Origin of the sequence: uncultured Sulfitobacter sp. (genome assembly GCF_964021855.1) — a bacterium.
Taxonomy (GTDB): Bacteria; Pseudomonadota; Alphaproteobacteria; order Rhodobacterales; family Rhodobacteraceae; genus Sulfitobacter.
Genome location: NZ_CAXHZD010000008.1, coordinates 57,052 through 107,579, shown reverse-complemented (window position 1 = coordinate 107,579; position 50,528 = coordinate 57,052). Strand labels below are relative to the sequence as shown.

The 50,528-nt window shown below is 54.1% G+C and carries 57 protein-coding genes (1 of these 57 running past the window's edge); 17 read left to right on the top strand and 40 right to left on the bottom strand.

The genetic code is table 11. The annotated features are described in order from the left end of the window. The 10 genes from AADJ11_RS18620 to AADJ11_RS18575 all read right to left on the bottom strand — a co-directional run. Positions 1–1,193, bottom strand: a 1,193-nt coding sequence (locus tag AADJ11_RS18620; protein WP_341235911.1) for a copper oxidase, incomplete at its 3' end; no start/stop codon positions are given. An 11-nt stretch (positions 1,194–1,204) separates the two neighbouring features. Further along, entirely contained in the window at positions 1,205–2,668 is a 1,464-nt protein-coding gene (locus AADJ11_RS18615; RefSeq protein ID WP_203243490.1) for a TolC family protein, read from the bottom strand. Positions 2,669–2,965: 297 nt separating this feature from the next. After that, entirely contained in the window at positions 2,966–3,361 is a 396-nt protein-coding gene (locus AADJ11_RS18610; RefSeq protein ID WP_203243491.1) for a hypothetical protein, read from the bottom strand. A gap of 109 nt (positions 3,362–3,470) precedes the next feature. Further along, a complete protein-coding gene (locus AADJ11_RS18605) occupies positions 3,471–4,235 on the bottom strand; it encodes a glutaredoxin family protein (protein ID WP_203243492.1) in 765 nt (254 codons plus the stop codon). Positions 4,236–4,246: 11 nt separating this feature from the next. Then, positions 4,247–4,723, bottom strand: coding sequence for a DUF305 domain-containing protein (locus AADJ11_RS18600; protein WP_203243493.1), 477 nt, complete (start codon positions 4,721–4,723; stop codon positions 4,247–4,249). 63 nt (positions 4,724–4,786) lie between these two features. Then, entirely contained in the window at positions 4,787–5,182 is a 396-nt protein-coding gene (cueR, locus tag AADJ11_RS18595; RefSeq protein WP_203243494.1) for a Cu(I)-responsive transcriptional regulator, read from the bottom strand. 10 nt (positions 5,183–5,192) lie between these two features. Continuing rightward, positions 5,193–7,706: a heavy metal translocating P-type ATPase gene (locus tag AADJ11_RS18590; protein ID WP_341235910.1), complete on the bottom strand. Its 2,514-nt coding sequence runs from the start codon at positions 7,704–7,706 to the stop codon at positions 5,193–5,195. Between the two features lie 96 nt (positions 7,707–7,802). After that, a complete protein-coding gene (locus AADJ11_RS18585; protein WP_238937148.1) occupies positions 7,803–8,537 on the bottom strand; it encodes a DsbA family protein in 735 nt (244 codons plus the stop codon). Between the two features lie 112 nt (positions 8,538–8,649). Next, positions 8,650–9,225: a L,D-transpeptidase gene (locus tag AADJ11_RS18580; RefSeq protein ID WP_203243496.1), complete on the bottom strand. Its 576-nt coding sequence runs from the start codon at positions 9,223–9,225 to the stop codon at positions 8,650–8,652. 76 nt (positions 9,226–9,301) lie between these two features. Continuing rightward, positions 9,302–9,892 carry a L,D-transpeptidase gene (locus AADJ11_RS18575; RefSeq protein ID WP_203243497.1) on the bottom strand — a complete coding sequence of 197 codons (591 nt, stop codon included), beginning with the start codon at positions 9,890–9,892 and terminating at the stop codon, positions 9,302–9,304. Between the two features lie 334 nt (positions 9,893–10,226). Here AADJ11_RS18575 and AADJ11_RS18570 point away from each other — a divergent pair, with 334 nt between their 5' ends. Beyond that, the gene (locus AADJ11_RS18570) at positions 10,227–10,517 is read left to right on the top strand and encodes a hypothetical protein (protein ID WP_203243498.1); all 291 of its coding nucleotides are present in this window, start codon (positions 10,227–10,229) and stop codon (positions 10,515–10,517) included. Positions 10,518–10,572: 55 nt separating this feature from the next. Here AADJ11_RS18570 and AADJ11_RS18565 read toward each other — a convergent pair whose 3' ends face one another. The 5 genes from AADJ11_RS18565 to AADJ11_RS18545 form a co-directional block, all read right to left on the bottom strand. Then, complete coding sequence (locus tag AADJ11_RS18565) at positions 10,573–11,238, bottom strand: L,D-transpeptidase (protein WP_341235909.1); 666 nt, start codon at positions 11,236–11,238, stop codon at positions 10,573–10,575. A gap of 184 nt (positions 11,239–11,422) precedes the next feature. Then, positions 11,423–11,980, bottom strand: a complete 558-nt coding sequence (locus AADJ11_RS18560; protein ID WP_341235908.1) for a methyltransferase — start codon at positions 11,978–11,980, stop codon at positions 11,423–11,425. Then, positions 11,973–12,878, bottom strand: a complete 906-nt coding sequence (locus AADJ11_RS18555; protein ID WP_341235907.1) for a cation diffusion facilitator family transporter — start codon at positions 12,876–12,878, stop codon at positions 11,973–11,975. The genes AADJ11_RS18560 and AADJ11_RS18555 overlap by 8 nt, the downstream gene beginning before the upstream one ends. 206 nt (positions 12,879–13,084) lie before the next feature. Further along, on the bottom strand, positions 13,085–13,870 hold the full coding sequence (locus tag AADJ11_RS18550) for a transglutaminase family protein (RefSeq protein WP_341235906.1): 786 nt from the start codon (positions 13,868–13,870) through the stop codon (positions 13,085–13,087). Positions 13,871–13,953: 83 nt separating this feature from the next. Next, positions 13,954–14,382 carry a helix-turn-helix domain-containing protein gene (locus AADJ11_RS18545; protein ID WP_188678717.1) on the bottom strand — a complete coding sequence of 143 codons (429 nt, stop codon included), beginning with the start codon at positions 14,380–14,382 and terminating at the stop codon, positions 13,954–13,956. A gap of 177 nt (positions 14,383–14,559) precedes the next feature. On the opposite strand from AADJ11_RS18545, the gene AADJ11_RS18540 reads away from it, so the two are divergent. The 11 genes from AADJ11_RS18540 to AADJ11_RS18490 all read left to right on the top strand — a co-directional run bounded on the left by AADJ11_RS18540 (position 14,560) and on the right by AADJ11_RS18490 (position 22,194). After that, complete coding sequence (locus AADJ11_RS18540; protein WP_341235905.1) at positions 14,560–15,168, top strand: SCO family protein; 609 nt, start codon at positions 14,560–14,562, stop codon at positions 15,166–15,168. Beyond that, positions 15,165–15,608 (top strand): disulfide bond formation protein B, encoded by a 444-nt coding sequence (locus tag AADJ11_RS18535; protein ID WP_341235904.1) that lies wholly within the window; start codon positions 15,165–15,167, stop codon positions 15,606–15,608. Before AADJ11_RS18540 ends, AADJ11_RS18535 begins: the two co-directional genes overlap by 4 nt. Beyond that, positions 15,605–16,267, top strand: a complete 663-nt coding sequence (locus AADJ11_RS18530; protein WP_341235903.1) for a thioredoxin domain-containing protein — start codon at positions 15,605–15,607, stop codon at positions 16,265–16,267. The genes AADJ11_RS18535 and AADJ11_RS18530 overlap by 4 nt, the downstream gene beginning before the upstream one ends. A 71-nt stretch (positions 16,268–16,338) precedes the next feature. Beyond that, entirely contained in the window at positions 16,339–16,770 is a 432-nt protein-coding gene (locus tag AADJ11_RS18525; RefSeq protein WP_276152849.1) for a copper chaperone PCu(A)C, read from the top strand. A 7-nt stretch (positions 16,771–16,777) separates the two neighbouring features. Beyond that, positions 16,778–17,401: an SCO family protein gene (locus AADJ11_RS18520; RefSeq protein WP_341235902.1), complete on the top strand. Its 624-nt coding sequence runs from the start codon at positions 16,778–16,780 to the stop codon at positions 17,399–17,401. Between the two features lie 2 nt (positions 17,402–17,403). Beyond that, the gene (locus AADJ11_RS18515; RefSeq protein ID WP_276152847.1) at positions 17,404–18,744 is read left to right on the top strand and encodes a M23 family metallopeptidase; all 1,341 of its coding nucleotides are present in this window, start codon (positions 17,404–17,406) and stop codon (positions 18,742–18,744) included. Between the two features lie 20 nt (positions 18,745–18,764). After that, complete coding sequence (locus AADJ11_RS18510; RefSeq protein ID WP_341235901.1) at positions 18,765–19,217, top strand: DUF411 domain-containing protein; 453 nt, start codon at positions 18,765–18,767, stop codon at positions 19,215–19,217. A gap of 2 nt (positions 19,218–19,219) precedes the next feature. Continuing rightward, on the top strand, positions 19,220–20,011 hold the full coding sequence (locus AADJ11_RS18505; RefSeq protein ID WP_203243507.1) for a ZIP family metal transporter: 792 nt from the start codon (positions 19,220–19,222) through the stop codon (positions 20,009–20,011). Positions 20,012–20,014: 3 nt separating this feature from the next. Continuing rightward, positions 20,015–20,491 carry a signal peptidase II gene (gene lspA / locus AADJ11_RS18500; protein ID WP_203243508.1) on the top strand — a complete coding sequence of 159 codons (477 nt, stop codon included), beginning with the start codon at positions 20,015–20,017 and terminating at the stop codon, positions 20,489–20,491. A gap of 3 nt (positions 20,492–20,494) precedes the next feature. Then, the gene (lnt, locus tag AADJ11_RS18495) at positions 20,495–22,033 is read left to right on the top strand and encodes an apolipoprotein N-acyltransferase (protein WP_341235900.1); all 1,539 of its coding nucleotides are present in this window, start codon (positions 20,495–20,497) and stop codon (positions 22,031–22,033) included. Further along, positions 22,030–22,194 (top strand): hypothetical protein, encoded by a 165-nt coding sequence (locus tag AADJ11_RS18490; RefSeq protein WP_276153247.1) that lies wholly within the window; start codon positions 22,030–22,032, stop codon positions 22,192–22,194. The genes lnt and AADJ11_RS18490 overlap by 4 nt, the downstream gene beginning before the upstream one ends. A gap of 26 nt (positions 22,195–22,220) precedes the next feature. On the opposite strand, the gene AADJ11_RS18485 is transcribed toward AADJ11_RS18490, so the two are convergent. From AADJ11_RS18485 to AADJ11_RS18430, 12 genes are all read right to left on the bottom strand, one after another. Then, complete coding sequence (locus AADJ11_RS18485; protein WP_276152845.1) at positions 22,221–22,724, bottom strand: L,D-transpeptidase family protein; 504 nt, start codon at positions 22,722–22,724, stop codon at positions 22,221–22,223. Between the two features lie 62 nt (positions 22,725–22,786). Beyond that, positions 22,787–25,108: a cation-translocating P-type ATPase gene (locus AADJ11_RS18480; RefSeq protein WP_341235899.1), complete on the bottom strand. Its 2,322-nt coding sequence runs from the start codon at positions 25,106–25,108 to the stop codon at positions 22,787–22,789. Positions 25,109–25,321: 213 nt separating this feature from the next. Further along, positions 25,322–26,059, bottom strand: coding sequence for a cytochrome c biogenesis protein CcdA (locus tag AADJ11_RS18475; RefSeq protein ID WP_267160160.1), 738 nt, complete (start codon positions 26,057–26,059; stop codon positions 25,322–25,324). A gap of 2 nt (positions 26,060–26,061) precedes the next feature. After that, positions 26,062–26,550: a hypothetical protein gene (locus AADJ11_RS18470; protein ID WP_341235912.1), complete on the bottom strand. Its 489-nt coding sequence runs from the start codon at positions 26,548–26,550 to the stop codon at positions 26,062–26,064. 355 nt (positions 26,551–26,905) lie between these two features. Next, on the bottom strand, positions 26,906–27,418 hold the full coding sequence (locus AADJ11_RS18465; RefSeq protein ID WP_341235898.1) for a TlpA disulfide reductase family protein: 513 nt from the start codon (positions 27,416–27,418) through the stop codon (positions 26,906–26,908). Continuing rightward, positions 27,415–27,990 (bottom strand): DsbE family thiol:disulfide interchange protein, encoded by a 576-nt coding sequence (locus tag AADJ11_RS18460; RefSeq protein WP_341235897.1) that lies wholly within the window; start codon positions 27,988–27,990, stop codon positions 27,415–27,417. The genes AADJ11_RS18465 and AADJ11_RS18460 overlap by 4 nt, the downstream gene beginning before the upstream one ends. A 17-nt stretch (positions 27,991–28,007) precedes the next feature. After that, positions 28,008–28,433 (bottom strand): cytochrome c, encoded by a 426-nt coding sequence (locus tag AADJ11_RS18455; protein ID WP_341235896.1) that lies wholly within the window; start codon positions 28,431–28,433, stop codon positions 28,008–28,010. A gap of 151 nt (positions 28,434–28,584) precedes the next feature. Further along, a complete protein-coding gene (locus AADJ11_RS18450; protein WP_257884454.1) occupies positions 28,585–28,719 on the bottom strand; it encodes a hypothetical protein in 135 nt (44 codons plus the stop codon). Positions 28,720–28,785: 66 nt separating this feature from the next. Then, the gene (locus AADJ11_RS18445; protein WP_203243514.1) at positions 28,786–29,241 is read right to left on the bottom strand and encodes a DUF411 domain-containing protein; all 456 of its coding nucleotides are present in this window, start codon (positions 29,239–29,241) and stop codon (positions 28,786–28,788) included. 37 nt (positions 29,242–29,278) lie between these two features. Further along, positions 29,279–30,718, bottom strand: coding sequence for a multicopper oxidase family protein (locus AADJ11_RS18440; protein WP_238937153.1), 1,440 nt, complete (start codon positions 30,716–30,718; stop codon positions 29,279–29,281). Between the two features lie 711 nt (positions 30,719–31,429). Next, positions 31,430–31,741, bottom strand: a complete 312-nt coding sequence (locus AADJ11_RS18435) for a hypothetical protein (protein WP_341235895.1) — start codon at positions 31,739–31,741, stop codon at positions 31,430–31,432. A gap of 54 nt (positions 31,742–31,795) precedes the next feature. After that, the gene (locus tag AADJ11_RS18430) at positions 31,796–32,017 is read right to left on the bottom strand and encodes a hypothetical protein (RefSeq protein WP_341235894.1); all 222 of its coding nucleotides are present in this window, start codon (positions 32,015–32,017) and stop codon (positions 31,796–31,798) included. A 68-nt stretch (positions 32,018–32,085) separates the two neighbouring features. Here AADJ11_RS18430 and AADJ11_RS18425 point away from each other — a divergent pair, with 68 nt between their 5' ends. Then, entirely contained in the window at positions 32,086–32,604 is a 519-nt protein-coding gene (locus AADJ11_RS18425) for a Crp/Fnr family transcriptional regulator (RefSeq protein WP_341235893.1), read from the top strand. 378 nt (positions 32,605–32,982) lie between these two features. Further along, positions 32,983–33,192, top strand: a complete 210-nt coding sequence (locus AADJ11_RS18420) for a helix-turn-helix transcriptional regulator (RefSeq protein ID WP_203243517.1) — start codon at positions 32,983–32,985, stop codon at positions 33,190–33,192. Positions 33,193–33,636: 444 nt separating this feature from the next. Here AADJ11_RS18420 and AADJ11_RS18415 read toward each other — a convergent pair whose 3' ends face one another. From AADJ11_RS18415 to AADJ11_RS18405, 3 genes are all read right to left on the bottom strand, one after another. Next, a complete protein-coding gene (locus AADJ11_RS18415; RefSeq protein WP_341235892.1) occupies positions 33,637–35,568 on the bottom strand; it encodes a type IV secretory system conjugative DNA transfer family protein in 1,932 nt (643 codons plus the stop codon). Between the two features lie 9 nt (positions 35,569–35,577). Further along, complete coding sequence (locus AADJ11_RS18410) at positions 35,578–37,227, bottom strand: relaxase/mobilization nuclease domain-containing protein (RefSeq protein ID WP_341235891.1); 1,650 nt, start codon at positions 37,225–37,227, stop codon at positions 35,578–35,580. Positions 37,228–37,447: 220 nt separating this feature from the next. Beyond that, positions 37,448–37,975, bottom strand: coding sequence for a hypothetical protein (locus AADJ11_RS18405; RefSeq protein WP_203243520.1), 528 nt, complete (start codon positions 37,973–37,975; stop codon positions 37,448–37,450). Positions 37,976–38,751: 776 nt separating this feature from the next. Between AADJ11_RS18405 and AADJ11_RS18400 the strand changes: the two genes are divergently transcribed. After that, positions 38,752–39,510 (top strand): AAA family ATPase, encoded by a 759-nt coding sequence (locus tag AADJ11_RS18400; protein WP_341235890.1) that lies wholly within the window; start codon positions 38,752–38,754, stop codon positions 39,508–39,510. Further along, on the top strand, positions 39,510–40,199 hold the full coding sequence (locus AADJ11_RS18395; protein WP_341235889.1) for a hypothetical protein: 690 nt from the start codon (positions 39,510–39,512) through the stop codon (positions 40,197–40,199). Before AADJ11_RS18400 ends, AADJ11_RS18395 begins: the two co-directional genes overlap by 1 nt. Here AADJ11_RS18395 and AADJ11_RS18390 read toward each other — a convergent pair whose 3' ends face one another. The 5 genes from AADJ11_RS18390 to AADJ11_RS18370 all read right to left on the bottom strand — a co-directional run bounded on the left by AADJ11_RS18390 (position 40,200) and on the right by AADJ11_RS18370 (position 43,563). After that, complete coding sequence (locus AADJ11_RS18390) at positions 40,200–40,619, bottom strand: hypothetical protein (protein WP_341235888.1); 420 nt, start codon at positions 40,617–40,619, stop codon at positions 40,200–40,202. It abuts the gene before it with no gap. Positions 40,620–40,866: 247 nt separating this feature from the next. After that, positions 40,867–41,778: a zincin-like metallopeptidase domain-containing protein gene (locus AADJ11_RS18385; RefSeq protein ID WP_341235887.1), complete on the bottom strand. Its 912-nt coding sequence runs from the start codon at positions 41,776–41,778 to the stop codon at positions 40,867–40,869. Positions 41,779–41,992: 214 nt separating this feature from the next. After that, positions 41,993–42,622: a hypothetical protein gene (locus AADJ11_RS18380; RefSeq protein WP_341235886.1), complete on the bottom strand. Its 630-nt coding sequence runs from the start codon at positions 42,620–42,622 to the stop codon at positions 41,993–41,995. Further along, entirely contained in the window at positions 42,619–43,020 is a 402-nt protein-coding gene (locus AADJ11_RS18375; protein WP_341235885.1) for a DUF1419 domain-containing protein, read from the bottom strand. The genes AADJ11_RS18380 and AADJ11_RS18375 overlap by 4 nt, the downstream gene beginning before the upstream one ends. Before the next feature lie 327 nt (positions 43,021–43,347). Further along, positions 43,348–43,563: a hypothetical protein gene (locus AADJ11_RS18370; protein ID WP_341235884.1), complete on the bottom strand. Its 216-nt coding sequence runs from the start codon at positions 43,561–43,563 to the stop codon at positions 43,348–43,350. 709 nt (positions 43,564–44,272) lie between these two features. Between AADJ11_RS18370 and AADJ11_RS18365 the strand changes: the two genes are divergently transcribed. Then, positions 44,273–45,202, top strand: a complete 930-nt coding sequence (locus AADJ11_RS18365) for a S1/P1 nuclease (RefSeq protein ID WP_341235883.1) — start codon at positions 44,273–44,275, stop codon at positions 45,200–45,202. A gap of 104 nt (positions 45,203–45,306) precedes the next feature. Here AADJ11_RS18365 and AADJ11_RS18360 read toward each other — a convergent pair whose 3' ends face one another. The 5 genes from AADJ11_RS18360 to AADJ11_RS18340 form a co-directional block, all read right to left on the bottom strand. Further along, entirely contained in the window at positions 45,307–46,242 is a 936-nt protein-coding gene (locus tag AADJ11_RS18360) for a DUF2493 domain-containing protein (RefSeq protein WP_341235882.1), read from the bottom strand. A gap of 1,172 nt (positions 46,243–47,414) precedes the next feature. Further along, positions 47,415–48,788, bottom strand: coding sequence for a TRAP transporter large permease subunit (locus AADJ11_RS18355; RefSeq protein ID WP_238937154.1), 1,374 nt, complete (start codon positions 48,786–48,788; stop codon positions 47,415–47,417). Beyond that, a complete protein-coding gene (locus AADJ11_RS18350) occupies positions 48,778–49,299 on the bottom strand; it encodes a TRAP transporter small permease subunit (RefSeq protein WP_238937155.1) in 522 nt (173 codons plus the stop codon). Before AADJ11_RS18350 ends, AADJ11_RS18355 begins: the two co-directional genes overlap by 11 nt. A gap of 30 nt (positions 49,300–49,329) precedes the next feature. Then, a complete protein-coding gene (gene lspA, locus AADJ11_RS18345; RefSeq protein ID WP_341235881.1) occupies positions 49,330–49,845 on the bottom strand; it encodes a signal peptidase II in 516 nt (171 codons plus the stop codon). Next, positions 49,842–50,528, bottom strand: partial view of a cation transporter gene (locus AADJ11_RS18340; protein WP_341235880.1) — the 3' portion only. 162 nt of this gene lie beyond the right edge of the window; the window shows 687 of its 849 coding nt (coding positions 163–849); its start codon lies beyond the right edge, outside the window — the gene reads right to left on this strand; the stop codon is at positions 49,842–49,844. The genes lspA (AADJ11_RS18345) and AADJ11_RS18340 overlap by 4 nt, the downstream gene beginning before the upstream one ends.

Below are 50,528 nucleotides of genomic sequence, written 5' to 3'. Positions count from 1 at the left end.
ACCGAAAACATGCCGCCCATTTCAATCGGTCCATAAGGACCCCAACCTGTCATCATCGGAATGGTGTTGTCTGGAAGTGGCATGGACATTTTGGCCATGTCCCCCATTCCAGACATGCCCATAGGCATGTATTCGGGCTGGAATTGCCGGATTTTCTGGGTGAGCGGTTTTTTGTTCACGCCGATGAACGTGGGCACGTCATGCCCCATCGCGTTCATCGTGTGATGTGACTTGTGACAGTGTATAGCCCAGTCCCCCAGATGTTCTGCCACAAACTCGTAAGCGCGCATCGCGCCTACCGGAATGTCGATGCTAACCTCGGGCCACTGCGCTTCTGGCGGCACCCAGCCCCCGTCTGTGCAGGTGACCTTGAAGTCGTAGCCATGCATGTGGATGGGATGGTTTGTCATCGTCAGGTTGCCGACGCGAACGCGCACCTTGTCACCTTTGTTCACGACGAGCGGATCGATGTCGGGGAAGATCCGGCTGTTCCAGGTCCAAAGATTGAAATCCGTCATCGTCATGATGCGGGGTACATAGGTCCCCGGATCGATGTCGAAAGCATTCAGCATGATCAGGAAATCACGATCCACCGGCATGAATGTGGGATCCTTGGGGTGGACCACGAACATGCCCATCATCCCCATCGCCATCTGGGTCATTTCGTCACCATGGGGGTGATACATGAACGTACCTGACTTGATTAAGTCAAACTCATAAATAAATGTCTTTCCCGGTGGGATACTCGGATGGCTCAGCCCTGAAACACCGTCCATGCCAGAAGGAAGAATAAGCCCATGCCAATGGACCGTAGTCCCCTCAGGCAGCTTGTTTGTAACGTATATCCGAACGCGGTCACCTTCCACCGCTTCGATGGTTGGTCCTGTCGATTGACCATTATAACCCCAAAGATGTGCGATCATACCGTCTGCTAGTTCGCGCTCGACCGGTTCCGCAACAAGGTGAAATTCCTTCACGCCGTTGTTCATGCGATGCGGTAGAGTCCATCCATTTAGTGTAACAACCGGATTATAGTCGGGCCCGGAATTGGGACGCGCCGTGATCGCCGTTGCCGCACTGTCCATTTGGGCAGCTTCCGGCAGGCCCATGTTCAAGGTTTGACCCCAGGCTTTCGAAGAAACCAGCGTTGCACCTGCCGCGCCGGCTCCGAGTAATTGACGTCTATTTAGCATGTCAGTTCCTTTCAGTGTCCTGCGCCGCCACCGGCGGCAAGTGTTGCACCCTCTCCGCCAGCACCAGCGCTGCCAGAACCGCCGCCATAGATCGCGGCAGTCAGGTCAGCTTGTGCCATGAAGAATTCGCGTTTCGCGTTTGCAGCCTCCAGCGATGCGCTCAGCTTTTCGCGCACGTCTGTCAGCAGTTCAAAAGTGTTGGTGATCATGCCGTTGTAGGAGAGCAGACCTTCTTCTTCGACGGTCACGCGCAGAGGCACCAGAATGTCACGGTAATGCCGGGCGATCTTGTAGGACGCGTGATATGAATTTTCCGCCCCGCGCGCTTCAGAGCGGACGTTTACGGCACGCTCAGCGAGCACATTTGCTGCCTGAAGATACATCAGCTCGGCTTTGCGCATCCGTGCCTTACCCGTGTCATAGATCGGAATCGCAAACTCCAACTCCACCTGTGGCGTTGTCTCGGTTTCCGTTTCACCATCTTCGGCTTCGCGCTCTGTCTCAAATCCAGCGATGATTTCGAGATCTGTTACAAGTCGGGTCTGGTCAGTAAGGCCAAATGCTGCTGCCTGCGCTTCAAGGCCCAGTTTAGCGACACGCAAATCCACGCGGTTGCGCAGCGCTTTGCCTTCGACGTTCGAAACGCGACCAACAGACCGTGGCAAAGCGGGCAACGCATCTGGCACGTAGTAGTCTACTTCAGTGCCCCAAAGTCCCATGAGCTTGGTCAGGTCTTCTTTGGCGCGGGTCGCGTTCAGCCGCGCCTGTGCCAATTGCCCGGCAAGCTCAGCATTAAAAGCGTGCTCCCGCGCTTGCCCCGCATTGTTGAGAGCACCTGTCTCACCAAGTTTGCGCGCTAGTTCAGAGCCAGCATCAGAGGTGGCTTTGGCACGCTTCAGATAGCTTGCAGCTTCAAATGCGGCGACTGCGTTGATCCAAGCCTGTCGTGTTTGATTGGCGAGAGTGAGCGAGTCGTTGACTGCTGTTAATTGCGCTGCGCGGAAGTTGACGTCTGCCAGCGCCACACGCTGTTTGCGCGTTTTGGCCTCCAAGATATTTGTTGCGATCATACCCTCAATCGCGCGGTAAACACCCAATTCTGCTGCACCAATGCCTAGAATACCAATGGATACAACTGGGTTCTCAGGGGTGGCTTGTTGCCAGGCCTCGGCGGCTGACAGGCCTACATTTGCGTAGGATGCCTGTAATCCTTTGTTGTTGAGCAAGGCGACTTGCACAGCAGTGTCCGCAGAGATCGTCTTGCGATGCACCATCCCATGGACCTGTTTCTTCAGTGCGACATTCTCGGCTTGTGTCTGGGCAAACGCTGTCCGCTTGCCAATTGCAGCAGACGTTTGGTTCGATACGTTGAAGAAGCCTGCCTTAGATTCTGTGTAGGCACCTGGTATGGCCGTAGCGCAGGCACCAAGAACCAACGGAAAACCAAGGATAAGCGGGAGTTTTGAAACACGCATCAGTTGCCCTCCGTCTGTTCTTCGTTGACTGATCGCCAGTCACGCGGGCCAGTTGGGCTGCGGTGTGTGTATCCGGCCAAGGGATCTTGATATCTAATCGGAGAAGCGACTGCTGTGTTTGTGGCTGCCTGTTGGGCTGTGACGATTGGCAAAGGCGTAGGCTCGTAAGCACATGCGCCAAGTGCAAGGGCCGAAGCCCCCAAGATTATTTGAATTTTCATGAATAGTACCTGACTGATGAACTTCGGACTTACGCACAGCCGTGCGTAAAACGAAGGCTCCGCTAAGAGCCGTAGATCAGATCAAGAACTGGGGAGGCCGTAGAAAACCCGATGATTCAATCGAGTTTGTTTGAGCATGAAGCATCAGATATTCTTCATTTGTCGCTTGGTCGACCGAAAATACATCGGTGTCCGTGATCGCAACGGAGATACAAATACCATTGCAACACTCGCTTGATGCCTGTGTCTCATCAGCCGTTTCGGTTGCAGCTACAGGCATGTCATGCAGTGTCATTGCACCGTGAACCTGAATGTCGACTTTATGATCGGAGCTTTCAGTCGCAGCATGTTGACCACCGTGCATACCAGATGCAGCATGTGACGCGGAAGGAGCAGAAAACACCAGCGCAATGGCGAACGACAAACACGTCAGTGCCTTTATCCATGCTGAAATCGTGTTTTTCACTTTCATTCCACACCTTTGGGGCACCCTTTATTCCCTGTCAATCCATCCAGCGCTGGAAGGTTTCCAACTTTTTTGTGAGAGTGGCGTAGAACCGCTGACCTTACTGGCACCACGTTCAAGATGAGAACATCTTACCCAGTATCCAGAAACCCATCACGAACATCATTATGTTTTCTGTAAGCGATATGAACCCCAACGGGACGTTGCTGGCCCCACCTACGCATGCACATTTAAGCTCTCGCTTGTCGATATAGACCGCCTTTATCACCGACACCGCGCCGATGCAGCCTATGAAGATGGCAACCGGAGCCGATATCCACGTCAGCGCCCCTGCGGTCATCAGGATACCCGCGATCGCCTCACCGAATGGATAGACCTTGCCGTAAGGAACCCAGCGTTGCGCCAGCAGATCGTAATTCAAAAACATGGTCGAGAATTGTTCAACGTCCTGAAGTTTTTGGACAGCCAGCAAGCACATCGAAAGTGAGATAAACCATTCAAAAGCGCGCAGGGTAAAGACAGTATCAAAGCTGTACCAAGAAAGCGCAAGCGCCATCAGAAATGCCATCCCAAATATCGCGATGATGGGCTGGTAGGTTGTTTCAGACTCTTCGTCATCGGGCTTGTCCAATCCAAAATGGATGCGCAGTGCGTCATAGCCCCCTACCCGCTCACCATCAATGAAGGTCTGGGGCGTAGTGTCTACGCCATGTTTCTTCATGAACGCGTCAGTCTCGTCACGCGTGGTCAGATGATGATCTTCGACATCGAATCCATGACGCTGCAGCAAATCCTTTGATTTCAAACCGTAAGGACAGGTATGGTCGGTCATAACCATGCGATAGAGCTTTGCGATTTTGTCGGATTGATCCTGTGGCATAGCAGTTTCCTCTATTTTCCGTCGAGTTCCGGCGTTGCAGCAGGGCCGCCTTCCAAGTCCGCGATCAACGCTTTCATCTCTGCGATCTCAAGGCGCTGTGCTTTTATGATGCCATCCGCAAGCTCGCGCACGCGCGGGTCTGAAATATTGGCCCGTTCACTTGTCAAAATCGCTATCGAATGGTGAGGGATCATCGCCCGCATCCACGATGTATCATCCACAGTCGTCTGGCTACGCACAAGGAACACAGACACAGCAAAAACGACGGCACTGCCCACGAATATCGCGATGTTTGCGCGACGGTTGCTATACATACCCAGCATGAAGGCGAGCATGATCATGGCCATTACCGCCCCCATATAGATCGCCATGTAACTGCGCGTTTCGCTAAAGAAAACGTGATCCAGCGCATAGGTGTTCAGGTACATCAAGCCAAACATCACCACTGTCGATGTGATGATCATTGCGAAAAAACGCCAGTAGGACATGCAAAGTCTCCGTAATTTTCATTTGTTATTGTGTTAACCAGATTCCAGCGCTGGAATGTTCCGTTATTGTTTTGAAATATTTTCTAGAGTCTGCAAAATAGGGCAATCTGGACGGTCATCCCCTGCGCATTCCTTCACAAGATGGGTGAGGGTCTTTCGGATATCCTGCAGGTCCGCAATCTTGCTTTCAATTTGTGTCAGATGTTCTTTTGCGATTGCCCGGACATCCGCGCTTGCCCGATCCTTATCGTCCCAGAGTGCCAAGAGATTGCGGCAGTCTTCTATCGTGAACCCCAATGCGCGGGCGCGACTCAAAAAGGCGAGCTTGTGCATGTCGCTGCCGCGAAAACTGCGATACCCGTTGGGATCACGCAATGGGGTCACCAGACCGATATCCTCATAATAGCGGATGGTTTTTGGCGGCAACCCCGCACGCTTGGATACGTCTCCGATATTCATGTTGAGATCCCTATTCTGCGGGTGTTGAAACAAGTTTACGATTTTGGCGGGCGTTTGCGGCGGACTCAGAAAGTTCAGGCGCAACCCAACGCAAGCGGAGTGCATTTGACAGCACGAACACGCTGGACAGGGCCATGGCCCCCGCCGCAAGTGCGGGTGACAGCATCAAGCCAGCGACCGGATAGAAAACGCCGGCCGCAACCGGGATCAGCAATGCGTTATATCCAAAGGCCCAAAACAGGTTTTGGCGAATATTGCGCATGGTCCGTTGGCTGACGTGCAAAGCGTTCACCACACCCTTCAAATCGCCAGACATCAACACGACATCTGCCGATTCTATCGCAACATCAGTTCCCGTGCCGATCGCAATGCCAACATCTGCGCGGGCAAGTGCCGGGGCATCGTTGATGCCGTCACCGACAAAGGCAATCTTGCTCCCACCAGTTTGCAGCCTTTCGATCGCTGCGACTTTGCCCTCTGGCAAAACTTCCGCGACCACCTCGTCGATTCCCAGTTTTGCTGCAATTGCCTGCGCTGTGGCTTCGTTGTCGCCCGTGATCATCGCAACCTTAAGTCCCAGATCGTGCAACGTGCCAATCGCCTCGGCTGTGCTGGCCTTGATCGGGTCGGACACAGCAATGACCGCAGCAAGCTGCCCGTCAATAGCCGCGAAAAGGGGTGTTTTACCCTCCTTCCCAAGGGTTTCGCCAACACTTTTAACAGCGTCCAAATCGATCCCTTCACGCGACATCAACCGATCGGCTCCGACAAAAACTTTGCGGCCCTCAATAACCGCACTGACGCCAAATCCGGTGATTGAGCTAAAATCGTCAATTGATGCGAGTGCCAGACCGTTCTGCTTTGCATGTCGGACAATGGCCGCAGCAATCGGATGCTCCGACATAGCCTCGACAGAGGCGACAAGGCGCAGCACATCGGCCTCCTCGAACCCTTTGGTGATTGTCAGATCCGTTAACTCCGGATGACCCTCGGTCAATGTTCCGGTCTTGTCTAAAGCAACGGTCGTTACATCGCTTAACGTTTGAAGCGCGTCACCGCGCCGAAACAGCACACCCAATTCGGCGGCGCGGCCAGTGCCGACCATGATCGACGTCGGCGTGGCCAAACCCATTGCGCAGGGACAGGCAATGATCAGAACCGCCACTGCCGCCACTAATGCAAAACTGAGCGCGGGGTCGGGCCCGACCAATAACCATGTCAGAAATGTCAGCGCCGCGACGCCCATCACAGCAGGCACAAACCAAAGTGTTATCCGGTTCACGAGGTCTTGGATGGGAAGTTTTGCCCCCTGTGCCTCTTCGACCATGCGAATGATTTGGGCCAGCATGGTATCGCCGCCCACCTTTGTCGCACGAAACATAAGCGCGCCGGAACCGTTGATCGTACCGCCGACAACGTCGGCGTCCGCCAATTTTTCTACCGGGATTGGTTCTCCGGTGATCATGCTTTCATCGACATAAGACGCACCTTTGACGACGACACCATCGACGGCAATCTTTTCACCTGGACGCGCTTGGATAAGGTCACCTACAACGATATCGTCCACGGGCAATTCGACCAATTGCCCGTCCCGCTCCACCTGCGCTGTCTTGGCCCGCAGACCCACCAGTTTGCGGATCGCCTGACCTGTGCGCCCTTTCGCGCGTGCCTCGAGAAAACGACCCAGCAGGATAAGCGTCACAATCACTGCGGCCGCCTCAAAATAGACGACACGCGTGCCATCCGGCAAAAGCGACGGGGCAAAAAGCGCGACTGTGGAAAACCCCCAAGCTGCCGAAGATCCTAGGGCTACAAGCGAATTCATGTCAGGCGCGCCTTTAAAGAGCGCCGGAAAACCCTTGAGATAGAATTGTCGCCCCGGCCAAGCCAGAACAACGGTGGTCAGAACAAATTGTATGCCCCAGTTGACGCCCATCCCCAGTGAATTCATGATCCAGCTGTGAAGAGCCGGGATCAAGTGGCTCCCCATTTCGAGGATAAAGACCGGCAAGGTGAATACTGCAGCAACCAGTGTCATCCGGCGCAGATGGGCCGCTTCTTCCACTTTGCGATCGTTTGTCGCGTCTGTCGCTCCGGGATCGGTGACCAATGTCGCTGGATAGCCCGCAGCGCTCGCAGTTTCGGCAATGTCCGCAGACGATACAGCAGCGCCCAAAACACGCACTGCCGCTTCTTCCTTTGCGAGATTAACCGTAACAGAAACGACGCCAGGAATCGCAGATAGCGAACGCTCGACGCGCCCCACGCACGACGCGCAAGACATGTTTTCGATGCTGAAACGATAGGCCTTCAGTTCTGCAGGATAGCCCGCCGCGTCCAGCGCGGTGATCACGTTTTGAGCATCAAACGTGCCATCGGCGGTTATTGTGGCCGTTTCAGACGCCAGATTTACATGCGCCTGAGAGACGCCCGATACCGCGCTCAATGCTTTTTCCACACGGCCGACACAGGACGCACAACTCATCTCTTTTATGCCGAACGTGAGTGACTTTTCGCTTTCCATAGTGAGACCTCTTGCTCCGGATAACTTTAGAGATAGAGGTTCCAGCAGGTGGAAGGTCAAGGCTTATAAGGTTTGGTTTTGCAATATTCGCCCAATTCACTCGGGGACGAGGACTGCTATCTTTTCAAGAAGGGCGCCGCGCTCGATAACACCGGGGATTATTTCGTCACCCAATACGAACGTCGGCGTTCCAGTTATACCCAAGGCTTCTGCCAAACGCAGAGAGGCAGCAATGTGTTCGTTCACGAGTTCTGATTGCATGTCTGTTTTCAAAACTTCGAGATCAAGACCTACATCGCCTGCAATTTTCATAACGCTTGCTTCAACGGCTTGCCCGTTCAATGCCATCATTGCCTCGTGAAACTGCTGATATTTACCTTGGTTTCTCGCGGCAAGTGACGCGCGCGCCGCAACTTCGGAACCGGGCCCTAGGATCGGGAATTCACGATAAATAATGCGGACATCCTTGCTTGCCTCCAGTACCGCTTTGACCTCTGGTGCAGCGCGGCGACAATACCCGCAGTTATAGTCAAAGAACTCGACAAGTGTGACGCTGCCATCCAAGTTCCCGAAGATCGGGGCATTCTGTTCGAAATCATCGCGCAACTCAGACAGGGCGTCAGTCTGCGCTTCGGCGAGCGCTACATTTTCACGTTCCTGAAGGATTGAAAGCGCTTCGATCAGAATTTCGGGTTTTTCCAAGATCGCTTCAAGTGCGAGACGCTTGATATCTGCTTCATTGAGTTCTTGTGCGGCCACAATAGTAACAGGAAATGCTGCTAATACTGTTGCAAGAACAATTTTCGACAGGCCGCGTCGCGCTAATAACATCTTGAATCCTTCCTAGGATTGGGGGGTATCCGGGGGTGATTGAGTTATCTTCCCCAGAAAATCTTCTGCTGAAAAGCTATCAAAAACACGCTGATCTCGCCAAGGCAGTATTCTAAGTTGCGGGATACAGGATCACACGCGTGTCCAGCGGGACTTTATCATAAAATTGGACAATCTGATCGTTCACCAATCTGGCGCACCCGTTTGAGACTGCACGGCCGATAGTACTTGGGTCATTTGTGCCATGCACACGCAAAAAGGTATCGCCGCGACCCGGTTGAAAGAGGTAGAGGGCGCGCGCACCTAGAGGGTTGCTCAAACCGCCAGGCATTCCATTCCGTAATGGCCCATATTTCTGAGGCTCACGACGCAACATGCCCGGGGTCGGTGTCCAGCTGGGCCATTCCTTCTTTGCCCCAACATAGAATTCGCCTGCCTCATGAAGACCTGGGCGACCGATCCCGACGGTGTACCGAATTGCAGTGTTATCCGGTTGGGTCCAGAACAGGGCAAACTGGCTTGGTACAACATGAATTTCGTAGGGAGCAGCGCCCGCTGGAATGCTTACTAATTGAGGCAAGTACTCCGGCGGCAAATCATACTTTGGAAGCACTACATGAGCTGAAACCGGTTGACTGCCCAAAACGCCGACAGCCCCGGCGGCAAGGAGAAATTTTCTTCGCTTCATGAGGCTATGGCTTTCGGATAGTGGACGTAGAATGAGCCCTGGTACACGAGCTCAGACTTTAACAAGTCATGCGGAATCAAAACAGTTTCACTTGTGTTCCTACTTCGGCCAAAGCGAACAATTCTTTGATATGTTCGTTGTAAAGACCGATGCATCCGTTCGACGATTGGCGGCCAATCTTCCGCGTGTCCCCCGTTCCGTGGACGCGATAATATTGCCATGAAAGGTAGAGCGCATGCGTGCCCAAGGGGTTGTCTGGACCGGGTGGAAAATAATCCGGCCAATCAGGGTTGCGGATTTTCATCGAAGGGGTGGGACGCCAGCTCGGCCCTTCCACTTTCTTGATAACGCTGGTGTATCCCCGTTTTGTCAGTTCTTCAGATTCTGGAACGCTGGATGGATAGAGCTTATAGACGCTTTCATCCTCTGACCAATATTGCACCGCTCGGGAATCGATGTCGCAAAGGATTGCTCCGTTGTTTAGATTGTCGAAGTGATCCCTCCAGTTTGAGGTGCTGAAAGATGAAATATTGCGGCGCACTGGTGGTGAAGCAAGAGGTGCTGTGGTTTGCGCGGTTGCAACGCCTGTTCCTAGGAACACCCCACTTGCGGCCGCACCGAGCAGTGCCCCACGACGTGAAATAGAGGAGTCTTTAACTAGCTTCATGATGAATCCTTCGCTCTTGCCTGTTTTCGTTGGTTTACAACCTTCACCCACTGGAGCTTCAAACAACTTGTAATCACAAAAGCGTGAGGGGAATGATGGGGGGGGGCGCAGGTCAGCCAATCACATTTGTCTTATGCCCCATTATCTTGGAGGTTACACAAGCACGTCCGTGGCTATAGGATGCAGTGGTCAAAGCTTATAGTGCGATCATTCGCGCTATGATGGCTTGCATAGGTTGATCTGGTCCTAAATGAGCTGTTCAATGATGAAAGAGGGAATGCAGCTTTCGCTCGCGTTTCCAAGGAACACTACGACATCAAAAGGAACGGTAAGAATGAAATTTAGCACGAGTGGTCTTGGTTTTGCGATACTGGCGCTTGGAGGGTGCGCTGATTTTGACGGCCAAGCAGGCACCTCAACCGACGGATTCATCAAAGAATTGCCAGAAGGTGTTCTTGAAATAGCCGCGCCGTTCCAAGATTTGAACGCCGTTCAGATTGAGCCGACAGACGGATGCTTCGTTTATCGTTATGTCGGTCCCGTTGAGACAACCTATTTGCCGTTGAGATCGAAAAGGGGCAACCCAATTTGTACCAGGCCGCAAGGGGTGCCCGCGACTGGTTGATACAGCCGCAGGCATGAATTATCTCGATAATATTAGGTGCAGACCGGCTGCATGCTTAGCTCTGTGCGGTGATTCTATCTTCAGGCGGATACAAGTACGCTGTCGATCCAGTGGATACCTGATCATAAAGCCCATTGATGTGAGCCATAACCATACGCACACATCCTGAACTTGCGCGTCCTCCAATCGATTTTGGACTGGGTGTGCCGTGGATGCGCAAATACGTATCGCGATTGCCAACAAAAAGGTAAAGCGCCCGGGAACCCAGCGGATTGGTAGGCCCTCCATCCACCCCGTCGGCGACAGGACCGTAAACCGACGGTTCCCGCTCGATCATCGCAGGTGTAGGCGTCCACGTTGGCCACTGGGTTTTTCGCCGGATCAAATATGTGCCTGGCTCGTATAGATTGCCCTTAGCAATCGCAACGCCATATCTCATCGCTGTTCCGTCGTTGCGGATATGATAGATATAGCGTGCGACGGCATCGACATGGATGTCACCCGGCGTAAGGCCATCGTTTGCCTGCACGAGCTGAGGAAGAAAACGCGGGTGAAAGCCCCACGGATTGGACGTAGAAGGATCATAGTTTGAAGGCGTTACCTGAGCATCCCAAGCCGCCCACTTCGATCTGTCAGATGTTGGAGCGGCCAATACTGCTTGAGGGATTGGTGCCGAAAACAATGCGGCGGTTGAAAGGACAAAGTGGCGTCTGGTTAACATAACAATGCAACCTCCTAGTAAATGTGTTTGGAAAACATATGCCAGTGACCTTATGAAATTCCAAGTGGAACCAATCACATGTTCGTGCAAAGGCTATAGTTGCAACGTCCTGTTTCCCGTTTAACGCTCCTTGGAGATGCGCCCAAAGGGTCCGATGTACCACCTGCCCCACTTGCGTTTTTCATTAGAAGAACCTTCTGGTCGTCATCAGATATTCTGCATAGGCGTCACCGTATTTTTCCAACAACCAAGGCTCTTCCGAAAAGGGTGCCAGAGCAAGCGCCACAATGCCTGTGAAGATCACCGGCCAAGACATAATCGAAGCAGATAGGATTCCAATCCCAACAAGGATCGCGATATCTGCCAGATATTGAGGGTTTCGGGAATATCTATAAAGGCCGGTGGTTCGCAGAGATCCTTTTGCTCCGCTCGTCGCCGCGAAGCCAAGATGAAGTACGCCAGCCCACACCACGACATTACCAAAAATGAGCAGGACCAGCCCCAATCCCCACCGCAAGAATGCAGGGACATCCAAAATGCCCCATTCGACAAAGCCTATGAAAATTGCTGAGCCGAAGCCGATACAAGTGAGAGTCCAAACCGCGATCCGATGCATCGCTGTCGACTGTTCGGGCGGCCAAACACGCTGTTTTGGTCGGTAAATTGACCATGCCAAACCAAGGATCAATAAACTGTTGGCAAGGCACCCAAGTATTGCTGCAAGCACTGTGAACTCATTCATGGCCATACCGTGTGGCCTCTTCGTGCTTGTCGCATAATCGCTCGAATTCCAGTGTCGAATGAGAAATGCCGAACTCCTCTTCCAGGCGGGCTTTGATTTTCTTCTTCAGAGTCTCCAGATCGTCCCAGCGTGCGTCCTCGATCACCACATGAGTGTCGAGCGCCGCTTGATGTTCCTGCATTTGCCAGAAATGCGCGTGATGCAGTTCTTCGACGCCGTCGATGTCCTCAATGGCCGCAATCACAGCGTCGATGTCCACATCCGGTGGACTGCCGAGCATAAGTGTCCGGATAGGTCCGCCGATTTCGGTAAAGGCGAGCCAAAGTATATATGCAGCGATACCTATGGTAATTGCCGGATCAACCCAACGGATATCGTAGAGCAGGATCAGACCGCCGCCGACGATAACTGCGACGGATGCCAAAGCATCACTGAGGTTGTGCAAGAACAACGCACGGATGTTCACGCTCCCCTTTTGCATGGAATACGTGAGCATCGCGGTGAGCGTGTCGACCGCTAAAGCGACGCAACCAAGAATTACGACTGTCCAGCCCTCGATCTGCGGTGGATCCGCGAAGCGCATTGCACCCTCGTAGACAAGATACATCCCAATGATAATCAGCGACGTGTAGTTGATCAGCGCTGCAACGATTTCGATCCTGCCATAGCCAAAGGTCATCTTTGCATCTGCCGGGCGGCGGGCGATTTTGCGCGCGCCAAAGGCGATGACGAGTGAGGCCATATCCGAGAAGTTATGTATGGCATCGGCGATCAACGCGAGGCTTCCCGAAAGAATTCCGCCAACGATTTGAGCAACGGTCAGCAGACCATTCGCCCAAATGGCGACTCCAACGCGACGGTCTCCCGACTGCGGGTCTATTCCGTGATCATGAGGCATTCAGTGCCCTTCTCTCAATATTCAGGACCATCCCATTGCCCCTCCCTTCGAAGACAAACTTAGGCACCTAACAAAAAGGTCGCGGGTCATGGCCAGAAGCCCCTCGGTCGCGAGTAAAATTGCGGAAACAATTGTTAGCGGAACAGCGATGATGACATGAAACATTGGAATTGCAGTTATTACCCGCAAATGGACCCAACCAGCGGTCATGGCGATCCAACCCCGCCTTCACGAACAAACTGTACAGAATTGGTTTCAGCCATCGGGATCACTGGAACAACCCCACTGCGTATTCGTCGCACGCGGGCATTCATCCAGTGACGGATCAGATATCGATAAAGCAGCCCACGAAGACCTCCAAAGGATTGTTGATGCTGCGCATAAAAGTCGTCTGGCGTGTCGAACAGACCAAGATCGGCGTTAATGCCGGTTTTTTGGATGAAGGTATCTGTTCCGCTCCATTCGATGGATGGTGAAGAAAGGCGGTCTGTTCCGACCCCATAGGCACACAGACTGTCGTTATCGCGAACAAATCTGTCCTGAAGAGCAGACAAAACCGCGTCGTCCAAAATAAAGCCTTCCAGATTGATCCAACGCCCTCGATGCAAGATTTCCACCCAGCTATGAAGGATGCTCTCAGGCGCAATCGGATAGATGAGTTCTGGTACGATCCCACGCTGCAAGGATTTATGGATTGTGAAGCCGTGCAATCGACAAGGGATGTCGACCGCACGCAACAAAGCCATCAATAGCGTGGCCTTGGTGTTGCATTGACCATATCCGTCACGCAGTACTGCTGAGGCTGGCATGTCGTCTGCAGCATTGTAGCCAAAAACGATTTCGTTGCGCACGTAGTCGTAGGCAGCACCAATCCGGTGGAATTCGTCCAAAGACAACCAGCTGCGCTCGCGGATCAGATTTGCGATGGCGTCCCCATCGAAATCGAGTAATGGCGAAACGCCCAGATGGGTCTTGTTGTCTTCATTCTTCATAGCTCTATCCGACGCATTGTTTGCGATATTCGAAAGATAGGAGCTACAGTTCCTAGAGGTTCAAGAACTTTCTTCCATTGTTATCACGCTCCGATTTCATCATGATTTGTTAGACATTCAGAGTGATCTCGCAGCACTTCAAGAACCTTGCATTCGGCAACGCTTTCGCCATCACACTCGGCAACCATCCGTTTCAACTCCTTCTTGAGGGCCTGAAGGCGTTTGATCCGCTGCTCAACCTGGCGAAGTTGTCGCCGCGCGATAGAATCCGCCTCTGCACAGGATTGAGACGGGTTGTCCGACAGGTCCAGAAGTTCGCGGATTGAGTCGAGCGAAAAACCAAGTTGACGCGAGTGTCGAATAAAGGCGAGGCGATCGAGATCTTTTTCATAATATCGCCGTTGCCCACCTGACGTCCGTCCGGCCTCGTTCATCAATCCAATCTGTTCGTAGTAGCGGATTGTTTGAACCTTGGTCCCAGTCTTCCGCGAGAGCGTACCAATTGCCAGCATGTGCATTCCTTTATCTAAAGTCACTGCAGCTTATCAAAGTGCTAACTCCCTTGAAAAGCCAAAGGCTTCACAAAGTCGTGACATAATATCCTACCAAGCATCTTTTTGCTTGAACCTCTATCAGCTGTAGCTTGTATCCCACCCGAGAGGTGACTTGTTTTAAGGGCGAAGCTGGCAATGACAAAAGTGCGGATAATTCTCTGGTCCATAGTTGCGGTGGCGATCGCCATCGTTGGTGGTTTTTGGATATCAGAGCGTGGCCAGCTACCGGTTGCAGCCACTCGCCTGCCTGCAGCGGAGACTGTTTTAGCTGATTTTGAATTGACCGATCACAATGGCATGATGCGGACCGACGAAGAATTCCGTGGGCGATGGATGCTCGTCTTTTTTGGGTTCACTAACTGTCCGGACGTCTGCCCCATGGGCCTGGCAACAATCGCACAGGCAATGGATGATCTGGGCGCAGAAGGTGAAGCGGTACAGCCCCTTTTCATCACAGTTGACCCGGAACGGGACACGCCCAGTGTTCTGGCCAACTATATCCCACAATTTGGCCCCAGCATCCTCGGGCTAAGCGGCCCGCAGGAACAGACCCAACAAACTGCCAAAGCTTTCAAAGTCTATTATCAGCGCGATGAGGATGAATCTGCACCCGATGGATACACCATGGGCCATACTTCATCTTTTCTTTTGTTCGATCCGCAAGGCGAATTTGTTCGAATATACGAGTACGATTTGGATCCTTCTCAGATCGCCTCTGACCTTCAACAAAGGATTGGATCGTGACAGCGGCTTCCGATCCATCAACGCCAGACAGTCGGTCAGTAACGTTCCTGTTCGCGGCTTGGTTTCTCGCCTTGGCCGCTTCACTTTCCGTTCTGTTCATCGGTGAGGTATTGGGCCAGACCCCGTGTCATCTTTGTTGGTTGCAGCGCGCCTTCATGTTCCCACTCGCCGTCATCCTTGGTATTGCGGCATGGCGTTCCGATCTGTCCATCTGGCGATATACGGTGCCGCTCGCCGTTATAGGCGGTGCTATCGCGCTCTATCATTGGCTGCTATATGCTGGGGTCTTGCCCGAGCCGATTACGCCCTGCACCGCCTCCGGACCATCTTGCACGGATGACGCAATGCTGATCCTTGGCCTGCCAATTCCCGCTCTCTCCTTTTTGACCTTCGGGGTAATATCTGCCCTGCTCCTCCAACTTCGACGGATTGCCTCATGACACGCAAAACCCTTGTTCTCGTAACCCTGACCGCTGTACTGGCGCTTTTCGCCATCGGTGCCTGGTTTGTCTCTCGTCCTAACGTGACCCCGACTGCGACAGCCGCTCCTGTTGAGCAGCAAGACCAACTCGTTCGCGCCTACTCGCCTGTTTTGGGCCGCAAAGACGCTCCAGTGACGATTGTGGAATTTTTTGACCCAGCCTGCGAGGCGTGCCGCGCGTTTCACCCGATTGTGAAACAGATACTGGCGGATAATCCCGATGATGTTCGTGTGGTCATGCGCTACACGCCATTCCACGGGGAAGGGTCTGAGCTGGCAATCAAGATCTTGGAAACAGCAAGATTACAGGATGTCTTCATGCCCGTGCTTGAAGCGCTGCTGGAAAATCAACCGGCTTGGGCATCTCATGGTGCGCCAGCCGCAGAACAGATTATCCAGATCGCGGCGACAGCAGGTTTGGACGTAAATGCCGCCGCGACCCAGATCAAATCCCCAAGTATCGTCGGTATCCTCAATCAGGATCGGGCCGATGTTAAGGCCGTCGGGATCGAGGGCACCCCGACCTTTTTCGTCAACGGAAAGCGATTGACCGACTTCGGTCCAGATCAACTGATCGCGCTTGTACAGGCAGAAGTCCAAGCTACTGCAAACAACTAACATCAGATTGGATAACCCTGACAGTGAGACATATTACAAATACCTTGCGCTGCCTGTCCTTCGGTCTACTGATGGGACTTTCCACAGTTTCTGCAGCGCAAGAAAACGCAGGCGATATCAAGATCGTTGTTGAACAGCCATGGGCGCGTGCCAGCATTGGAACTTCACGCCCCGGTGGCGCGTATCTGGCGCTTCGGAACGAAGGAGATGTACCAGTTTACTTGGTAGGATTGCGGGCCGATATCTCGGCGATGGCTTCCATCCATGAAACCCAGACGAACGACGATGGGATCAGCCGCATGTTGCCTGCAGGTGACATCGAAATCCCAGCTGGAGGAACGCTGGCACTCGAACCGGGTAGCTATCATATCATGTTGATGAAATTGCAGTCGCCACTCGTGGAAGGCGAGACTTTCCCGATGACCCTACTCTTTTCGGATGGGTTGGAGATGGAAGTTGTAGTGCCTGTCCTGCGTATCGGCGCACGCGGCCCCGAAGGCTGACGCCAACATGAAACAGATTGGTAAAATCTTGATTGCCTGCGGCTTGGCGATATTAGCCGTTCTTTTCATCGGATGGTGGCAGGTTGATGGGCCGGGTGCGGCGTCGGTGCCGGGAAAACGTTCCCTACCGCTGACAGAAATGGACTTTGAATTGACCAATCAGACCGGTGAAGCTGTCGGCCCGAAAACGCTCATTGGCCAGCCAAGTCTTGTCTTCTTTGGCTTCACCTATTGTCCGGACGTCTGTCCAACGACGCTTTCGGACATTTCCGCGTGGCTCGACGAGATTGGTCCGGACGCAGAGGCCCTTAACACCATCCTCATTTCCGTGGATCCAGACCGAGATACCGTCGAAGTGATGGCCGAATATGTCTCCTACTTTCATCCACAGATTCAAGGTTGGACCGGTTCAGATGTCCAAGTCGCCTCTGCTGCGGCAGGATTTCGCGCAGTCTATGAAAAGGTGATGCGTGAAGACGGCGACTATACGATGAACCACACAGCAGGGGTTTTCCTGTTCGACGCGACAGGTCGCTTCGTTACAACGATCGATTATCACGAACCGCGCGAATTCGCCGTGCCTAAGATCAGGCGGGCAATGCAAAGCCAAGACGAGAGGGCAGAAACTTGAGATTGAAATATTTCGTGCTGGGAACAGCTGTCAGCGCAGCTGCTATGGCGTCGCTGACCGCCAGAACCATGATGACACCGAACGCGCCAGCTCCGGAAGTGATGGTTCGGGCTGCAGAGCTTTCGCAACCACCAGCAGAACCCTTTTCTTTGGATTTTTCCAATACCTTCGCAACAGAGGTGGTTAACAGTAATGTTACTCTGGCCCCATTGCTTCATTCGTCCGATTTCACTCGGCCTGATGAGCTGATGGCAGTTACACAAGCTCTTGCTATCCCTGTTTGGGAAGCGACGGTAACTGATGGAGATACGCTTGATTCAATCCTAACCCGTGCAGACATGGACGCACCGCTGCGGGCCGAAGTAGCTCTTGCCATTGCCGCAGAATACGACTTGCGCAGATTAAGACCCGGCCATGAGCTGCGCGTCAATTTTCAGCCCAACGGGTCCCCCTCATTCGTCGCTTTAACAGTCGATGAAGGTGTCCAAATCGAAGTCACACTCGATGGTAAGGTCTTTGGTCGCACTAGACCCCCCGTCCTTACGTCTGTCGAGCAAGCAGGTCAGCTTGTCGTCAGCGGGTCCATTTATACTTCCTTGGATACAGCCGGCATTCCTGCTCGTTTTGCGGTCGATCTGGCCGAAACTTTAAGTGATACAATCGATTTTAGGCGAGATCTTAAAGGCGGCGAGAAACTCAACATCCAATGGGCACAATCGGTCCTTGCTGACGGGTCGAAAGTTGGGCAACCGAAGCTAACCTACGCAGCCCTTGATTTAGCGAAGGATATGTTTGAAATCGTTTGGTCTGACGAGGATAGCGGCAAGGCTACTATTTACTTGAATGGAGAGGTCCTGCGAAGAATAGCACCACCTGTAGAGGGCGCGCGGCTATCTTCGGTTTTTGGCCGACGCAAACATCCAATTTACGGCAACGTTCGAATGCACACAGGTGTCGATTACGCAGCCGCCAAAGGGACGCCAATTAGCGCGACCGCACCGGGCCGGGTTTCCTTTATTGGGTGGCAGAACGGCTATGGCCAAGTGGTAGAAATATCTCACGGCTCCAACACGATGACCCGGTATGCCCATTTGAGCGCCGTACCCAATGGACTGAAAACCGGAAACCGCGTTCTTGCCGGAGAAGTGATTGGTCAGGTCGGCAAGACAGGTACGGCGACAGCTCCTAACTTGCACTACGAAGTGCATGTAGACGGGCGTCCGATCGACCCGCTTGGAAAGGAACTGATAGCCTCGGTCGAAAATTCTGATACCGCGGGTGCGTCAGCGCTCCTTGTGAAAACACGCGCGCTATTTACAGCGACGCTCAGCGACAAAATATGAACAATCGAGTAGGATAACGCATGTTCCCCAAAATTGAACTGATCTTTGGCGCTGTGCTGCTGGCGACCGTGTCAACGGCCGCCGCTGCCCAGACGGCCATTCAAGTCGCCAAGACGCGCGGCTGCGGCTGCTGCGTGGCATGGATGGACAGACTTTCAGACGCTGGTTTCTTACCGGAGGGCGAAAATATTGGGGGAGCACTGATCCGTTTAAAAATGGATCGGGGTATCCCTGTTGCAATGTTTTCATGCCACACCGCAACAGTCGAGGGCTACACGATAGAAGGGCATGTGCCACCTGCCGACATCACGCGTCTTCTTGAGGAACGCCCGGATGCGATCGGTCTTGCGGTGCCCGGTATGCCAATCGGCTCACCCGGCATGGATTTTGGGGAAACTTCCGACGCCTACGATGTCTTTTTGGTGAAAAAGGACGGTAGCACCGAGATATTCTCTTCCTATCTGGCAAGTTGAACATGGAGGCGCTCACGACCCTATCTCCCATCGCCTTGGGCTTTTATGGAAGCCTTGCAGCTGGTCTTATGACGTCCGTCGGTGCCGTTCCGGTTCTCTTTGGCAGCACGCCCTCGCGAAAATGGCGCGACATCTCTCTTGGCTTTGCCGCAGGGGTGATGCTGGCGGCTTCGTTCTTCTCGTTGATCATTCCAGCGCTCGATGCAGCCGAACTACGATATGGGGATGGGGCGATCCCGGCACTTATCGTCTGTATAGCGATCTTGCTTGGGATGGGGGCAGTTGCCATTATGAATGAAGTGATCCCGCATGAGCATTTCAGTTCAGGGCGCGAAGGTCCTGAGGCCGCATCTCTGCGTCGAGTTTGGTTATTTATCATAGCAATCACCATTCACAACGCCCCAGAGGGTCTGGCCGTTGGGGTCGCGTTCGGCGCGGACGGGTTTGCGGGGGGATTTCCAGTTGCATTGGGTATCGGATTGCAGAACGCGCCAGAAGGACTGGCGGTCGCGGTTGCATTGCTTGGTGAGCGATACTCTGCAAAACGGGCCTTTAGCATCGCAGCTCTCACTGGCTTGGTTGAGCCTGTCACCGGCTTTCTTGGTGCTGCAGTTATCGTGGTTGCTCAACCCCTTTTGCCTTGGGGTCTCGCCTTCGCGGCGGGCGCTATGCTCTACGTCATCAGTCACGAGATCATCCCCGAAACCCACCGCAGTGGACATCAGAAACAAGCAACGACCGGGTTAGCAATCGGTCTGGTTGTCATGCTGTTCCTCGACGTTTGGTTAGGCTGAAACATGGCAATCCGTTCTCTGGGAATTTGTGCAGCCGTCATTGCATTTGCTGCCGACCAAGCGTCGAAAGCATTCGTGCTTGTAAATGCAGAAACGTTAGCCGCTGGCGTTAATGTCGCGCCCAGTTTCAACTTGGTTTTTCACCGTAACACCGGCGTTACCTTTGGTCTTCTACAGGGCACGCCATGGTGGGCGTTAGCTATCGTTGCGACCGCTGTTGTCCTGTTTCTGGCCATTTCGCTGGTACGGGCGACTGCAATAAGTGAAGCCGTTGCCTATGGTGTGGTTATTGGTGGCGCTCTTGGAAATATTCTGGATCGCATCCGCTTCGGCGGCGTAACTGATTTTCTGGATTTCTATATTGGAACGACACACTGGCCTGCATTCAATTTGGCAGACGTGTTTGTGGTTTGTGGCGTTGGTCTTCTGCTGATCACTGCTGGTCGGGAACATGCCGCCATAAAAAAAGCGCCTGAATAGAGAGTGAGACCCTCAATTAGCATTTCCAGTCTTGGTCCAAGGTTTAGGACGAACATAGTCCCGCTTATCGTTGCTGTCGTTCTCGGAGTCAGTGTTGTTTTTGCACTACCGCCGTTCTCAACTCCGTTTGTATTGCCCATCGGTTTTGGTGGGCTGTTTTACCTCACCGCCAACAAGGGTCGAACAAGAGCGTTTCTTACCGGATGGGCTTTCGGCTTCGGCTTTTTCCTGTTCGGACTGTCATGGATTGCGGAAAGCTTTTTTGTTGATGCTGAACGTTTCGGTTGGATGGCCGCCCCTGCCGTGATCGGGCTGGCAGGGGCGCTTGCGCTCTTTCCAGCGGCGGCGATGGCGGTTTTCGCCGCAACCAAGACGACAGGGGTGTCAGGCACCCTTGTCTTTGCTGCGTGCTGGTCTGGATCCGAATGGCTGCGCGGCACCGTTCTTACTGGGTTTCCCTGGAACCTGATTGCTTACGCATGGGTCGATTACGATGTCCCGCGCCAGATGGCAGCGCTTTTCGGCAGTTATGGCCTAGGTTTGCTCACTGTGCTGCTCTCTACCTTGCCCACGGTGATTTTCAGGCGAGATCGTTGGCAGAGCGGGCTTGCAACCACGATGTTTGTCATATTGGTCGCGGGTATATGGATTAATGGCGAAGCGCATCTGACCGGTGAAGATCAGCAAACCGCGGTCAATGTTAGAATTGTTCAGGGTAACATCCCACAGCGGCAAAAGTGGGATCCAGCGTTTCGAGAGCGCAACATCGCCCGTTATCTGGATTTGTCTGCACGGCCGGGCCAGTTTGACATCCTGCTTTGGCCTGAGAGTGCATTTCCTGGATACCTCGATGAAGATCAGTGGATGCTGGGAGAGATCGCGAAGCTTTTGACTGATAATGCCGTCCTGCTAACGGGGGCGCAAACGCGCGAAAACGTTGACGGCGAACAGCAATACAAAAATGCGGTTCTCGCAATCGACTCAACAGCTCAAATCATAAACCGCTACGCAAAGCATCACCTCGTCCCGTTCGGCGAATACGTGCCCCTTCGAGACCTCCTGCCGCTTAGGCGGTTAACTGCTGGATTGGGTGACTTCGCACCAGGGTCCGGGCCGGAGACGTTTCGCATGCCGCAACTGCCCGGCGTCGGTCTATCAATCTGTTATGAAGCAATCTTCCCCGGAAAAATCATAAATTCGAAAGATCGGCCTGAATGGATTTTTAACGCTACAAACGACGCTTGGTTCGGCGCATCAATTGGCCCAAGCCAGCATCTGGCATCTTCAAGAATGCGCGCCGTCGAAGAGGGGCTTCCCTTTGTCCGCGCAGCCAATACCGGCATATCAGCCATCATAGATGGTAATGGTCGCCTGATCTCACATCTCGATTTGGGCGAGACCAATATACTGGACGGCGCTCTGCCTGCGGCGCTCTCACCAACACCATTCTCGAGTTATGGACAGGTGATGTTCTGGTTGGTCTTTGCAGTGAACCTGACGATGGCGGCAATACTAAATTTTAGAAAGGACAGCGTATCATGATGACGATCTTAGCAGCTTTGGCAGGAGCCATATGGGGTGCGTATCTTGCGAAGAAGCGCGGTGGTAACAAGAAAGACATTGCTCAATACGCAGTGAGTTCCGCACTCGTATTTGGCCTTTTCGCAATGGTTGTCTCAATCATTCTCTTAAGGTTCATTTGAACAAAATTGGCGATCTCTACGAAAACCTAGGCGAAGATGTCAATTGGCGTCCCGTCACGAACCATTGCGTAGATGTCTTCTATCTCGCGATCTGACACTGCAATGCACCCTGCTGTCCAGTCGGGTTTGATCGGGTCAATACCCGCTCGCGGCCCGCCATGTATAAAGATATCTCCACCAGGACTGCGGCCCTGTGCGGCTGCATAAGCAATATCCGCTTCATTCGGATAGGATATCCCGACAGACAGATGGAACATGCTGTTTGGATTGCGCTTGTCGACAGTATAAGAGCCTTCCGGTGTTTTTCCGTCACCTTCAAACTGCTTGGGACCCGCGGGTGCAAAGCCGAGGTCAAATTTATACGTCTTCAGGACCTTTGAACTGTTGTAAAGGAAGAGGGTTCGATCGCCCTTGAACATCTGCAAGCGCGTGACCTCTGGACCGTTATAAGTACGAAACTTGTTCGCGCAGCCAGCCAAAGTAAGAGCCAACCCACCCAGAACGGCGAAACGGCGTGTTGTACGTATCATTTTTTGCTCGACCTCTTTTTCTTATTGGCTCAGTTAATATTTGCACAAAGGGGTTTTTGAAATCAATGCCCATGCACCAAGGCACCCTGTGCCATCGTTTCTCCAATTTTCTCGCCCCCTGATGGGTCGGACCGATCCTTCTTGGCCCGAAGCAGCCTCAGCGCGTTGGCTACGACCAGCAGGGAAACGCCGACATCCGCAGCGATAGCACCCCACATCGTTGCCATCCCGAAAGCTGTTAAGCCGACGAACAGCGCCTTGGTCGTCAGTGCGATGCCAATATTCTGATGAATGATATTCATTGTTCGACGTGAATGACCGACGAGCCACGGTACCTTGCCAATATCGTCCGTCATCAGCGCGATATCGGCTGTCTCAATCGCTGCGTCAGACCCGACTGCACCCATTGCAATTGCGAAGTGTGCCCGCGCCATGGCCGGTGCATCGTTCACACCGTCGCCGATCATCGCCACGACATCGTAGTTGGCAACCAACTCCTCAATCGCCGTCACTTTGTCCTCGGGCAGCAGCTCTGCGCGAACTTCGTCAATGCCGACCTCTGCCGCGACGGCGCGCGCTGTGCGCTCGTTGTCACCCGTTAACATGATGATCTTTTTCACCCCTTGGGCATGGAGGCGTGCCACCACTCCCTTTGCATCCGGTCGGATGCGGTCGCGCAATTCGATTAGACCCAGCAAACGATCCCCGGACCCGACGGCAACAAGCGTACTTCCAGCTCCCTCAATCCGTTCCAATAGGTCACGGGGAATGGTATCACCCAGTCCTTTTTCGGTGGCAAAGCGGTCGGAACCAAGCCACACAGATTGCCCTTCCCATGATCCCTCTACGCCGCGACCCGGCACAGTTTTCGTGTCCGTAGCCACCGATTGCTTCAATCCGTCGCGTTCACCGCGCGCAAGGATAGCGCGTGCCAGCGGGTGGGATGAGCGGGCTTCCAGCGCAACAGCGGCACTCAAGAGGTCACGCTCGGCAGTGCCACCCAAGGGATGCAGACCCGCGACTTCCGGTTCACCCATGGTGATCGTTCCGGTCTTGTCCATCGCCAGTGCGGTCAGGCGTGAGGGGGCTTCGACATAGGCGCCGCCCTTGATCAGCACGCCGTTGCGTGCCGACGCCGCGAGAGATGCAACGATGGAAACAGGCGTGGAGATCACAAGCGCACAAGGGCAAGCGATCACAAGCAGCACAAGCGCGTTATAGAACCAATAGTTCCACGCCCCTGCAAAGAGAAGCGGCGGGACAACGGCGATTAGAACCGCCAGCACCATGACGATAGGCGTGTAGATGCGCGCAAACTTCGTGACCCATTGTTCGACCTCGGCTCGGCGCGAATGCGCATCTCCTACCATGCGGATAATCTTCGACAGAACGGTATCGCCTGCGGCTTTCGTCGCCCTAACCATCATTGTTCCGTCACCGTTGATCGTACCGGCATAAACCTCATCGCCGGTTTCTTTGGCGACCAGCGCGCTTTCACCAGTGATCGGGGCCTGATCGACATCACCGCGACCCTCGGTCACTTCGCCATCAAGCGGAATTCGATCCCCGCCCCGCACAACAAAGCGATCTCCAATGGCAACCTCTGCTGCAAGAACATCGGCCTCAGACCCATCTGCACGAATGACCCGCGCCGTCGGTGGTGCCAGATCAAGCAAGGCCGAAACCGCATTGCGGGCCCGCCCGACACTCCAAGACTCTAGCGTGAGAGATAGCGCAAAGAAGAAGGCGACCGTCGCAGCTTCAAAGAATTCACCCAGTCCGATCGCACCGGCCACAGCGACGATCATCAATAGGTTCATGTCCGGCGACAACCGGCGCGCAGCCGACCAGGCTTTGGGCGCGACCAGCCAGGCACCGAACACGACTGCCAGCAAAAACAGACCCATCTCGATCAGAGGCATTGAGGTTTCGCCATGACCAGAAAACAGCCGTAACGCACCCCCTGCCCCGGTCTCGACGATATGGTAGAGGAATCCCGCCGCCCACAAACCGCCGCTCAGACCTGTGAACAGACGCTGGCGGGCGAAATGCTCCGCCTGATCCGCTTCGGCGCTTTCGGCGTTCCACATTTTCGCGCTCATTCCGGTCGAGCCAACGATCTTGATAATTTTGTCATCGCTAAGCGGCTTGGCGCCTTCGAGGATGGTCATACGCCCATTGATCACGTCGAAAGCCAGATGCTCACTCCCTCCAACCTCCGGCCCGACAACCTTGCTCAGGATCGCAACTTCGTCCGCGCAGTCGAGCCCATTTACGCGAAAACTGCGGCCTGAATTTGGCGGCGGCGCTGGCTGCGCCAATGTATCCGCGGATGCGCCGCAGCAAGTATCTTCTTCGTGATCGTGAGCGGCATCATGTGGCATCTTGGCGTCCTTTAACACTTTTCCTTTCCGGTGTAGGAGCTTCAGTAACTAGAGGTGCAAGTCAAAAGTTTGTATATCTTGAAAGGTGAACGCGACCGCGCCTGATCTTCGAAAAGACCCCTGTTGCAAGAATTTTGGCGCAAGTTCCATGGGTGAACGCGCTTCCCAGCAGATAATCCCTAAAAACTCAGGATCGGCACCGCTCACTCAGATCTATCCGATCGTCGAAAGAATGGGAAAGGTGCCAAGCAGCCAATACGCAAACCGTGAAAGCTGCCCAGTGATGACCGCAACTCCCATAACGACCATGGCAATCCCCGCTCCCATGTAAAGCCAGCGTCCGGCCTTGCTGATCCCCCGGATGCGCGCTGCAATAGCATCGGTAAAAAGCGCGGCAAGCAAAAACGGGATGCCAAGCCCTGCCGAGTAAATTGCGAGCAACGAGATACCGTCAGACATCCCGCCTGAGGTCGAACTCAGCGTCAGGATCGCTCCGAGTATGGGACCAATGCAGGGTGTCCAACCAAAGGCGAATGCAAGACCCAGCACGTAAGCCCCGAATGGACGTCCCCCCGGAATGTTGAGGTTCAACCTGGTATCACGCGACAATGCCGGAATGCGGAACACGCCCAGCATAACCAAACCAAACAGTATGATGATCCCACCACCAAGATAATTGAGTTCAGCCCGCCATGTCAGCAAAAGCGATCCGAGCGCGCTGGCACCGGCCCCAAGGGCGATAAAGACCGTCGAGAACCCCAGAACGAAACAGGCGCTTAACCCCAAAGCTCCGGCCCGTGCCCGCATCCCAACCTGACGGGTCGTGCGCAGACCGGGCTGACCGGCGATGAAAGAGACATAGCCAGGCACCAAGGGAAGAACGCAGGGTGACAGAAACGATATGGCCCCCGCCAAAAAGGCCGCAAGGATACCAATACCAGAAATATCCATCGCTATAACTCATCTGCATTGAAAGGACGCGAAGCCCACCAAAAGGTGGCTATCGGGATAAAGATCCATTGCAAGACAGGCGACAGTCCCGCATCGAGAATAGGAATAATTGGCATGAGATCCGAATAGGCCCAAGCCGCCCGGATCACAATATTCAGCCATTCACTGAACAGCGTGTAAGCTAGGCCGAATGCAACAGTGAGAACAGTCACCTGCTGGCGTGTCTGTCGGGCGAAGGGCCAGCCTTGACCGGCCAGCATCAACGCCAGCATGAGCGCACTCATCGCGATTAGAATGTCTCCCCCTGTACAATGAAGCGCCGCGAAAACAATCTCGCCCCAGCTGCCCTCATTCCAGATCGTATAGAGCGGCATGTGCGCGAATTCCCAGATCAGGTTTGCGGGGATGATCACTGAAAAATAGCGGCGCAGGGCACGCAGTGAAATCTGTGCCCCGTGCCTGCCAATTGACCGGGTGGACGCAAGGCTCATCGAAAAATACCACTCAGCCGGCTCGACCAACTTGTGCCAGTCCCGCCCTTCATACAAAGCCCCAGTCCGCACATCACGCCACAGGGTGCAAGCGATACAAGGATCGGCGCAAGCCCTGTTGCGGTCAGCCATCCCCAATTCAGGGCCAATCCGCTCCCGATCATAATGATTACACTAACAAGCAGTAAGCGCCTGCGCGTCATCCATTGCGGCCGACGGCCAATGACTGACGCATCCTCGCTGCCAGTGTCATGCTGTGAAATTTGAACCATCTGGTTGCTGCCTTTTGATGTTGGGCGTTCGATCATTCCAGTTGCTGTAGGGTCAAGGTGCCGTGATGAAATTCCCATAGTACTCATTCGATAAACCCCCTCAGGAACGCTATCATCTCAGGATCATCCCATTCTGCCGGTCCGACAAGCCGCCCTAGTTCCTGACCTTGTCTATTGATCAGAATTGTCGTTGGTAAACCGACCGTGCGTAAGGCAGTGGCTGACAACATGGTCTTATCGACATACGTTTTCAGATGTTTCACACCGATTTCATCATAGAACTTCCGCACAACCGGCGGACCGGCGCGGTCGATAGAGAGGGCAACAACCTCAAAATTGTCGCCGCCGAGCGTCGCCTGCAATGCGTCTAACGTCGGCATTTCTTCGCGACACGGAATGCACCAGGTGGCCCAGACGTTTACCAAAAGCACCTTGCCTTGCAGCGATTCCATATCTTTGCGTGTGCCGTCCTCAAGCAAGAAGCGCACGTTGATTACGGGTTGCGGTTCATCATGAAGCGCAAAGCCTTGTGGCGCTGCAATTGCCCCGCCGACCCAAACGAGGAAAAGAACGACTGTCAGTTTCAGCAAAGTCATTGTGCTACCTTCTCAGGGGCTGAAGATTTCAGTTCGCGAACGATCGGCATGATTGTTTCTTTCAAAACTTTGCGTGTGATAGGCCCGACATGGCGATAGGCGATGGTTCCATCAGCGGCGATGACGTATGTTTCCGGGACACCGTAGACACCCCATTCGATGCCGACGCGGCCATCTCTGTCCGCGCCGATGCGGGTATAGGGGTCACCCAGTTCATCCAACCATGCCCGTGCCTGTTCGGGCGGGTCCTTATAGTTAATACCATAAAGCGGTACCTCGCCAATTTCGGCAAGCTCGATGAACAGCGGATGTTCCGCGCGACATGGAACACACCAGGATGCAAACACGTTCACCATTGAAACATGCCCGGCCAGGTCTTGTGTCGATAATCCGTCGTCCCTGCCAAGGACGGGGGGGAGCGAGAATTCTGGCACAGACTTATCAAGCATCGCCGAGGGCAGCGCCTCGTCGCGGTTGAACAGCCCCCAGGCGAAAAACGCCATCAGTACAAAAGCAACAGCAGGCGCCACCACAAGGCCTGAGACGCGATACCATGGCCGTGTTTGCTGCATTGATTTGTCCGCCCCCCTCATTGCTGCGCCTCGATGTCGGCACGCGTTATATCTTCTTGCGCCGCCCTTTCACGATCGGGCCATGTGCTCTTGATGTAATCGAGGATCGCTTCGATATCTTCGCTCGAAAGTGTGTCTGCAAATCCTGGCATGTCGCTTTCGTACCCGTTCCCTACAATCGCCGCCGTTCCCCGTGTGATGATGTCTGTCAACACGCGGTCGGCATGATGCCAGGTATGTCCCGAAGCATCGTGGGGTGGAGCTGGCAGCCTTCCGTTTGGCAACCGCAAGCGCCAGTCGGGCTGGCCCTCCAGATTTGCGCCATGACAACTTGCGCAGTTTTCCTGATAGAGTGTCTCACCCTCTAAAAGTTCACTATCTTGCGCTTCCGCCGTGCCAGCCGCCGCCAATGTGAGAACCCATAAACCAAGCCACTTTATCATTTTTTCACCCACCTTTTTCGGAGCCAGATGCAGAATAGCGCAATCGCGGCGAGCCCGATCAGTATCAGCAAGATACAAAATGCCCAGATCAACCCCATCGACAGCAAGCTGTCGCCACTGGCAGCGCCGCTACTACGCATCGTGCAGCATTTTATTTACTGTCATCAGAGCGGATATATTTTACCAATGCGATTGCCGCGAGCACGAGCACCACTATGAATAGCAACCACACGAGACCCATACCGATCATCATGCCGCCGCCCATCGTTCCACCATCCATCATCATACTCTTCATCCTTCGCGTTTCTAAAAATTGTATCCGGCACGGTTTCGCGCCGGACAATTGGTTTGCCTATTCGACCGCATAAACCGTCGGGACCACGCCTTCTTCAATGGCGTAAACTTTGAATGGCTCTTGCTTTGCGCCGCCCATACCGGGTGATCCCATCGGCATCCCGGGAAGCGTGACGCCGACGATGTCGGGTTTTTCAGACATGACCTTGTTGACCACATCAATGGGCACATGACCACTGATCACATAATCCCCGATAAAGGACGTATGGCATCCCTGAAAGTCTTCCGGAATACCGGCATCACTGCTGATCTGCACAAGATCATGGGTTGGTTTGACGTCTACCTCAAAGCCATTTTCACGCAGGTAATCAGCATAGCTTTCGCAACAACCGCACTGTGGGTTTTTGTAGAGCGTGACCGTTTCAGCAGCCAAGGGTGCCGCATTCAGGCTCATTGCCAATAGGGCAACACTTCCTGCAGCAGCCAGACTGGTAGATCCGAACAGTTTTTTCATAATCTTCTTCCTTTTCTTCCGTTAATTCTGCGTATTTTTAAGATTTTGTCGCATCCAATTCGACGCGGATAACCCCCATCATACCTGCGGCCTGATGCTCCATGATGTGGCAGTGAAACATCCAGTCTCCGGGGTTGTCGGCCACAAAGGCGATGTCGACCTTTTCGCGTGGTGCCATCATAACGGTATCCTGCCACTCAAGGTGCCGTGTTGGCTGCCCGTTTCGAGCAATCACGCGGAAAGTATGGCCGTGAAGATGGATCGGGTGCGGCCAAGCGGTCCGGTTTTCCATCTCGAAGATGTGCGACGTCCCCAGCGGCAGCGTCAGCAGCGGGTCCATAATGGGTCCATTCGCGGCCTTGCCATTGATGAACCAGATATTGCCTTGGCGCATTTGAACCATCATCGACCCCATGCCGCCACCCATCATCATCTGCCCCATCATTCCGCCATTGAAGACAATCTGATGTCGGGTCGCGTTTTTGATGTCGGGATCAGCCAACGGGTTAGGCGCAAGGACCATTGACCAGTCCGGCACCGTTTGCCGCAAAGCATCAGAGCCATAGGCAAAATCAACCAGCCGGAATTCGAGGTCTTTGTAATAGACGTCATTCACGCTCAGAAGATCGCCGGGCTTTCCAGTAAAATCGATCACAACATCAACGCGCATAGCGGGTCCAATGACGATAATCCCGTCATCTGGTGCGTGCGGCACAACGGGCTGGCCGTCCATCGCGATTACCACAGGATCAAGATCGCCAAAATCCAACCCGAATATCCGGGCATTTGCCGCATTGATCAGGCGCAGGCGAATACGTTCACCAGCCTGAACCGCCATGCGATCAGGTATTTGGCCATTTATCGTGACAGTGTTTCCGATCCGACCGCCATGCATAGCATCGCCTTGATTGCCGAAATCATTCGAGAGCTGACCGTCGTTTGTCATCCGCCAGTCATCCAGCATCCAGGTCACATCACGGTCCACGCGGATCGGTTCAGCCTCTTCGACAATCAGCGGACCATAAAGGCCGCGACCCAACTGTTCGAAACTGCGTTGATGCGGGTGGTACCAGAATGTTCCCGCATCCAGAGCGTCGAACTCATATTGGAAATCACCATTAACCGGGATCGGGTCTTGTGTAAGAAACGCCACCCCATCCATCGCATTTGGCGTACGAATGCCATGCCAATGAATGGTCGTCCCCTCCTGCAGACGGTTTTCAGCCAGAACGCGTATCCGGTCGCCTTGACGGACCCTGATTTCCGAGCCGGGAACGGCACCGTTATAACTCCAGACGTCAGTCAAGCCGTATGGTGCAGGGCGGAGTCCGGCCTTCGAGGGTGCGGCGCGCAAACGAAGCGGCTCGTCGGATTGCTGCGCCACCGCTGCCCGCATCGGCAACATAAGCGATATTGAAGCGAACGCCGCACCGGTGCAAAGCACGCCTCTTCGTGTCATTGGAACTTGTTTGCTCATCGAGACTTTCCTGATCTAAATTGGGCTGCGCTCAGCCACACAGGGGCGATGCACCGCTCAGTCTCCCTGCAGATTGCAAGGCCGAGAATGTATTAGATAGGAAGTTTCGGGGGGAAAGGATCGAGTGCCGGTGCTGTCCCTATTGGGAGCAACAGATCAATGCTCGACCGCATGAGACCGAATGGCTTAGGAAATTGTGTTGAAGATTTCTGCGGCGCAATCATTGCAGATGAACCGCCCAGGCCGCAGGGCACAGTACATCCACTGTCACAGATAATGCCCGCACCATCAGTTGACGGGCATCCCGCACAAGTCTGATCCTGACCGTCCATCTGCATTGCCATGCTGGGTTCTTTCGCCGAACCATATTCAGGCGCAAATACGACGCCAATAGTCAGGACAAGAATCAGGAAAAGGTGCAGTATTGATCTCATGAAAGCACTTATGCAGCCTTCCAGTTGGTGGAGGTCAAGTGCATTTTGGTAACTTGAGCGTGACTATGTGAAATGAACGTCGAAAGATCAAAGGCATCAAGACTCAAATTGACCTCGCTTCATCCATTCCACTGTTTTGTTACGTTTGACGCTGAACCAGCAGCCCTCTTGCTATGTAGTGCGGGCGCGACTACCAGAAAGTTGCATTTTTAAAAGGTTATCCGTAAACGACATGCTTGTCGTGAGATTGCGGCACCAGAAAAGCAGTGTTTGCGTTTCAGTTTCGGTGGGCGTTTTCACCACGCACCATCATCATATGATGTTCTTTGTGGTGATCCTGACTTGCCATCAGCCCAAAGAACCCAAGACCTCTGATCCGCGCAATGACCGCACTATCAGCACTGGTTACTGTCAGCTCCAGACCTTCAGGACTTTCGTTGACTTCGACATTCCAGCGACCATCCTTAGCAAGTTCGGCGGCGTGGGCTGGCACCATGCGGCGAAGAGTTGCGATCGTATCAGCATCACCGCTTGCTAATACACGAACGCCGTTGGTCAACTCCAGCTCTTTGACTGTTGTATGGGTCACAAGGCGATCCATATCCACAAGGTGGTCGCGCAAGGCACCCAGATTGACTTGCGACTAATCCGTTTCCGGATCAGCTTCAAGCACCATGATGATCTCCGACAAGGCCGCAAACGCGCCTTGACCCGGTTCTGTAAGAAGGGAAATAGCAGAGCTGTCATCGTTCATATGTGTGCCATGATCCATCGTTTGCGAATGATCATTTTTTGCTGTCTGAGCAGAGATGTAAGTTGCGCCTCCCAACAGGATTGCAAGAGCTATGGTAAGTGCAGGTTTCATGGCCGTCTCCATCAATAATTTTCGTTTGGGGCTACGCCTTTTCACCTGAACCCTGTATGATATCTATCATGTTAGGATGGCAAAAAATCTTTGATGGGGGATTGGGGCGCAGTCTCAAAGCGGGTGCAACTTTGTTCCGTCGCGAGGATCCTGTGGAATTTATGTATCTTGTGCGGTCCGGCCAAATTGCGTTGGAACGCCCCATGACAGATGGGTCGGCATTAACATTACATATCGCTTCGGAAGGCATGGCGCTTGCGGAAGCTTCGCTATTTGCGGACGCTTACCATTGCGATGCAATCGTCCGCCAACCCGCAATTGTTGCCTACCTGCCCAAGGCTGCCTTTCTGGCGGAACTCCAAAAATCACCCAAAGCGGCTCTCGGTCTGATCGAAACCAGCGCCCGTGAGGTTCAGGCCCAACGCGCCCGCATTGAAATACTCAGACTCCGGCGCGTCTCAGACCGATTGGACGCCTGGTTGGACCTATTCGGTAAACCAGCGAAAGGGGGATGGGTGCGTGTTGCTGATGGCATAGGGGTGTCCCAGCCCGCCCTTTATAGAGAGCTTGCCCGGAGGCGTCAGTAAGGTCGGAGATCGCTCATCCAATGGAAATCATCTAAATAGTTCTTGTAGTTAGGATTTGTTTTCTCATTTGGTTCTTTGATCATCGTTCCTAACCTTTAGCTTTCCGCTCTTTTGTTGACACAGATCACACCCAGTTTCCCGCTGGCCAATTTGCGCGCCTCGCCACAGAGCAGCGGTTGGAATGCTCCTTCTCGAAGACCTCCTGCACTATCGCAATCGGCTTGATACGGCATTGGCGAACAGGTCCATAGTTACGTCACAACATTTTTTCCACCTATATTTGCAAGCATAGCTAGAGTTTCAAAATTGACGCTCCTGGTTTCGAATGTGATATATATCGCGTGGTGAAATACGTGGCCCTATGGCGCATTGCGTCATATGAAATCACGCGACCGCCTTGCTCATAATATTCTAGACCGGCGGCGTGCGTTAGGCATCAGTCAGGAAGAATTGGCGCTGCGTGCAGGGATAAGTCGGGGGTATATGGGCCGCGTCGAGAATTCCAAGTTTTCCGCAACGCTGGATTTAGTTGATAAAATTGCAGGTGCCCTGGAAGTCGATCCTGCGCAATTGTTAGAAAAGCGCTGACTCTGGTGTTTATTGCGCCCCGAACCAGGGCTATCGGTCACCAAGGATCAACAGATCAGCCGAAGGCATTTAACTTTCCAAAAACGCGTCTTTCCGCCATCTCATCTGGTCACCTTCTCCGGTCCACCAAGATGTCGGTGAAAGAACAAGCAACACCGGAATGACCACGCTCTTTCAATACCAGAGATCAAGATAGGGAAACCATGCAAACGAAACCTCTCAAGCTGTCCGCAGTGCCAACCTACCTTCTATCTGACGAATCCAAACTGTTACCCCGTGTGGTTGGATGGCGTTATTCCTGGAACGATGGAGAAACAACCGATGTGTTTTTTGATGCTGATATTAGTCATACCAGCATCATAGCCAAGGAAACCTAGCGCTTTGATATAATGAGAGCTCGCCAGCTAATGTGTTTGAGTGAACGCATATCCTGGCGGTTAAAATCTATAGGTTGCCGGCACTTTTAGCAGCCGTCGGCGGCTTTCTAGGGCCACTGGCTCTTGTGGCGCGTGCGGACATCTTGGCGAAATTAACCTGAACCTCTTCGATGAATTCACCTTTCTCGGTGTCACCGGTATTCTCGGGTGTTGTCCCAGTATTTGTCGCAACTGTGCTCAACTTCGGCACCACCTTCTTGCGTTCGTGGTCAAGTTTCGGAAACGGCAATGGATGAGCTTGGCGTGCCTTATCAATCGGACCAAAATGGCGATCCTCATAGTACCGAATGTGTTTGGCTTTAATTGGATACTGGCCTTCGGGCAGGATCAACACATCATCCAACGGAAACCGCAGAATTTCACTCGATGAGATCAACGGTCGTTCTTCCGATTTCCGGCTGACATTCGCACTGTCGTCCAGATCTTTGATCCGCCGCTGGCTTTCGCTCTTAGATACGATGGTATGTTTCCCCAAAGAGGTAGATATGACCTCCGCGGTTCTGTCATCCTGCGGCGTCATGAATATCTGTATCCCGGCACCGCCGAGCAAAGAGCGCCGACCTGCCTCTCCATAGATCAGGTCCAGCCCAGGCACTGTTTGCGATACAATAAAGTAGCGCCCGCCATAGGAACGGATTGTTTTAATACTGTTCAGAACCAATGGCTGTTTTCCAAGCTGATCAAACTCATCCATCAAGAACATAACCGTATGGGGCTCGTCTTTATCTGGTTCCCGGCGTTGCAGAGATGCGATCGCATCAGCAAAAAGCAACCGGATCAAGGGTGCAAGTGTGGTCAAGTGCTCCGGCTGCACCACAACATATAACGTCTGCTGGTCAGACCTGAATGTTGCAAAATCAAAGTCACTTTCCGACGTGGCCCTCACCACAGATGGATCGTTCCACAACTCGAAGCCCGCGCCATTGATCACCGAGATATAGCTGTCGAGGATCTTTTGGGTCTCGTCCGCCATCTCAATCAGGGTCCGTGCTACGATGGGAATGTTGGTAAGCTCTGCATGCTGGCGGTAGTTATCCGCCCGCGACCCCCCTCCCCCCATTACTTCCGAAGCGTATCCAAGTGCCGGCTTGTCCTGTTCGATTGCAAAGAGGCAGCATGCCACAAACAATCGTTTGCCTGCCTGATAGAAGCTCTTGGCGGAATCGCCTTCGACGACGAGGAACAAATCCGCAAGTGTATTAAGTGCCGTGTATTGCTCGTCGGTGGACGTCATCTGAGCAATTCGGGCCAATGGATTGAATCGATGGGTCCGCGTCACACGGCCCGTTGATCGCTTCCCATCAGGTGAAGGTTGGTCAACATAGTCAAACGGCGAGAAATACCAAACCTTGTTGCCTAGACCCTTTGAGCGATGCACGGAGGTATCCTTGAAGATGTCGCCTTTGACATCAAGCACCACCGCCGAGCCACCGTGGTGCAGCATGTTCGGCTTCACAAACCCCACGCCCTTGCCCCGCCCGGTCGGCGCAATCATGATCGCATGGGGGAACCGGTCCGGATCGGCAGAGACATACGGTTTGTCTGAATTTGGGCTCCCGAGCTTGCCGTAAATGAAACCGTTGCCTGTAATGTCAGCGATCATCTTGTTTTTACGCATCTCGCTCTTGCTTTGGAAATGGGCGTCATCATATTTCGTAAGGCTGCCCCGATAGACCCCCGCAACACCAACAATCGTGAGCGCCGCTGTGATTGCAGCGGTGATAATCAATGCTCCATTGAGCAGATCTGGCGTCGTTTGCAGCAATGACAATGGATACCGAAGGAACCACGGCTCCATGGGATCTATCGAGTTAAGATCCCCGCGTTTGGCCAACACTATATATATAGTCGCGACCATCGACCCGATGTACCCACCCGCCACAACCCCGCCAAGGGTGGCGAAGACGTAGCGCCACCTCGTCTCCATGCCCTGTATCATTGCGCTACCTCAAAGCCCGTAATCGTCTGCAAGATCTGGCCTCGCATCACGCGATGTGGCCCGCTCCTTTGCATGCGCAGGCGTGGTTCGCGCCAACATCTGGAACTGATCAACCGGTTCGCTGTAACGGGACGCAGGATCCACAGCAAGATCAGCTTCATTCTTCAACTCTGATGCAACTGCGGCCCGCACAGCTGGGTCTTTGATTTGATCTTTGAGCGACATTGCATCCCCTGCCCTGACATTACGCAGATCGTCTTCCGACATTTCGCTGCAGAGCCGATCAACGATGGCTTCGATTGCCGGAAGATCCGAAAGTCGCTTGTCTTGCTCTGCCTGTGTCAGCTGATCGCGGGCGATAATCTCCTGCAGGTCGCGCGGCACTTCATAATCTTCAACAATCCGCGCACCATCCTTTGCGAGATCACGTTCTGCCTCCAGATAGAGTGCCCCGACGGCACCATTCTCTTGATCACGCCATGCTGCAACCTGAGCCTCCGTCCTGTCGGAAAGCAAAAAACGCTCAACCATTTCGGCACTGGACGTACCAACACGCTGCAATCTTTCCTCGTCTTGTGCAAAGGTCTGATGCAGCTTTTCGCGTATGCCGTCGAACAACGCATCGACCCCGGAGCCATCGCGGCCCTCTTCCAGCAGCGTATCTCTTGCTGCATGCAGCCCGCGCACAACAAGATTGGCAAATGGATCGTCAGCACCCTCCAAAGTCCGGGTATGACGATCAAAGAACGGCTCAAGAATTGCCGCCTCTTGCAATGATCGCGCCTGTTCGGCAAACTCGGCCTCAAGCTGGATCTTCTCGGATCCAGGCTTCATGTTCTGAATGTCGGACCACGCCTGCTGAGCAGTTTCAACCAATCGCCCTTGAGCTTCGGCCAAACGGGTACCGGGATCGACAGGCGGCACGTCCACGTCTGTTGAGGTCATCAAAGTCATTCCTTCATCCAAATTTTGCGACGCCGTATCAAACAGCGATTTCAAACGGCCCATAAAGCCAGCACCCTGCTCCTGATCACCCGAGAGACCGGCAAGACCACTCAAGCCTTTATACTGTCGGGCGAACCCACGGATCATCGCCTCTCGTTTCATACGCGAGACCGTCGAAAGCGGCTCAACTTCAACTGTGGTCCTCTGCGCGTGCGCAGCCCTGTAGTCAGTCTCTCGCGGAGCATTCTCAATGATACCGCGGGACAACCGCGACGACGCATTCATCGCAACACCATGTTCTGTTGAGATTTTTGCATGTAACTCTCGCATGATGTCGTAGTTCAACTCCGATTTCATACTGATAGAAAGAAACTGGCCCCACTCAACTCCACGTTTATTGACGACAAAATGCGCATGCACATGGTCGGTATCCTGATGCAGCCCTGCAATATACTGCCAGCGGTCCCCAAACTCACCATTGGCAAAGACCGCCTGCCCCCATTCTCGTGCGATGCTTTCAGCAACTTCCACATCTGTGCCATGTGGAAAGCTCAAAATAATGTGGTCGGTATGCCCGCGCTTGGGAGCCCCTGACCATGTACTCGCCCACAAGGGGATGGTGGTTGCTACCGTATTCTTGAACAGGTCCCGCTCGGTTCCGTTCATATTCATCCAGGTTGCTTTCACACCGTCATCGCGTGTGACGTATTCCAACTGCCGCTTTAGCTCCTTGGTGCTGCGTGCACCCCCTGCTGGAACGCGTTTTACCACCGATTGAGGAATGCGCAGAACATTACCGCTTAACGCCCGCGCCGAGCGCGCCGCAGGGCCGCCCAACCGCTGGCGCGCCGGATGATCGCCAAATGTACCTCGGTGCCGTTTACCAATGTCAGGCAGGACATGACCAATGACCGCCTCTTGGACTGTCTCGATATCACCCATCTATCGGCCCCTCCGGCGGGAACACGGCCCGCACAAATGTTTTGCGCCGCCCTGCCCCAACAAACGCAATCAATTGATTGACCATATCATCGACCTTCAAATCCAGACGCTCCAAAAGACTTTCGTCTTCATCGCCCACTTCCAAAGCGCCAGATCTTGCCAAATTTAGCAGTTGATTAAGATCACTGCCAATCGCGTTCAGCTCACGACGCACATTTGCAAGCGCATCAATCTCGCGCGCATCTACCTCCAAAACACCCAAAGAATGCCGCACCAGCCTGCGTCCACCCTCTGAAAGAGTGATGCCAAGCCGATCAACTTCGCTTTTGAACGCGGCATATTCCTCATCTGTCAGGCGCACCTGGAGCTGCTTTCCGCCGGTTGTGACGCTTTTGCGTCGCGTCCCGGCCCGAACTTTTACGACAGATGTTCGATGACGGCCGACCTGTGCCGCAATCGCACTGTCTCCCATCCCCTCAGAGATAAGTTCTTGAATTACCTCTATTTCCTCATCGGTCATCTTTGGGCGAGTCGGCATCTCAGCGCACCTTGTGTCAGTGTGTGCCAAATGAATAACACATACCAGCGTTCCAGCCAAGTATCATTATATACCGCTTTTCTCACCTTCGCAGAAGGGTTCGCATGAGAAAACGAACAGTGTATAATGATTCCGTGTCTCGCCCTCGTTTTTTGCCGTCAGGTAAAAATTAATCAGAAGGCGCGCGTATGTAGACCGCGAAGCGGGCGAAATTCATTCTCGAGGCGCTTTTTCCTCCAAACGAACGCCTCCGTGCCCAATTCACTAGTCAGTGGCCGCCTCGAGCAAATTGAGCTCTATTTCGGTCCATTTTCCTCGGTCTTTCGCCCACACATCCAAAACGCCCAAAAGTCCGTTGCCCACCAATCCACAACGCCCCTTAGCCCTGTTACCTATTCTCCATTGCGCCATTACGTCACATCTCCATCCCGCCTCACCGCCTTCTATCCACATATCCGGCTAGCCACATCCCCTTCTAGCCGTATCTCCATATCTCCGCTTGCCCAAGCCTTTCAGTATCCACATTGCCACGACGCCTCACCCCCGAGCCACCGGAACTCCAATTCCCCGCAGCATCAACTACCCACGTGTCCACACGTCCCGGAACCCGCTCGCCCAGAAAACCACATCGCCCTATTGACTGATCCCCACACGCCCATTATTCCACATCCCCAATGGGTCCGTGCTCCACTCGGGCCCAAAGACGGGCGGCCACTGCGCCAAAAGCCCGCATAGGCACATGGCAAACGAGGCTCGGCATGCAAATCATCACACTCATTCAAACCAAGGGCGGTTCAGGTAAGACAACTGTCGCCATGTCATTGGCGAGCGCAGCGCTCGCCAAAGGAGAGAAGGTTTGTATGTTCGACGGCGACGTGAACCAGCAGTTGCTCGGCTGGCAAACCGCCTATGAAGAAGCCGATTGGGGCCGGGTCAAAAAAGCTCCTTGGCCTGTAACTCTGACAATCAAGCAACCACCAGCAAGCGTTGAAGATCTCTATGCCGAGGTCGAAGCCCTCGAGGCGGCGGGCACTGATCTGTTGATCATCGACACACGGCCAGGGACATACAAGGACACCGATGATCTAGCCCTTGTGGCAGATATCGTCGTTATTCCCGCCAAGCCTGCACAAGCGGAATGGCGATTGGTGCTGAGTGCGTTCAAATGGATGGAAGATCTGTCCAAAACGATTTCAGAAGAGGATTCTTTTCCTCAAGTACGTTCGGTTTTGGCGAATGTCCCCACAAAGATCATTAACGCCGCCGCAAGGGTAGGGGGCAGCAAACTGCCACAGCATGACAAAGTGGTATTGGATAATCTGCTCAAAACCCCGCATTTTGACACCATGCTCCCCAATAGCCGATTGTTTGAGCATTTCTTGCATCACGGGCCCTTGCCCGTCGCTCAATACGCTCACCGCGCAGCGAAGGGCGGCACGCTAATGGCAAACAACTTTGAAGACCTGACGGTGATCTGCATCAGCCTTTATGACGAAATCAAAGGGAGTGCCGCGTAATGGCCAGACGCCCACCTATGAAAATTGCCCCAAGCCCCTCTGAAACCCCTGAACATGATGCGGTGCGCGAGCGCGAGCGCTCAAGCGAAGCCGTCCAGGCCAAAATGCGGGAAGAACGGACGGGTGGTGCGGTGCCTCCGCCTGGACCGACATCCCTCGAAGACGATACGAACGGCAAAGCCAAGGTGGATAAGCCCGCGTCAGGTCCTAAGACAAAAAAGTCAAAAACCGCCCCAAAAGCCTCCGCGGACCCAAAAAACATGCAAGCACCTGCAAAGGCGCAGACAAACACACCGGAATCGGATGCGCCAGCGCCCCGTGTGGAGCAACGCATAAGTGTCGGTGTCCCTGTCTCTCTGGCAACCTCGAAGGCCTTAGAGAAGGCAGCCATCAAGTTGGGCACGGACACAGATTACATCAAGCGCGCCTTGTTGCCGAAGGCCCGCGCGGCCTTTCTTAAGAGGGCGGGCGCAAACAACCTCAAGGCCACGTCCAAATCCATGAAACTGCTTTTTGAGCAACGCATTGACAATGGTGTGGCGCTAATGCCCGTCAAGCTGGTGGTTGACGACGAGATCGAAGCCAGAGTGCGTGGTTTCATCCCCGACCCGCTTGATGTCATTTCCGTGAACCGTCTTGTGGCGGCCTTTGTCGGCGCGGAGTTCGATATCCTTGTCGCAGCACTTTGATCAGCACTTGAGGTCGGGCAGGGGGGTCACATCTTCGAACTGAAGCGCATCCTGACCCGTCACAAATGCGAACGCGCCACCAGCACTGAGAATTCCAACCATCTTGTCCCAGTCCAGCGCGTCGACGCCCACCTCATTTGCACCGCCATCGGTCATCGTAAAGGAAACCTGCGTGCCGTCCGATGCCAGAATTACAAACCGGCTTGGCGCGGGGTCCTTTGGGAAGACCACACGCAGGCTTGCATTTGTAACATTGCTTCCGAAGACGCGATCAGGATCACAAGTCAACGTAACCGTGCCTTCGCCCTGACGAAGCGTGAAGGTCTCAAGGCCACGCGCAATGGCGTTTTCCCATTCTGTTTGCGCAATCGCCGGGGGTGCAGCGAAAAGAACCAAGAGGGCAGGATAGATATGTTTCATAACGCTATATATCTTTCGTTGCTCTCCCCTTTGCCAGCTTCGGGATCGCAGTTCAAGATAAATGCGCCGGAGCGGGCATGGCCGCGCGACTTCTGCGCGACCAGCGCAACAAAGAGCCTGCTTTGATCCCCAGGGTTAGGGCAGCCCCCACTACCTCTAACCCGCACGCACCAAATTTGCCGCCGTTGAGATGGCCGCAAGATCATCAAAGGTATCCCCCACCCCGTTTTGGGGCGGGGCAGGGGCGTTAAGCGGCTTTTCCCAAAGGTATTTCTGCGAGCGTCAGAATATAATCGACGGCTTTTTGCGCCTCTGAGGCTGCCCGAAAGATCGCACGGCTGTCCTCTTTCAAAGCTGCCTGCCAGCCTTCGACGTATGCGGCACTTTGCCCAAAATCAGGTTCCACGCCAATATGAGCGCCAAGCATGCAGGTACCGATCTCTGCAACCAATTCCTCAAAAGCATAGGCCTTGCGGTCTGCAAAGCGGCGCAATCGGTCCAGACGTTTGATTGCCCCTGTCCAATGCACAAGCTCGTGCCCCTGAACGCCGTAATAACGCGCCGCTTCATGAAATGTCTCGATCGGCGGCATGTGGATCCTGTCCCGCGCGATATCATAATAGGCGCGAGGCTCCGTACTTGTCTCCATTTTTGCGCCAGTGGCGGCAAAGAAGGCGTCAAGACCGGCATCGGCCTTTGTGCCCAGATCGCGTGGCGGTTCGGGCTTCACGTAGAATGCCTTGTCGAGCCCCTCGATCTGGTCTGCGTTGAAGACGCGGTAAGCACGACAATAGCCGATCTTTTTGGCATCTGTCGCAGCAGACATCGGATCATTGAGGCTGCTGCTCTCTTTTTCGCCGTCAAAAGTGCCGTATTTGACAACGGTTGCCGATTTTTGGCCCTTGGTGACTTGCCCGCCCAAATCTTGCGCCTGTCGGTAGGTCAACCAACGGTTTGACACATAGCCGTGCTCGGCTGCCACAGCCCAGAGCATCACAACATTGATGCCGCGGTACGCCTCGCCATTCCACCGCAGCGGCATTGCCGCACCAATGCTACCGCCCGTCCAGGGCCTGCGCCACGGCGGCGTGCCCCCTGCGATTTGAGTGATAATTTGATCTGTAACGTGATCGTAAACGTCGAATTTCGACTTAGCCATTTTGGCCTCCTAAAAAACATGGAGTTGGTTTTGAACAAAGCCCGCGAGGGCGCCTGTTTCAAAACCTGCTCCCGGCGAGGGTGGGGGGTGCAAACGCAATGCAAATCGATGGGGGTGGTGCGGCCCGCAGGCGTCAGCCGAGGACACGGCCCCGTCTATTTGCATTGCGGGCGCGGGGGGCGAAGCCCCCAAGGCCTTGAAAGCTGAAAGGCCTTTACGAAGGCAGGTTGGTGCGACCAGAGCCGACCAGATCACCGAAAAAGCAACTCACTGGGGCCGATGGATATAGCATCGCCATATCCGCGAGACATTTCTCGACCTCGGAGCGGTTCATGTCGTCGAACTCGTGCAGGGTGAGGATTTCCCCACCCGCTACCGCCATCGTTTTGACGATAAGGTCGTAAAACTCTGGCTGCTCGCGGCCCTGAACCAAACGCGCGCCGTCATCGCAGTAGATCATGCCAAAGGCCTGCACTTCCAAACCTGTGGCTTCGTCAACTTCCAGCAGCGATGTGCTTGTCTCGCAGACTTCGCAGAATTTCTCGTCATAGATGGAATGAAGGACCCACTCACCTGTGTCTGCGTCCCAAGATGCGTAAGCATCTGCACGGACATTTTCTGAGCCACAGGTCGCGCAAATGACATGGGTTCGGCTGACAGCGCTGTTCTGTGTTGCTGTTTCAATCGATGTGACGCTAAAGCCGGTGCACGCGACGCCTGAGGTGCTGTCTGCATCGGTCAACCGGCCGATATCGTCTTCGATCATGGATCGTTGATCGGCTGGGCCAGATGGTGCAGAAAACTCAAAGGTAAGTGCAACGTGGGCAATGATATTCGTTTTCACGACCGCACCTCCTGCACCAAGGCTGCAGTGGACGCCTCAAAGGACGCAGGGCCAGGCCAAGTGACCACTGCGCAATAAAAACGCCCATCAATCTCAAAGAATGCCTCATAGAGGTCACCCATTGTGCATTCCATCATCACAAACCCGATAGAGGTCTGATGAAGGGGCGGCAGGCATTCCAAAAAATACCAGTAAATCTCCTCGGTCGTTTCAAACCACTGGCCAGCTTTAAAGCCAATTTGTGCGTGGGCGGAGCTTGCCTGGTAGCGGTTTATCAGGGCAAAGGTTGCGTCGTAATCGCACCGCCCGTCCGCAATCCGGTCAAGCTCGGGTGGGTGAGTAGCCGTGCGTGATCCATCAAGCGCGGCGATCAGGTCGTCATCATCTTCGAAATACATCTGCTGGGACTCCTTTGGACAGATTAAAAATCAACCCAAAAAGAAGCCCTCTTTCACTTTCCCTTCCCGCCGCCCTAACCGATTGCACCCTCCGAGGGCGGTTCCCAACCCAACCACGCATGCGCCTGAGCCCTGCCGAGAGGCGGGGTGAATGTCCGGAAGGACAAAAACCAATCGGATGGGACGGCGCATGGCGTCGACTGATCCATCCGTCTACTTCCATGCGAGCGGCCATGGCACATGGACGTTCACCACTGGGTGATTGCGCAGCATTTCTTGGTACAAGAAAAGGAGCGGCATTTCTGCCGCTCCAGAACCGGTAGGTTCTTAGTCTTCGGTGACACCTTCCTCTTTGCCTTTTGGCTTGGGAATGAAGGCGACCAGTTCGGTAACGCCGACGGGGTAGTCGAGCTTGATAGAGAGGAAGGTTTCACCACCGTTGGTCTTGGTGTTTTCGAAGACTGCACCAACGCGGCGGTAGCTGGTCTGTTCTTTGCCGTCTTTTGTGAAAGTGACGGGAACTGTGAGGATGTAGTTAATCATTTCTGATCTCCTTGTTTCGATGTGGGTTAACAAGCTGATCGGTTAAGGCGGGGTCGCAAGTTGAAATGCGGAGGGTCCGCACCGAAGGGGTGGAAGCCGTATTTCTGCTTGCCGAAGCGCAGCGCAGGGAACGACCCCGCCGAGATCAGCAACCCATTCATCTCAAAAGAAACAAGGCAGATCAGAACTGTCGCGGCAACACCGCAATCTTGTCACTGGTTCTCTCAATGGACCAAAGATTATAGCTGCCTGCGCAAGATGCTGTCTTCGATATGCCCGTGGCCTTGGTGAAATACAGATCTGCGTGTGAGATTCCCCATCGGTGCCATGACCCTGTCGCCGCGCCAAAGCCGGGCAGGGGGGTGTGCCAAACGAAGCCCTTCGTGCTCTGCGCGGCGGAGATGTAGCTCCCTGATAAGAAAGGTTGCTCAAGAGGCTCAAGCTGACCGACCGTACATGGGCCCGCACAAGGGATCGTCACCCGCAGGGGCGAAGACACATTTGTTGTGGCTTCGGGCGCAGCCTAGAGCCCGTTCAGCTGGTCAAGCTAAGGTGCCATAAACATCGTTGTCATGCAATTTAACGTCATATCCAAGCAATTGACGTGCCAAATTTTGCCAATAGCCAGATCCGGGGTATCCTCATCGTATCTTTTGATCGATGGCCCCACTGCAATTGGATGAAGGGGCGTGCTTTAAGGAAAGAATTTATGTTGAAGAAAATGAGAGACTTAGCCCTGATCATAGTGGCACTCACGTGGGTGCTTCCATCACAGGCGCAGGCATGGAGCAAATTTGGCCATGTCCTGGTTTGTGAAATCGCTTACCGGCAGCTTACAGATGATGCCCGCGATAAATTAAACGCACTGATAGAAAACCAGAGCTTTGAGGACGAGCATGGCGATCAACTTTATCCATCTTTCAATCATGGGTGCCTGCGTGAAGACCAGGTTCGGCAACGCCCGAGCGAGCATTATATCAACTATCCAAGAGATTGGAGTCGCGTCGACAATGCACAATGCCCCGGCGGACGCGACTGCCTTTTGAGTGCAATTGAGCTGGACGCGGAACGGCTGGGTGACACAAGTTTGCCCAATGACGAAAGACTTGCTGCGGCATTGGCTCTCGGCCATTGGATTGGTGATATTCATCAACCAATGCACGTCTCGTTTTCGGATGATCGGGGCGGCAACTCTGTGAACAAACGTGGGCGATGCGGCGCAAGCAATTTGCACGCTGTTTGGGATCGATGCCTCGTGGAAAGACGGGTGATCTTCGTGCGCGAGCCCGCTAACGCGGATGAATATGCAGAATTCACGCCAATGTACCGTGCTGCGGACTGGATGATAGAAGACGCAGATCCTGACGCGATCATGGGTTGGGTTGCTACAGAGCCATGGGAATGGGCAGCAGAGAGCTTTGATCAAATCCGTCAAGCCGAGGTGCACTATTGTATCAAGAAAGAAGATGCCTGTTGGTATTCGGAGACCCTGCGCAGCTATGATGGCGATGAGGATAATCAACGCACCGTCGTGATGGATGAGGCATATCTCGACCGGTTCGGACCCGTGGTTATATCCCGTTTGACACAAGCTGGATATCGTCTCGCCGCAACCATGGAGGCGGCGCTGTCTGACTGAACACTTGATCATCAAGAAATCCGGATAATCATTGGCTCTACAGGCCAAAGCGTGAGTAAAAAAAGGGCCGCCAACCCCTCAAGGCTGGCGACCATTTCTGCAAATCAGGACTTGGATTTCGGCTTGGATGTGCCTGCCGGGTCTGCAATCCGCATAACCGTGATGCCCTTGTCTTCGGCTTTCTGACCGAGATTGAGGGCAACCCCATTGCCGCCGAACAAAACAACGCCCGCAGCGGCGAACTTGTCGTCAAGCATCTCGTCGTTGCATTTGAACGGTGCGGCACGTCCGTGCGCCTTCCAGCGGGGATCAAATTTCGCCTGATGGATACCACGCGCCCGCGCCCAGGATGCTGCAATTAACTCTGCACCCTTGCCGCCTTTATGGCAGAGGAATATCTCCTGATTGCGGTTTTGCTTGATCCGGTCACGAACCCGGTCGAGATAGCGGAAGATCGTATCCACGTCTGTCCAGTCGGTTGCACCCGATACGATCAAAGGTACCCCTTGGATCTTGGAGCTGTCGGCAGTTTCGCGGTCATGCTGTTCAAGGAGCAGTTTTGCTTCAAAGACAGCCCCTGTTTCCCTCGCCCGTGCGCTTGCCCGTGATCCCGATGCAGGGATAAAGGCGTGCCCTGTCTCCTGCTCGTAACATTCGGCAGCTTTTTCGCTCATGACGCCCAAAGCGGCGGTCACATCGCGGATCTGGATGAACTTTTCTTGTGCATCCTCAAGGGCTGTCTCGGATATCTCGGATCCATCATGTGATTTTGCCAAAGCCTTGATCTTGTCGGCAGTTCTGTCGAGTTCGCGGGTCAGGTTGACCTTGCGGCGTTGCAGAATGGTTGCGAGGCCGTGGGCGAGGGGTTCAATTTCCGCTTCCAGACCTGTTCCGCGAAGCTGGCCGAGCATGGCCTCGAAGGTTTCGCGCACAATGGCGTCTTCGAGAACGTCGTCATTCGGAATGGGCAGCTGTGCATCTCTTTCAGTGAGGCCAAAGAGTTCGATTGTCTCGTATGTGGATGCTGTGTCGTAAGCCATGAAGTATCTCCTGAAGCTTGGTTTGGGCCAACCGCATGAGCGCGGGGGCATGTCCAAGTTTTTTGCTCCGAATCTGGTCGGGTCAGGGACGGCGTAGCCGCCAGCTTGGCTGGGCATATAAGTTTTCGAAGCGCGACCTCCCACCACAGAGGAATCTCACCGCCCTGAACAATCGCTGCCACGATCACTGTCGTCGCCGAAAAGTTATGTGATCCTTGACGCGAGCTGATTCGGGAGCGCATCCGGAGGATATGATACCGCTCTCATGTGTGTGTGATTTAGGGTAGGTTTGGCAGGTCTGACGCAGGCAAACGCAGGAAGGGGACGCAGCGGGCGGACGAAGTGACGGGATCGTTTTGCCTCTTCGCAAAACAGACCAAAGCGCAGTCCGCCCGCGCGGCCACCGACCGGAGTGCTCGTGGCCCTGTCAAACCGGGATGCTGGACGCGACATCGCTCTGAGGGCGCATGCCCGAATGTGCGACAGGCGAAAGCCTGTACATTACTTCTTTCCCAGCTCGAGATGATGAGACCGATGGGTTAAGCTCGCTGCGGGCAGGGCCGCTCGGACAAAGGAAAGTATCACACTCGCTAACGCTCGGTCCTGCGTGCGACCACAGTACCTCTTAAAATTCGACGATTGACGTGCGTTTCCACTCAAGCTGTAGAACGTCGCGTATCATTGCCACAATGCGGCTGATTTTATGAATGCTATCAACAGGGCAGTGTCACGCACTGCTTACCCAAACCGGATCAAAAATGACTGCGAAGAGAAGCGTGACCCAGATGAAAGGCAAAGTCCCCACTTAACCGATGAGGAAGACCATGAATTAGGCTTGCCCCAAACGCCCGATTGGACAGACACCATTTCGCTGCAGTTGCGCCAGTGACCATTTTCGTTCAATCCGACAAAAAGGTTCACTGAGTACGGCTTCGTCAAGCGGGTGAACACTTTGTCTGTTAGGAGTCATGGTCCTCTCCGAAGTCACGGGTATTGTGCCTCATGATGGTGTTCGGGGTGACACGCCGTGCGCCGACATAGATGGGCCCTTGTCGGCTGGCATGAAGGCGGTTCGTGTAGGCCAGCCGGTAGCGGCGATGCTACCAGGCTGACTTTCATCTAGCCAAAAATACCCTTGAGAGAATGCCCACGCATGCAGCAGACAAGAAGCGTCACCGCTGGATCAGCTGCGGCGCATCGGCAGACCCAAGGGAAATTTCAGGCAGCCAGGTGATAAGCTGAGGGAACGAGATCAGCGCTGCGATCAATACGATCTCAATGGCAACAATCGGTACCGCACCGCGATAGATATCGGACAGGTTGACACCCTTCGGTGCCGCCATCTTGGCAAAAAACAGGGCATAGCCGAAGGGAGGCGTCAGAAAGGACGTCTGAAGCGCCAGAGCTATCAGGCCAGCGATCCAGATTTGCGCAAAGTAGGCAGAGCCTACGTGATCTGCGAAGTCGAGTTCCGAAAAGATCGGCATCAGTACGGGTACAAAGACCAATAGCACCTCGATCCAGTCAAAAACAAACCCAAGTATGATGATCACACTGAGGAGCATCGCCAACAATTCCCATCGGGAGAGATCGAATGCAGATATCCAATCGAAGATGACATCGGGCCCACCAACCAAGTGGAAACTCAGCGAGAAAACCGATGCGCCTAATACGATAAAGAAGACCATCGACGTCATGGTACTTGTCCGCACTGTGACTGAGTTCAAAGATGAGAAAGACAGACGCTTTCGCATCAGCGCAACCAAGAGTGCGCCAAACACTCCTACGCCAGCAGCCTCTGTAAGCGTTGAAAAGCCCAGAATAATGCTGAGCGGAATGGAGGCGATAACAGCGACCGAAGCGAGCACGAAGAAAAGGTCTGACCCAAGATTGGTCTTTGGCGCGTCCAAGGGGATTTCGACGGTTTTTCGCAAGGTGACGGCAAAGTAAATCGCGAAGGCAGCCACCATCAAAAGAACAGGTACGATGAGAGCGACGTACATCAATTCTATGCGCAAATAGAACACGTTCGAGATGAAGAACAGCATCACCGCTGGTGGGAACACGACACCCAATGCGCCAGAGGCCGCTACAGCAGCACCCGCAGTTCGCGGGGCGTAGCCCGACGCCATCATCGGCCCATAGGCCACCAGCGCCACGGTGATGACGGATGCGCCGATTACCCCGGCGGCTGGAGCGAGCACCAGGCCAATTAGCAAAGTTGCGATGGCGTAGCGACCCGGAACGCCTGTCAGAAGACGCCCCAGCAAGCGAAACATTGTTTCGGCAACCCCGCTCACATTTAGAACTAAACCGAGAAAAATCAGCATTGGAACGCTGGTGAATTGGACGGATTCATTGGTCAGCACACCGCGAGCCCGCAGGTAGATCAGCCCCAGATGCTGAAAATCAGTGATACCAACCCAGACCGCAGCCAAGAACCCTAAGAAGCCTGTCCCTGCCAGGACCAGAGCCACTGGAAAGCCACTGAAAACCCCAAACGCCATCACGACAAGCATGGCAACCGTGAGGACCTCATTCATCATGGTGCAGGCCGCCCGATTGCTCCGGTGCGCCTTGCGCACGTGTCCCAGCAAGAAACGAGATGTTGCGACAGGCTACAATCACCCCTGCAAACGCCAGCAAAATGGGGCCGATGACCCCGGCAATGCGTTGTGCCCACAGCTGGGTTTCCGCGTACTTCGTGGTACGCATCAGACCATCCCACCCGTAGTAGGTCAGGATGGCAGCGAGCGGCAGAAGGACAAAAAGACCGCCTATCAATTCGATCCATGCAATGCGGCGCGCGGACCAGTGTCTGCGAAGAACATCAACGCGGACGTGACCGTCGCGCAGGTAAGTATATCCGAAGGTCAGGAAGATCAGGATGAACAGCAGTGACGTAGACAGGTCCGGCAAGTAGCTTGATACACCAAGTTGTAGCTTGCGATCCAGCATCTGAAGCGCACCGTAAGCGGCAATCGAAACAACTGTCAGCCATGCAGTCACGACGCCGATGCCGCGAATACTCCGGTCAATCCAATCCAAAAATCTCAAGTCGAGCCCCCTCCCAAAGTTCCTTGCCTGTTAGCTGTTATCACCCATGATATTCCCCTTGCGGTGGTCTTGCTCCTGATTTCCCGGTTTGCCATTCGTCGCGCGAAAGCCGTCCCAGAACAGCAGTGCCGCCCCGCAGAAAATCGCCGCGTCAGCGAGGTTGAAGGACGGCCAGTGGTATGTTCCGAAATGGAAATCCAGAAAGTCAGGGACCGCCTGATAACGCAGCCGGTCGATGACATTGCCGAGCGCACCGCCGATGACCAGACCTAGAGCAGCAGCCGTCAGCCTGTCCGGCGCGCGCCATAACCAGATCAGCAGCCATGCCACGATCACGGCAGCAAGCGCGATGAGACCCCACCAGGGAACGATCCCGCCGAGCATGCCGAAGCTGACCCCATCGTTCAGGACACGAACGAGATTGAGAAAGGGCAGTGCCTCGACCCCATGCTCAAGCGCCGGGGTGTTCAGAGCAAGCGCCTTGGTGCTCTGATCGAGACCGAAAGCTGCAATCGCGCAGAGCCCACCCAGAATGCGGCTGTTCATGCCGCCACTTTCAGATCGGAACGCGCATCGCAGATGATCGCCCAAGAAGAATGCAGGAACAATCCGGCGATGCCGAAGGCGACGATCAGGTCGGGCCATGCGCTACCCAGCCAAAACACCAGACCGGCGGCGATAACGACTGCCGCGTTGCCGATGGCGTCGTTGCGCGAAAACAGCCAGACGGCACGCATGTTCGCATCGCCCTTGCGGAATTTCAGCAGGGGCAACACGGAGATGACATTGATGACAAGAGCAATCAGGCCCAGTATCCCCATCAGAGTGGCGTCTGGCGGTGTCGGCTCGAATGCCCGCATGATGGTTGTGCCAAGGACGCCAAGACCGAGCAGGCCGAGAAAGATGCCCTGAATCAAGGCTGATCGCGCTCGCCAGGCAAGGCTCCAACCGATTGCCAGAAGGCCAAGGAAGGTGATCGCGCCATCGCCAATGAAATCGAGCGCGTCGGCCTTCACAGCCTGCGATCCGGAGATGAACCCGCCGACCATCTCAATGACACCATAACCAACGTTCAGGATCACAACGATCCAGAGCGCGTGTCGGTAGGCCGGGTCCTGATGGGCCGCACCTTGCTGAAGGTCCTCATCGCTTTCGATGCGGTCAAACCCATACCCCGTGGTCTCAACGGCTTTTTCGATCTCCGGCAACCGCGCTTCGGGGGCCTCCAG

Coding starts and splice junctions, on each gene's coding strand:
- AADJ11_RS18545 (WP_188678717.1), bottom strand. CDS start 14,382: ATGCTGGCAATTGGTACGCTCTCGCGGAAGACTGGGACCAAGGTTCAA.
- AADJ11_RS18615 (WP_203243490.1), bottom strand. CDS start 2,668: ATGCGTGTTTCAAAACTCCCGCTTATCCTTGGTTTTCCGTTGGTTCTT.
- AADJ11_RS18560 (WP_341235908.1), bottom strand. CDS start 11,980: ATGAATGAGTTCACAGTGCTTGCAGCAATACTTGGGTGCCTTGCCAAC.
- AADJ11_RS18365 (WP_341235883.1), top strand. CDS start 44,273: ATGTTGAAGAAAATGAGAGACTTAGCCCTGATCATAGTGGCACTCACG.
- AADJ11_RS18405 (WP_203243520.1), bottom strand. CDS start 37,975: ATGACCGATGAGGAAATAGAGGTAATTCAAGAACTTATCTCTGAGGGG.
- AADJ11_RS18510 (WP_341235901.1), top strand. CDS start 18,765: ATGTTCCCCAAAATTGAACTGATCTTTGGCGCTGTGCTGCTGGCGACC.
- AADJ11_RS18475 (WP_267160160.1), bottom strand. CDS start 26,059: ATGGATATTTCTGGTATTGGTATCCTTGCGGCCTTTTTGGCGGGGGCC.
- AADJ11_RS18445 (WP_203243514.1), bottom strand. CDS start 29,241: ATGAAAAAACTGTTCGGATCTACCAGTCTGGCTGCTGCAGGAAGTGTT.
- AADJ11_RS18550 (WP_341235906.1), bottom strand. CDS start 13,870: ATGAAGAATGAAGACAACAAGACCCATCTGGGCGTTTCGCCATTACTC.
- AADJ11_RS18605 (WP_203243492.1), bottom strand. CDS start 4,235: ATGCCACAGGATCAATCCGACAAAATCGCAAAGCTCTATCGCATGGTT.
- AADJ11_RS18600 (WP_203243493.1), bottom strand. CDS start 4,723: ATGTCCTACTGGCGTTTTTTCGCAATGATCATCACATCGACAGTGGTG.
- AADJ11_RS18390 (WP_341235888.1), bottom strand. CDS start 40,619: ATGAAACATATCTATCCTGCCCTCTTGGTTCTTTTCGCTGCACCCCCG.
- AADJ11_RS18490 (WP_276153247.1), top strand. CDS start 22,030: ATGATGACGATCTTAGCAGCTTTGGCAGGAGCCATATGGGGTGCGTAT.
- AADJ11_RS18375 (WP_341235885.1), bottom strand. CDS start 43,020: ATGTATTTCGAAGATGATGACGACCTGATCGCCGCGCTTGATGGATCA.
- AADJ11_RS18585 (WP_238937148.1), bottom strand. CDS start 8,537: ATGTTATTAGCGCGACGCGGCCTGTCGAAAATTGTTCTTGCAACAGTA.
- AADJ11_RS18420 (WP_203243517.1), top strand. CDS start 32,983: ATGAAATCACGCGACCGCCTTGCTCATAATATTCTAGACCGGCGGCGT.
- AADJ11_RS18525 (WP_276152849.1), top strand. CDS start 16,339: ATGGGACTTTCCACAGTTTCTGCAGCGCAAGAAAACGCAGGCGATATC.
- AADJ11_RS18530 (WP_341235903.1), top strand. CDS start 15,605: ATGACACGCAAAACCCTTGTTCTCGTAACCCTGACCGCTGTACTGGCG.
- AADJ11_RS18485 (WP_276152845.1), bottom strand. CDS start 22,724: ATGATACGTACAACACGCCGTTTCGCCGTTCTGGGTGGGTTGGCTCTT.
- AADJ11_RS18555 (WP_341235907.1), bottom strand. CDS start 12,878: ATGCCTCATGATCACGGAATAGACCCGCAGTCGGGAGACCGTCGCGTT.
- AADJ11_RS18440 (WP_238937153.1), bottom strand. CDS start 30,718: ATGAGCAAACAAGTTCCAATGACACGAAGAGGCGTGCTTTGCACCGGT.
- lspA (WP_203243508.1), top strand. CDS start 20,015: ATGGCAATCCGTTCTCTGGGAATTTGTGCAGCCGTCATTGCATTTGCT.
- AADJ11_RS18575 (WP_203243497.1), bottom strand. CDS start 9,892: ATGAAGCTAGTTAAAGACTCCTCTATTTCACGTCGTGGGGCACTGCTC.
- AADJ11_RS18590 (WP_341235910.1), bottom strand. CDS start 7,706: ATGGAAAGCGAAAAGTCACTCACGTTCGGCATAAAAGAGATGAGTTGT.
- AADJ11_RS18460 (WP_341235897.1), bottom strand. CDS start 27,990: ATGCAGCAAACACGGCCATGGTATCGCGTCTCAGGCCTTGTGGTGGCG.
- lspA (WP_341235881.1), bottom strand. CDS start 49,845: ATGAACAGCCGCATTCTGGGTGGGCTCTGCGCGATTGCAGCTTTCGGT.
- AADJ11_RS18610 (WP_203243491.1), bottom strand. CDS start 3,361: ATGAAAGTGAAAAACACGATTTCAGCATGGATAAAGGCACTGACGTGT.
- cueR (WP_203243494.1), bottom strand. CDS start 5,182: ATGAATATCGGAGACGTATCCAAGCGTGCGGGGTTGCCGCCAAAAACC.
- AADJ11_RS18570 (WP_203243498.1), top strand. CDS start 10,227: ATGAAATTTAGCACGAGTGGTCTTGGTTTTGCGATACTGGCGCTTGGA.
- AADJ11_RS18520 (WP_341235902.1), top strand. CDS start 16,778: ATGAAACAGATTGGTAAAATCTTGATTGCCTGCGGCTTGGCGATATTA.
- AADJ11_RS18505 (WP_203243507.1), top strand. CDS start 19,220: ATGGAGGCGCTCACGACCCTATCTCCCATCGCCTTGGGCTTTTATGGA.
- AADJ11_RS18565 (WP_341235909.1), bottom strand. CDS start 11,238: ATGTTAACCAGACGCCACTTTGTCCTTTCAACCGCCGCATTGTTTTCG.
- AADJ11_RS18580 (WP_203243496.1), bottom strand. CDS start 9,225: ATGAAGCGAAGAAAATTTCTCCTTGCCGCCGGGGCTGTCGGCGTTTTG.
- AADJ11_RS18395 (WP_341235889.1), top strand. CDS start 39,510: ATGGCCAGACGCCCACCTATGAAAATTGCCCCAAGCCCCTCTGAAACC.
- AADJ11_RS18465 (WP_341235898.1), bottom strand. CDS start 27,418: ATGACTTTGCTGAAACTGACAGTCGTTCTTTTCCTCGTTTGGGTCGGC.
- AADJ11_RS18400 (WP_341235890.1), top strand. CDS start 38,752: ATGCAAATCATCACACTCATTCAAACCAAGGGCGGTTCAGGTAAGACA.
- AADJ11_RS18455 (WP_341235896.1), bottom strand. CDS start 28,433: ATGATAAAGTGGCTTGGTTTATGGGTTCTCACATTGGCGGCGGCTGGC.
- AADJ11_RS18370 (WP_341235884.1), bottom strand. CDS start 43,563: ATGATTAACTACATCCTCACAGTTCCCGTCACTTTCACAAAAGACGGC.
- AADJ11_RS18480 (WP_341235899.1), bottom strand. CDS start 25,108: ATGCCACATGATGCCGCTCACGATCACGAAGAAGATACTTGCTGCGGC.
- AADJ11_RS18385 (WP_341235887.1), bottom strand. CDS start 41,778: ATGGCTAAGTCGAAATTCGACGTTTACGATCACGTTACAGATCAAATT.
- AADJ11_RS18450 (WP_257884454.1), bottom strand. CDS start 28,719: ATGATGATGGATGGTGGAACGATGGGCGGCGGCATGATGATCGGTATG.
- AADJ11_RS18415 (WP_341235892.1), bottom strand. CDS start 35,568: ATGATACAGGGCATGGAGACGAGGTGGCGCTACGTCTTCGCCACCCTT.
- AADJ11_RS18430 (WP_341235894.1), bottom strand. CDS start 32,017: ATGAAACCTGCACTTACCATAGCTCTTGCAATCCTGTTGGGAGGCGCA.
- AADJ11_RS18425 (WP_341235893.1), top strand. CDS start 32,086: ATGTTAGGATGGCAAAAAATCTTTGATGGGGGATTGGGGCGCAGTCTC.
- AADJ11_RS18360 (WP_341235882.1), bottom strand. CDS start 46,242: ATGGCTTACGACACAGCATCCACATACGAGACAATCGAACTCTTTGGC.
- AADJ11_RS18540 (WP_341235905.1), top strand. CDS start 14,560: ATGACAAAAGTGCGGATAATTCTCTGGTCCATAGTTGCGGTGGCGATC.
- AADJ11_RS18470 (WP_341235912.1), bottom strand. CDS start 26,550: ATGAGCCTTGCGTCCACCCGGTCAATTGGCAGGCACGGGGCACAGATT.
- AADJ11_RS18355 (WP_238937154.1), bottom strand. CDS start 48,788: ATGATGAATGAGGTCCTCACGGTTGCCATGCTTGTCGTGATGGCGTTT.